This is a genomic window from Bradyrhizobium sp. (assembly GCF_035570375.1).
Lineage (GTDB): Bacteria > Pseudomonadota > Alphaproteobacteria > Rhizobiales > Xanthobacteraceae > Bradyrhizobium.
In genome coordinates this window covers 1-42,469 of the sequence record NZ_DATMLW010000199.1, presented here as the reverse complement: position 1 = coordinate 42,469, position 42,469 = coordinate 1, and the positions used below count along the sequence as shown (strand labels likewise).

The window sequence follows — 42,469 nt, the reverse complement described above, 5'->3', positions numbered from 1 at the left end:
GCAGCGCGTCTCGCCGTACTTGGGCTTCGGCTCCGTGATGAACTCGGCTCCTCGACTTCGCCAAAGTTTATAACACGCTTGAATATCTGCAACGCGGATATTCATAAAGCTGCTGACTAAATCGGGATTGGCGGGGACGCTGAGCGTTACCGTTGGTTTGTCGGGTGTCGGACCGCCCCCGGGGTTGACAAGGAGCCACGTGTTCGCGATCTGGATGTACCCCGGTGCGCCGCTGCTGTCGCCTCTGCTCAGAATGCGACCTCCGAAGACCGTTTCGTAAAATCGAAGCGATCGCTCGACGTCGGCGACGGTGAGAAAGTGCGCGACGCTAAACCCATCCTGCGGCGGCATCTGATAGGTTTTCTGCTCGACTTGTGCTTGGTTCATACGCGGCTCCTTTGTTCGGCTCGCCCAATGCCATTATAGTCGCTTCCTCAGGGGGCCGGTAAGAGTTCATGACCGACAAAAACCGAAGTGAGCATAACGAGTCCGCCTTCGGGCGCATCGCGACCAAATCGCCGTCGGTCAGAGCCTCGTTGAGCCTGACTGCCAGGCCGTGATTCAAGCCCCTGACCGACGAACTCTCCGACGACGAATGGACTGCCATCAAGCCGAGGCTGCCCAATAAAGCCGCGGGGCGTGCCACTGGCGAATGACCGCCGCGTCCTCAATGGCATCTTCTGGGTCTTGCGATCCGGGGCGCCACCCCTGGCATTCGGGTTGCGCGTAAAACTGAAATTGTCGAACGATTCCAGGCTGATTTCATCTGTCCAGTCCCGCTCGCAAAAATATTTCGCTTCTCGGTTTCCCCAAATCAGTCGCTTATCTCGCCCATCCCGCACCCGAAAAGAGGGACGCTTCGCGATCGTCACGAACGTTGGGCGCGGGATGCGATGGACGCTTTTCCGCTCGAAGACGAACGGCGCGAGAAGCGGACGGTGAAGTCGTGTGGTCCTGGCATCTCGACGCCGATGCCAAGTTGAGCGGAGCGATCCGCGCGATGACGGTGACAAGAAAGCCCGATCGCCGGGGAGAGCGCGCAATAAGCCGTTAAAACCATTGCGCAGGGAATTGCCGGATCATGGCTGTACCTGTGGCGACTATGCTCGTGTGCTTTTTCAATGTTGCACGCGAGGCTGTGGGTACGGGCAAATGTACCCGGCATTCCCTGCGCCCTCTTCTTGCGAGGGTCGGCGATCATCCACTCGGGCGAATGACACGCTGCGGGAATGCACAGGTGTGCCATTAAGAGCGCAAGCGCTTCTCTAGATGACCCGGCGATCGACGTCTTGTGTCCCGGAAAAGAAGCGCAAGACGTGAATCACCGGACGAGCCCGGTGATGACGGTGGAAGGTCTGGATGAAAGTGGTTCGACTGGCTGTTTGAAATTCGAATAGGAATTTGGAGTGCGGCCTCGCCGCTCACTCGATCCTGGCGACGACGGCGAGTTTTCGGATGCCCTGGTTGTGATAGGCGCTGAGGAAGGCATTGTAGTCCTTGAAGGAGACGCAGCCGTTGGAATCGCCGTTCGCCCCGAGCATGTACGAATGCGCGAGCAGCCCGGCGCGGCCGTAGATCGCTTCCTCGCCACCGATCGGCGTCAGCCGCAACGCCGCAACGCCGTGAAACAGCGCCTCGCGCGGCTTCAATTCGTAGATGTGTGGCGGCGTCACGCCGCGCATCCTGATATTGGCCGAGCCTGGATCGTCAAGCTTCGGGCCGAGCCCCGAATGCGCTTCGAGCTTGCTGCCGTCCGGCAGATAGACCGTGTGCGCCGAGATGTCGTAGACCGCGGTCGATTGGTCATAAGGCGGCGATCCGCCGAGCGCGGGATTCTGGCTTGACGCGATGCTGCCGGTCGCGCTGGCGTCGGCGGAAGCGTAGGCCATTAGCGGGCCGTGCGACGGCTGCTTGCCCCAGAGCTTCTCGACGATGGTGCGCCTTTCGTTGGAAGCGATCGACATCACCGCCGCCTTGGCGCGTTGCGCCATGTCACGGATCGAGTCCCCCGCCGTCCTTGGCGGCGCAGGCTCGCTGGACGGGGCTGACGCAGGCGCTACCGCGGCGAGGCGAACGCGCGATGATCCCCTCGCCTTCTGTGCTTCGGCCTGTCTTGTGGCTTCAACTTGCGGTGCGGGCGCTTCCGCAAGCTTTGGAGTTTCGGGCATCGGCGCCGGCGCGACACCTTGGGCGGACGCTGCCGCGAAGCGGTCGCTGAAGGAAAGCGTGGGTTCCGGCGAAACGGTCGCGGGCGTCGGGATCGGGGATTCGACGCGCGCGACTTGCGAAGCAACGGGCGCGATGCGGGCTGCGAAGCTTGCCGGCGGCGCCGTCACGTGCGCATCGACACTGGCGCCGTCGAGTTGCGGATAAGGGCTCGCTGCGAAAACGTTGGCATAGACCGTCCAGGCGCAACCGAGCGCAAGCGCGGCTGCCGCCGTGCCTGCGATGACGATCTGAGAGCTTGCTGTTCGGGCTGGTGTTCTACGCTTGGGTGCCGCGAAACTGACAGACGCAACTCTACTGGTACTCATCCCCACCGAATCCAGACTGGTCCCACCCCGATCCCCTCATGGCCGCCGTTCGATCTCGTGCACTCCCCAAACACAGCGAACGGCGGCCATGCGCGGCCATCCGCCGAATTCCAACGGACCATCTCGCAGAGGCACAAGCCCGCATTAAGGCGACTTTTAGTTAAATGCGGATTAAGTGCGGGCAGTTGTGAGGCAGTCCCATTTTGGTACGGAAACTCACGCCTCGAGCACTGAGATCGCAGCAAAAATCGAGGTCGTTCCTTCGGTACTAATGCTTAAGGATACCGGTGCCGCAGAATTGCCCGATTATGCCGAGCGGCTCTCCGCAGCGACTTATTTCAATTCCGGCGGCGCCGAATTGTCGAGCACGGGCTTTTTGGCGCGCTGAAGCAGATCGATGCCGTAGGTTTCGATCACAAGCGGCCCGCGTATGCGCCTGAACTCCGCGACGCGCTCGATCCTCTCGAAGGTGTCCTTCACATAAGGCTGCGTGGTGCTGCGCAGTTCGTCGACAAACAAAAGCTTGCCGGGAAGCGTTGCGGGATCCGGGTCGCCCATGTTGATCCAGCGGATACGTTCCGTTGGCTGCATGACACAAACGTTTTTTGGCAGATAAAACGCTAGCCAGCTTGTGGTGCCGTAGTCGGGTGCGAGCACGCAAGTCGCGCCGAAGCTGGCGCGAACCGCCTCGATCTGGCGGGCAAGTTGTACCCAGCCGACGCCGACGCTGCGAACGGTGGCATCGCGGCGAAAGCCGGTGAGCACACCGGTATTGGCCTGCACGAGCAGAAGCAGGAACATCAGAACGCCCGTCGGGCTCGCCCATCGCCGGCAAAAATCGACGACACGTTGCGTGCGCGTTTGCCACGTCAGATGCGCAGCGACCGCAGCCGCAATCGCAAAGGCAGGGTAAACCGGCGCAAACCAGTTCGCTTCGACGCGGGCATGCAGCGAATGCCAGAAGAAATACACGACGATGGTCCAGAACACCGCGCTGACCAGGGCGCGCGCGGCGAGCGCGCCGCTGTCGCCTCTGCTCAGCGCGTAAAGCCCCATTACCCCGAGGATAAAGACAAGGGGCGTCGCGAACGCGACCTGGGTTGGGATCAATTCGCCGATGAAGGCGAAGTTTAATTCGGCGACGCGCGACCGGCCGAGCTGCTTGATGAACGAAACCCAGTGGTGATCGGCATTCCAGGCAATGACCGGGGAGAATATCGCAAGAGCGACGACGCCGCCGAGATAGGGCCAGGGCGAGATCAGCCAGCGGCGTAATTTCGCAACGCTCAAAAGCCAGATCAGGATCGCGGGACCGAAAAACAGCGCGGTGTATTTTGACAGCAGCGCCGCGCCGACCGCGGCTCCGACCGCAAGCCACCAGGCGCCACGGTCGGTCTGGAGCACCTTGGCAAGAAAGAACAGCACAAAGCTGGAGGCAACCAGCAACGGTGAATCCGGGGTGACGATCAGGGTGCCAACCGCGGCCATCAGCGTGACGTTGAGCAGGATGGCCGCATCCGCCGCCACGCGCTGGCCGCCAAACAGTATCGCGGCCGTGCGGTACACCGCAAAGCTCATCGGCAACGCCAGCACGATCGAGATTAGCCGTACTCCGAATTCGGTGTTGCCCGCAATCAGTGTGCCGAGACGGATGACGAGCGCGACACCAGGCGGATGGTCGTAATAGCCGGGCGCAAGATGCTGCGACCAGGTCCAGTAATAGGCTTCGTCAAAAGTCAGTGGCGTCCAGGCGGCGCCGACCAGCCGCAGCGCCACCAGCGCCATGATCGCAAGCGAGGTATCGCGGACAAGCCGAGCCTCGTCCGAACTCATGGCGTTCAGGCTCGCGGCGATTTTCATCGCTTGCGCCAGACGAACAGCCCGGACATCGCGTAGTTCCAGACCACGCCCATCAGCGCGCCGGCGGCGCCCGCCAGCCACCAGATCGGCTCCTGATCGTAAACCGAGAACGCCACGCCGACATTGGCGAGAAGGCCCACGCTGCAAACGAGGTAGAACAGGATCAGGCCGCGCAGGATGCCAAACCCCCTCAGCCGCTGATCGCGATAGGTGAAAAAATTGTTGAGGACGAAGTTGCTGGTCATGGCGCAGAGCGCGGCGGTGGCCTGCGCTTCCGGAAATTCCAGATCAAAGACTTCGAGCGAGATATAAAGCGCCACAAAATGCACGATCAGGCCGAGCGAACCGACCAGGGCAAACAACAGGAAGCGCAGCGAGACGATGTCGTTCGTCAGTTTCGCCAGCACCAGGCCCAGGAAATCCAGCGCCACCATGGAATCGAGCTTGCTCTCGCCGTGCAGGCGCGAGCCGAAAGTGTAGGGAATTTCCTTGACCCGCAAACGGCCGCCGGCGGTGACGATGACATCGAGCAGGATCTTGAAGCCCTGGGTGGAAAGCTGCGGCGCCACTTGCTCAAAGCTCTCCCTGCTGATCATGAAGAAGCCGCTCATGGGATCGGCGATCTTCACGCGCAGCACGCGCCGGGCGACTTCGGTGGCGAGCGCGCTCGCCCCTGCCCGCTGCTTGTTGAAGCTTTCGGCGCTGCCGCCCTCGACGTAGCGGCTGCCGACCACGAGATCGAGATCGCCGCCTTGCAGGAGCTTGAGCATTTTCGAAAGCTGGGTCTCGTCGTGCTGCAGGTCGGCATCGATCACGGCGGCGTATGGCGCGCTCGAGGCCAGAATACCCTCGATGCAGGCTCCCGACAGGCCGCGCCGCCCGACCCGCCGGATACAGCGCACCCGCCTGTCTTGACGTGCGAGCGCGCGCACGACCTGCCAGGTTCGGTCGGGCGAATTGTCGTCGACAAAAACCACTTCGAACGCAACGCCCGCAAGCGCAGTCTCCAGCCGCCGAAACAGCGTCGCGACGTTGCCGCGCTCGTTAAAGGTCGGAACGATGACCGAAAGCTGAGGCAACTCCGCGGTCTGCGTCGGCCTTACGTCCCCCGTTTGTATGGCGTCATTCATGGCGCCAGCGTATATCCGAACCCGCAAGGGGATGCCAAGGCGCCGGCCGAAGACAGCCGTGAGGAATGGGGGTAAAACCGGCCCGCCGGGTAAAAAACAGCCGGTAAAATGCCAACGACCACGAACAGTGGGCGCGCGTACATCCGGCGCAGCCGTACTATTCCGTGGTCGTCCCGGCGCCGGAGCTATCAAGCGTCGACGTCGCCGTTGGGTGAAAGATAGGAGAGCGCCGGCCGTTTCGCAAGGGGCAAACAGCCGATCCCACGTCGCGCAACTTGCATCCGGATGCGCAGCTTTCGGGCTAACTGGCCAATACCTGGCGATTTGTCTAGTCTTGGGGGCTGGAACTTCTTTGCGAAGACGAGTGTCCGAACGTGAGCAAGTCGCCCAAGCAACCCGGTGCGCCGAAAAAGTCGGGCAACATCTATATCGGTGTCGGCGGCTGGACCTTCGAGCCGTGGCGCGGCGTTTTTTATCCCGAGAAGCTGGCGCAGGCCAAGGAACTCCAATACGCGGCCTCGAAGCTGACGTCGATCGAAATCAACGGCACCTATTACGGATCGCAGAAGCCGGAAAGTTTTCGCAAATGGGCGCGCGAAGTGCCCGACGGTTTTGTGTTCTCGGTGAAGGGTCCGCGCTTTGCCACCAATCGCCGTGTACTGGCGGAGGCCGGCGATTCCATCAAACGGTTTTACGATTCCGGCGTTCTCGAACTCGGCGACCGCCTCGGCCCCGTACTCTGGCAGTTCGCTCCAACCAAGAAATTCGACGAAGCCGATTTCGGCAAATTTCTCGAACTCCTGCCCCGGAAGCTCGATGGGCACGGCTTGCGCCATGTGGTCGAAGTCCGCCATGACAGTTTTCGCGCCCCCGATTTCGTCGCTCTCTTGCGCAAATTCGAAACGCCGGTCGTATTTGCCGAGCACGGCAAGTACCCGGCGATTGCGGACGTTGTCGGCGATTTCGTCTACGCCCGCCTGCAGAAAGGCAACGACGAAATCAAGACCTGCTATCCGCCGAAAGAGCTCGATGCCTGGGCGGGACGGCTACAGCTGTGGGCCAAGGGCGGCGAACCGGGCGACCTGCCGCGCGTTGATTCCGCGTCAGCAAAGAAAACCCCGCGCGACGTCTTTGCCTATGTGATTCACGAGGGTAAAATTCGCGCACCCGCCGGCGCGATGGAATTAATCGCGCGGGTAGAATAATCAAAGCGGTTTCAGGTGGCCCGATCCGCTAACACGTCCAAAAAGCTCTTCACCATCGGCTACGAACAGACGCCGGTGAGAGCGGTGCTTGACGAACTCGAACAGGCACGGGTGAAGCTCGTAGTGGACGTGCGCGCGGTCTCCGCCTCGCGCCGTCCCGGCTTTTCCAAAAACCAGCTTGCGGCGGAGCTTGACGAGCGTGGCATTGCTTACATTCATCTGCGCGGGCTCGGCACGCCGAAGGAAGGCCGCGAGGCCGCGCGCGCCGGCAAATACGACATGCTTCACAGGATCTATGCCAAGCATCTGAAAACGCTACAGGCGAAAGAACAACTCGACGAACTCTGCGCGCTAGTCGTGAAATCCGGCCCGGTCTGCCTGCTCTGCTACGAGCGCGACCACCGGCATTGCCATCGGCAATGGATTGCCGAGATCATCGAAGACCGCGAAGGAGCCGTGGTCGAGAACCTGGTCGCCAAACAGGTGTGAGAATCCTCTCGCTCAGTCGAGCGTGCGACGGAAACGCATCACCGCGATCGCCATTGCGAGCAACATCAACGAAACCAGCGCAGCCGCGTCATATTCGAGATTCTGCAGCGTCGCGCCTTTCAGCATGATGGCGCGGACGATCCGCAAATAATGCGTCAACGGCAGTGCCTCACCGACATACTGCGCCCATACCGGCATGCCGAGGAACGGGAACATGAAGCCCGACAAAAGAATGCTCGGCAGGAAGAACATGATCGACATCTGCATCGCCTGAAGCTGGTTCTGCGCGATAGTCGAAAAGGTGTAGCCGATCGAAAGATTGGTCGTGATGAAGAGCGTCGAGAGCAGCGCCAGCATGACCAGGCTGCCTCGAACCGGCACCCCGAACAGGAACACGCCGATGCCGATGATCAATATGGCCTGGATGAAACCCACCAGCACATAAGGAACAATCTTGCCGAGCATCACCTCGACCGGCGTGATCGGCATCGACAGCAGGCTCTCCATGGTCCCGCGCTCAACCTCGCGCGTCACCGATAGCGCGGTGAAGATCAGCATGGTCATGGTAAGAATGGTGCCGACCAGCCCTGGCACGATGTTCAGCCGCGATGAGGCGGCCGGGTTGTAGCGCGCGTGGGCGCGGATCTCGAACGGCAGCGTCGGCGGATCGCCCGTGTAGAGATCATGCGCGAGCGCCGTCTGAACCACGATGCCGAGCGACGACAGCGCGGAGCTTGCCGCCACGGGATCGGTGGCGTCGGCCGCGACCAGCAGCGCAGGATAGTCGCCGCGCCTTACCGCGCGCTCGAAGCCACGCGGGATTTCCACCCCGAACAGCACCTTGCCGGAAGTCAAAAGGTCATCGAACTCGTTGACATCGTGCACTTCGCGGACGAAGTGGAAATAGGAGGTGTTTTCCAGCGCTTTCAGGATCGAGCGGGCGAGATCGCTATCTTCCTGCAGCAACACGGCGGTCGGCAAGTTGCGCGGCGTGGTGTTGATGGCATAGCCAAACAGCAAAAGCTGCACCACCGGAATCATGATGATCATCGCGAACGATACGCGGTCGCGCCGGAGTTGAATGAACTCCTTGACCATCATCGCAAATGTGCGCCGCCAGAAGCCGAAACGCGGCTCGGCGACTTCGCTTCGCTCGACTGGCAGGGTCGTCACGCTCACTGAAAATTATCCTTCGAGCGGGTCATCAATTCGATGAACACATCCTCCAGCGACGGCTCGCTCTGTTGCCATTTGAATCGCCTGTCTTCGCGCCAGGGTGCGATGGTGGCCTCGAGCACCGCGCGGTCGCGGCCTGATACATGCAGGCTGTTGCCGAACGGGGCTACCATGTCGATACCGGGCCTGCCGGCGAGCTCGTCTTGCAGCAGGTGGAGATCGTCGCCGGTGACGGCGTAGGTCGAAAGCGCCGATTTGGCGATCACGTTCTCCACGGTGCCGTGCGTCAAAAGATTGCCGTAGGCGATGTAGGCGATCTCGTGGCAGCGTTCGGCTTCATCCATGTAATGAGTAGAGACCAGCACGGTGAGCCCGCTCGCCGCGAGCGCATGGATCTCGTTCCAGAAATCGCGCCGCGCCTTGGGATCGACGCCGGCGGTCGGCTCGTCCAGCAGCAGGAGTTGCGGGTTGGGCAAGGTGCAGGCGCCGAGCGCTAATCGTTGCTTCCATCCGCCGGAGAGTTCGCCGGCGAGCTGCCGTTCGCGACCGCTCAGGCCGAGCCGCGTGATCATGTCGCGCGCAGTACCGGACGCATCGGGCATACCGTAAAGACGCGCGACGAATTCAAGGTTCTCCCGCACCGACAGATCCTGATAAAGCGAAAAGCGCTGCGTCATGTAACCGACCTTGCGCTTGATCTTGTCGGCGTCGCGGCGAATGTCGTAGCCGAGGCACCTGCCCTCGCCGCTATCGGGCGTCAACAGGCCGCACAGCATGCGGATGGTCGTGGTCTTCCCGCTGCCATTGGGACCGAGAAAGCCGTAGATCGTGCCGCGCTTGACCTGCATGCTGAGGTCATGCACGACCTCGCGGCCTTCGAAGGATTTCGAAAGCCCGTGAACGTCGATCGCGATATCGGACCAGGATTCCGGCATTGCGCTCACCGCTTGTCCGCCACCGGCGTCTTGGGGTTGAGGAAAACGCTGACGGGCTGGCCGACCCGCAAGGCATCGGGCCGCGCCGGCCGCGCCTGGACGAGGTAAACGAGCTTGTTTCGTTCATCGAGGCTGTAAATCACGGGCGGAGTGTATTCCGCCGATGTCGCAATAAAATAGATTTTCGCCGTCAGGTCGGCCGAGCAATTGTCGCAGGTCACGCGCACCTCGTCACCGATTGCCAGTTTCGGCAAATCGGCTTCGGGCACATAAAACCGCACTTTCATGTTGCCGGGCGGCATGATCGAGATCACCGGCCGCTGTGCCGGCACGGTTTCGCCCTCGCGAAAATAAATCTGCTGAACGGTGCCGCTCAGCGGCGAATAGCCGATCCGCCGTGCAAGGCGCGTTTGCGAGGTCACGACTTGCGCCTCGGCGACGCGCAATGCCGAAACCGCGGCGTCGAGCGCGGCCTGGGTCCCCGAGCCGGTCTTGCTCAGCGACGCTGCGCGGTCATAGCTTTGTTGCGCGTTAGCCAGCGTCGCCTTGTTCTGATTGAGATTGGCCTGCTGCATATCGTCATCGACCGAGAAAAGCTGATCGCCGGTTTTCACCTCATCGCCTTCGCGCACATTCAGTTTGGTCACGCGCCCGGCTTCGTCGGGACTGACGAAAATCATGTCGGCTTCGACCCAGCCCTGGTAACCGGGATTACGCGGCTCGTTGCAGCCGAGGAGCGCAGCCGCGAGCGCGAGCCCGACCAGAATTCGCCTCATTGCGCTGGACGAGGTCATGTCGCCCTCCGTTCACCAAAGATCAAATCGAGATGGACGCGAAACATCGCCGTGGCATCGAGCGGCGCGTGCCGGCCAAACAGCCCTTGCCAGATCACGGCGACCATTGCCGGCGCCACGACGATCTGCGGAAAATCCCTCAAACCCTGCTGTTTGATTTCGCCGCGCTGGATGGCGAGTTCGATCAGCGCGCGCATGCCGGAAAGACCCCGCGAGACCACCTCGCGATAATAGAAATCGGCGATGTCGGGAAAACGCGGCCCTTCGGCCACAATCAGGCGGACGATGGCGCCGCGCCGCGTTGTGACAACTTCGTTGACGAAATTCTCGGCAAAATTTTCCAGCGCGGCACGAATGGAGCCGCCCGATGCGGGCGGTGCGGCCAGGCGTCCGATCAAGGGCACGAGCGCGGTCCGCACCAGTTCTTCGAACAGCGCCTGCTTGTCCCTGAAATGAAGATAGATGGTGCCCTTGGCGACACCGGCACGCCCTGCGACGTCGTCGAGCCTTGTGGCGGCATAGCCGCGGTCGATGAACTCATCGAACGCTGCATCGATGATGGCCTGGCGCCGATCGGCCGCGCGCTCGGCGCGGTTGGCGGGTCGCGCCGCCGCCGATATCTTCCGCACGGCCTGCGCGCCGTCCGCGGCAGCCCTCGTCGCACGTTCGCGTCGACGCGACTTCGCGCCAGCTTGCGGGTGTCCGGCCAATTTATCGGATCGGGACTTTGTCATTATAAAATAATGACTGACCGGTCAGTCACAGTCAATCGACGTCATAAGTAATTGATTTTACATAACTAAAATTTGACTGAATCAGCGAGCTGCTCCGCCTCGGGCCTTGCCGGCGCTAGCTGTGAAACTCCAAGCCGTCGACGCAACAATCGAGGCGGCTCACCCGCTACGCGCGGCTTCAAGCCCCTGCGGCGTATCGATATCGAGAAACGCGCCGTCGCCTTCCACCGGGACCTCCGCCACCGCTTCGTTGTGCTTGGCGATCAAATGACGGGCGCCGATATCGCCGTCGAGCGTCATCAACTCGTTGAAGAAGCGGCGCGACCACAATACCGGATTGCCGCGCCGCCCGCCGCTGACGGGGACCGCAATCAAATTGCCCCGATCCGGTGCAAAGGCATCGATCAGGTGGTCAATGAGTTGCGAGGAGATCATCGGCATGTCGCCAAGGCAGATCACTGCGCCATCGGCCTCCTCCGGTACTGCGGCGATGCCTGCCTTCACCGAAGTCGCAAGGCCCTGCGCGAAATCCGGGTTGCGCACGAACTTAACCTTCAGGCCCTTCAGGGCTCCCTCGACCAGTTCGGCCTGGTGCCCGGTGACGACGACGACGCCTTTTGCTTTGGATGCCACCGCCTGTTCGGCCACGATACGGACCAGCGGCTTGCCGGAAAGTTCGGCCAACAGCTTGTTGGGACCTCCCATCCGGGTCGAACGGCCGGCGGCGAGAATGATCGCAGCGACGTGGCGATTGCTGTCGGGCGCGCGACTTTCGCGGGGCTGCGGCCGCGTCACGATTTCCATCAACAGTCCGCCGACCCCCATCCCGGTGAGTTCGGCGCTCGTGACCTTCAGGCCGGCCAACAGGCGCATCAACACCCAGTCGAAACCGTTTTCCACCGGCGATCGTGCGCAACCGGGCGCGCCCAGCACCGGCACGCCACCGGCGTTGCCGATCAGGAGCAGGTTGCCGGGATCGACCGGCATGCCGAAATGCTCGACCGTGCCGCCGATACCTGAGAGCGAAGCCGGGATCACGTCCCGCCGGTCGGCAATCGCAGACGCACCGAAGACGATGACGAGCTCCGAACCGCGATCGAGTAATTCCTTCAGCGCCGCCTTGAGCGCCGCCTCATCATGTTGAACGCGGCGCTCGGCGATGATGGTTGCACCGGCGGGCGCCAGCCGCTCGGCGGTGACCTTCAACGTCTTGTCCACGACCTTCGGCGCGAGCCCGGGCAGAAGCGTCGAGATCACGCCGACGCGCTTGATCTTGTAAGGCGCGATCCGCAACGCGCCGTCCTTTGCCGCCGCAACCGCCGCGTCGCGCAATCTCGCCTCCACCCCGAACGGAATGAGCTTGACGGTCGCGACCATTTCGCCTTCGACCACGGGCTTGAAGGCGGGGAGCGTTGCAAAGGTGATAGCTTCATCGACGGCGTTGATGCGGTCGACCGCGGCGCGGTCCACCACGAGAACGCCGGCTCTTGCCGCAAACAGATTGGCGCGGCCGGTAAAGGCACGCTCGACATTGATGCCGTCTCCGGCGACGGCCTGCGCAACGGCGGCAGCGGCGACATCCTCGGAGACGTCACCCTCATCGAGCCTTACGACGACGATTTCCTTCACCCCGGCACGGGTCAGCGCTGCCACCTCCGCCTGCCCGATGGTCGTGCCCTTCTTGAGTACCAGCGAACCCTGGCGCAGGGTGTGAACGGTGACGCCACCGATCGCATCCACCGGACTGGCAGGACCGAATTTCATGCCGCGGCTTCTTTTTCTTTGGGTAAACGCAACTGCGCCGTGACCTCGGCCATGATCGCCACCGCAATTTCCGAAGGCGAGACCGCGCCGATGGAAAGACCGATCGGGGCGTGGATGCGGGCGATATCACCGTCCTTGGCGCCTTGCGCCTTCAGGCGCTCGGCGCGCTTGGCATGGGTTTTCCGCGAACCGAGCGCCCCGATATAGAAACAATCGCGCTCGAAAGCGTGCAGGAGCGCAGGATCGTCGATCTTCGGGTCATGTGTGAGCGCCACGAAAGCGGTGTAATGATCGATGTTGAGCGGTGGCAGCGCCACGTCGGGCCATTCGGCGATCAGCGGCACGTCGGGAAAGCGTTCGGGACTCGCAAAGGCGGTGCGCGGGTCCACCACCGTCACGTCATAGTCCAGCGAGCGCGCCAGCGGCGCCAGTGCCTGGCTGATATGGACGGCGCCGACGATCACCATGCGTGCGGTCGGCGCGTATACGTTGAGAAACAACTTTCTGTCATTCGCTTCGATCGTGCCGCTCTTGCCCATGCGCAACTGTTTGGACAATTCGGCGCGCAGGGGATCGGCGGCGAAATCCTTCGCCTTCACCAGCCGCTGTTCGCCGGTTGCGGTATCGGTCACGACGACCACGGGGCGCCGCGCGGCGCGCTCGGCATTGAGTTCTCTGAGCGTTTCAAGCTTCACGGCAATTGCCCTGTTTTTCGAAGTTCGCAAGGCGACGATATTCAGCCGACCTTTTCGACGAAGACGCGGATGGTGCCGCCGCAGGACAGGCCGACATTCCAGGCGGTCTCGTCGGCAACACCGAATTCAAGCATCTTCGGCTCGCCGCTGGCGATCACGTCGAGCGCCTCGGTGACAACAGCGCCTTCCACGCAACCGCCGGAGACCGAGCCCAGAAAAGTGCCTTCATCGTTGATGACGAGACTTGATCCGGCCGGCCGGGGCGCCGAGCCCCAGGTCTCGACTACGGTGGCAAGCGCGACGCCATGGCCCGCCTTCTGCCAGTCCTCGGCCGCCTTGAGAATGTCTTCATCGCGATTGAGCATGTTCGCCTCTTTCCAATCGTGTTTTCTGGCCTCACCTTCAAGCCACGGACCGGATCATGCTGCGGTGGTGCGGCGCAGGCGGCGAGGAAAGTGCCTCGATCAGACCCTTGATGGAACTCAAATTATGCACCGGGCGGAATTCGTCAACGTGGGGCAGCATCATTTTGATGCCCTGCGCCTTGGCTTCGAAGCCGCCATAGCGCAACAGCGGGTTGAGCCAGATCAGGCGACGGCAGGAGCGGTGTAGCCTGTCCATCTCGAACGCCAGACGCGCATCTGCCTCGCGCTCCAGCCCGTCCGAGATCAGAAGGACGATCGCGCCCTGCCCGAGCACCCGCCGCCCCCAGAGCTTGTTGAAGGTGTGGAGCGAAGTCGCAATGCGGGTGCCGCCGGCCCAATCCTCCACGGCCGACGAGCAGGCGGCGAGCGCCTCGTCGGGATCGCGGGCACGCAGGCTCCGCGTCACATTGGTCAGGCGCGTGCCGAACAGAAAAACCGAGACGCGCTTGCGCGCGTCCGTGATCGCATGCAGGAAATGCAGGAAAAGGCGGGTATATTCGCTCATCGAGCCGGAGATATCGAGGAGTGCCACGATCGGCGCCGGCCGCTCGATCCGGCCGAGCCGATGGATATCGATGATATCGCCGCCGGTACGCAGAGAGCCGCGCAGCGTGCGCCGCATGTCGAGCCGCTGCCCACGCGCATCGGGCTTGAAGCGGCGGGTGCGCAATTCGGCCTGCGGCAGCTTCATCTGGTCGATGGCGCGGGTGACTTCGGCGATTTCGGCCGCCGTCATCTGCGCGAAATCCTTCTTCTGCAGCACCTCCTTGTCGGAGACCGAAAGTCGAAGCTCCTGCTCCTGTACCTGCGGCGCTTCGGTCATTTGCGCCTGCGATAGCGCCTCCTGGACGCGACGGGAGGCCGGCGGCGGCTTCTTTTTGGCGTGATCGGGCAACGGCACCGAATCCAGGAGGTGCTTCCACTCCTCGGCGGCGCGGAAGAACAGGGCGAAGGCTTGCGCGAAGATCAGCGCATGCTCGCGGCGCTTGACGAAAATCGATTCCAGCGTCGTGAACACGTCGGCGCGGTTGCCGATTTCGATCACCTGCAGCGCGTTCATGGCGTCGATGACGGCACCGGGCCCGACCGGAATCCCGGCCGCGCGCAAGGCACGCGCAAAACCGATGATGTTGTCGGCCATCTGACCGGTCGGAGGCGCGAGATGATCGATGGGCATCGGAAAACCCAATTACGTTTCACGTCAAAGCGGCGGTGCGCCCCCTCTCCCTTTGGGAGAAGATCTATCCTTCGTCGGTGCCCCCCTCACCCGGCGCTTCGCGCCGACCTCTCCCGACGGGAGAGGTTGAACAGCCTGCGCGGGCACCTAACTCTCGTTCGTTGCCTCTTTCAAAACCTTCGCCAAGGCATCGCCCTGCATGCGCGCGATGTCATCCTGGTATTTCAGGAGCGCTCCAAGCGTGTCGCCGACCACCTGCGGCGTGAGCGTGCGGGCGTCGAGTTCGGTGAGCGCGGTGGCCCAGTCGATGGTCTCGGCGACGCCGGGCGCCTTGTAAAAATCCTGATCGCGCAGCGCCTGCACGAAGCGCACCACCTGCTCCGACAGTTTTGCGGAGATTCCGGGCACGCGCGATTTGACGATCGCAAGCTCGCGCTCGGCGGAGGGATAATCCACCCAGTGATAAAGGCAGCGCCGCTTCAGCGCGTCGTGGATTTCGCGGGTGCGATTGGAGGTGATGATGACGATCGGCGGCTGCGGGGCCTTCACGGTGCCGAATTCGGGGATCGATACCTGGAAGTCCGAGAGAATTTCCAGAAGATAGGCCTCGAACGCCTCGTCGGCGCGGTCGAGTTCATCGATCAGAAGGACCGGCGCGCCGGCGACATCCGGCTCGAGCGCCTGCAGAAGCGGCCGCTTGATCAGGTAGCGTTCGGCAAAGATGTCGCTCTCGAGCTGCCCGCGGTCGGTATCGCCGGCCGCTTCCGCAAGCCGGATCGCGATCATCTGAGCCGCGGTGTTCCACTCATAGACGGCGGAAGCGACATCGAGGCCTTCGTAGCACTGCAGCCGGATCAGGTTGCGCGAGAGCGCCGCCGACAGCACCTTGGCGATTTCGGTCTTGCCGACGCCGGCCTCGCCTTCCAGGAACAACGGACGGCCCATGCACAGCGACAGGTAGGTCACGGTCGCCAGCGACCGCTCGGCGAAATAGCCGCGTGAGGACAACAGCCCAAGCATCGCATCGACGGATTTCGGTAACGCCGATGCAGCCATGGGAGAGCCAACCTTGATCAAACAGAATTTTCAGACGCTTCAGGATTTCGCGGTCGCGGCTTCGACGGCACGCCGCGCCATGACCGCGATCAGGTGCGCGCGATATTCGGCGCTGCCGTGCAGGTCGCTGTTGAGACCGGTTGACGGCACCGTCAGGCCATCGAGCGCCTTCGCCGAAAACCGCTTCTTCAACGCCTCTTCAAACGCGGTGAGGCGGAACACGCCCTCGGAGCCTGCGCCGGTGACGGCGACGCGCACGTCCGACGGACGCCTGGCGACGAATACCCCTACCAACGCATAACGCGAAGCCTGGTTGCGAAATTTCACATAAGCCGCCTTTTTCGGCAGCGGGAACATCGCCTTTGTGATGATCTCGTCGCTTTCGAGCGCGGTCGTGAACAGGCCCTTGAAGAATTCGTCCGCCTTGAGGCGGCGCTTGTTGGTGACGATGGTCGCGCCCAGCGCCAGACAGGCCGCGGGATAGTCGGCGGTCGGGTCGTTGTTGGCGAGCGAGCCACCGATGGTGCCCCTGTGGCGCACCGCGGGATCGCCGATCAGCCCGGCGAGATAAGCGAGCGAAGGGATCGCCTCGCCGACAACGGCCGAGGTAGCGACCGCGTGATGGGTCGCCGTAGCACCAACGACAAGCGAACGGCCCTTCATCTCGATACTGTCGAGCCCCTCGATGTGAGAGAGATCGACCAGATGCGGGGGACTGGCGAGGCGCTGCTTCATGACCGGCAGCAAGGTATGGCCGCCAGCGATCACCTTGGCATCCTCGTTCTTGACAAGGAGATTGGCGGCCTGACGCACGGTCGCCGGACGATGATATTTGAATTCGTACATCGGTATTCCCTGGGTATTCCTGTCGCCTTGCGCTGACGCGCGTTATGCAAGGTCGGATTTGGCCATCGCCCTGGCGCCGGCGGCGATCGACAAAACGATGTTCTGGTAGCCCGTGCAGCGGCAGAGATTGCCTTCCAGCTCTTCGCGGATGGTCTGTTCGGAAAGGTCGTGGCCCTTGCGATGGACCATATCGACCGCGGTCATGATCATGCCCGGCGTGCAGAAGCCGCACTGCAGGCCGTGATGCTCGCGGAAGGCCTCCTGCATCGGATGCAGCCGGGCGCCGTCGGCGGCAAGTCCCTCGATGGTGCGGACCTCATGCCCGTCGGCCATCACCGCAAGTGTCGTGCAGGATTTGACTGCCTTGCCGTCGAGATGCACGACACAGGCCCCGCATTGGGAGGTATCGCAGCCGACATGGGTGCCGGTGAGCCGCAGATTCTCGCGCAAAAACTGCACCAGCAGGGTGCGGGGATCGACATTGGCGTTCACCGGATTACCGTTCACGATCAAAGAGATTTTGGCCATTCAGCACTCTCTAAAGCCGCCGCGTTGCACGGCAGCACAACCATCAAAGACGTTTCAAAGCCATAATATGGGCCATCCCCGCAATGGGCAACCTCATCACAGCATGGCTTCAGGTTATGAACGGCGCTCCGCGGGGCCAGCATTTTCAGGGAATTAGCTCAGACGATTAGCGTGGAAGATTAGCCTTGTACGGCGTTTGCGAAATTGGAGAAAAACTCGTCCGCGAGCTTCTTGGCCGTGCCGTTGATCAGCCGCTGGCCGAGTTGGGCAAGCTTGCCACCGATCTGGGCCTCGACGTCGTAGCTGAGCAGCGTGCCGCCCTCCTTTTCGGTCAACTTCACGTTTGCGCCGCCTTTCGCAAAGCCGGCCACCCCGCCCTCGCCTTCGCCGTTGATCTTGTAGCCGTTCGGCGGGTCGAGATCGCTCAGCATCACCTTCCCCTTGAAGCGGGCCGAAACGGGCCCGACCTTCACCTTGACGGTGGCGCGAAAACCGTTGTCCTCGGTCCGCTCCAGCTCCTCGCATCCGGGAATAGACGCCTTCAGCACCCCGGGATCGTTCAGCTTGGCCCAGATTACCTCGCGCGGCGCCGCAAGCTGGACCTCCCCGTTCATCGTCATGGCCATCTTACGCCTCCCATTCGCTTTTTAAGTCTTGTTCCAAGTAAAGCACGATTGGCCCAAAAGAAAGATGCATATTTCGCGGTCTCGGCAGGCTTGCGTTCGCGCTTTGGGATTGGCACAGCCCGATCAGGATGGTTAGGCGCTGGCGGTCCGATTCCAACATTCGCGCGCCCTCTCGGCAGGCACCTTTGCGAATGTTGGAATCGAAAGACCGCTAGTGTGGCGGTTCAGAAGTCCGCATCATTGCCGCGGCAACTTCGTCATGCGGACTTCTGAGCCAAAGCCACACTAGAAACAATGACTTGCTAGTGTCCTCTTGATTCCGAAGTTCGCAAACGAGGTCGCCGCAAAACGATGCGAACTTCGGAATCAGGACACCAGCCAAATATTGGTATCTGGTGGAGTTTTGGATTTGACATTCGCTTGCGAACTCGCGGCTAGTAGGGTAGCGAATGTCAAATCCACTCCATTAGCCCATCATGAGTACACAGCTCTCGCCCCTGCTCGCACCGATGCTGTCGAGCGGTGCCATGCGCGCCATCTGCGACGATGCGACATGCCTGCAGCACATGCTCGATTTCGAAGCAGCTCTGGCGCGCGCCGAAGCGGAGGTGGGCGTGATTCCGGCCAAAGCGGCGGGTCCGATTGCGAAGGCCTGCAAGGCCGTCGCGTTCGACATGGCTGCGCTGGCCGATGCCGCCACGCGCTCGGGCAATCTTGCCATTCCGCTGGTCAAGCGGCTGACCGCCGACGTCGCCAGGGCTGACGCCGAGGCTGCGCGTTACGTGCATTGGGGCGCTACCAGCCAGGACGTGATCGATACCGGTGCCATGCTCACGTTGCGCGCGGGCATCGAGGCGCTGCTTGCCGATCTCGGCCGTGCTATCAAGGGTTTTGCGAGGCTTGCGCGAGAACATCGTCATACGGCAGTCGTGGCGCGCACCTGGCTTCAGCATGCGCTGCCGATGCCGTTTGGGCTAAAACTTGCCGAATATGCCGCAGCGCTTCACCGGTCGCGGTTGCGCCTGCTGCGGCTCAAGGGCGACACGATCGCGCTTCAGTTCGGCGGCGCCGCCGGCACCCTCGCCGCGCTCGGTGACAAGGGATGGCTGGTCGCAGAAAAGCTCGCGCAAGAGCTTCAACTGCCCTTGCCCGATGCGCCATGGCACAGCCATCGCGACCGTCTCGCCGAAGCAGCGTCGGTGCTGGCTATTCTTGCGGGAAGTTGCGGCAAAATCGCGCGTGACGTCCAGTTGATGATGCAGACCGACGTGGCTGAAGCGTTCGAACCCTCGGGCGAAGGCCGCGGCGGCTCTTCCACCATGCCGCACAAGCGCAACCCGGTCGCGGCCGCGGCCGCACTTGCCGCGGCCACCATGGCGCCGAACCTTGCGGCGACGATCTTTTCGGCGCAAGTCGGGGATCATGAACGCAGCGCCGGCCCCTGGCACGCGGAATGGCCGACGCTGCCAGGCCTTTTGCTCGTCACGTCCGGCGCGCTTGGTTCCATCGTCGATATAGCCGAGGGCATGGAAGTCGACGTCACGCGCATGCGCGCCAACCTGGATGCGACCGGAGGCCTGATCATGGCCGAAGCGGTGGCGATGGCGCTGGCCGAAAAGCTCGGCAAGGCGGAAGCCCACCACCTGGTCGAGGCCGCGAGCAAGAAGGCTGTGGCGGAAAAGAAAGCCTTGCGCGACGTGCTGGCGAAGGAGCCGAAAGTCATGGCGCATCTCAGTCCTGAAAAAGTCAAAAAGCTATTCGAGCCGATGGCCTATCAGGGCGTCTCGCAAGCCCTGATCGATCGTCTGCTTGCTTCGATCGATACGGAATAAGTTGATGGAAAACTGACGGCTCTTCCGAGAAACGTCATCACCGGGCTTGACCCGGCAATCCATCATCTTTGATAGAGCTTCTTTCTTGAGATGGATGCGCGGATCTTCCCCGCGCATGACACCGGGGGTTTGAGCCAATGCCGATGATCGATGCCGACGGTTGCCTGCTCAACGTATCTGTCGAGGGACGCGACGGCGGACCGACGCTGATGCTGTCGAATTCGCTGGGTTGTACCTTGAAAATGTGGGAGCCGCAGATGAAGGCGCTCACCCAGCTGTTCCGAGTCATCCGCTACGACCGCCGCGGTCACGGCAAATCCGGCGCGCCGGCGCCGCCCTATTCGATGGAGCGCTTTGGCCGCGACGTGCTAGCGATCCTCGACGATCTCAATATCGACAAGGTGCATTGGTGCGGGCTTTCGATGGGCGGCATGGTCGGGCAATGGCTTGGAGCCAATGCGCCGGAGCGCCTGGGCAAGATCATTCTCTCCAACACCGCCTGTCACTATCCCGATCCAACCAACTGGCTGAACCGTATCAAGGCGGTGAAGGAAGGCGGCATCGCCGCGATTGCAGACACCGTCATCGCAACCTGGCTCACCGCCGATTTCAGGGAACGCGAACCGCAAGTAACGGCGAACATGAAGTCGATGCTAATCGCAACGCCTGTGCAAGGTTACCTCGGCTGTTGCGAGGCGCTGAGCGCGCTCGATAACCGCGACTACCTACCCAAGATCAAAAGCCCGACGCTGGTGATCGCCGGCCGTCACGATATGGCAACCCCTGTTGCCGCCGCGGAGTTCATCCGCAGGCAGATCCCGGGCGCTTCGCTGACTATTCTCGATGCTGCGCATATTTCAAATGTCGAGCAGCCGCACGCCTTCACCGAGGCCGTGATCGGCTTCTTGATGCAGAAGTAATAGCCTCATTGCGAGGAGCGTGAGCGACGAAACAATCCAGTATCTTTATTGATGCCACCATGGATTGCTTCGCAGCGCTCGCAATGACGGGGAGGATCTTCGATGGACGATCAGAAACGGCGCGAGGACGGCATGGCCCAGCGCCGAAAGGTACTCGGCGACGCCTGGGTCGACAAATCGATCGCAAACAGGAATTCTTTCAACGCCGATTTCATCGATTTGATCACGCGCCACGCCTGGGGCGAGATCTGGACCCGGCCGCATTTCGATCATCGCACGAGGCGAGTGCTTGTGATCGGCACCATGGTCGCGCTCGGACAATGGGACGAATTTCGCCTGCACGTCCGCGCAGCGTTGAGCGAGGGCGGCTTCACGCCCGATGACATCAAGGAGATATTGCTTCAACAGGCGATCTATTGCGGCGTGCCCGCCGCCAATCACGCGGTCAAGGAAGCCTCAGCCATTATTGCGGAGCTGGGCCTGCTCAAGAGTTAGCTCGCTCGGTGCCGCAATTGTCGCAGCCTCGACCTGCGCCGGGCGCTCGAACACCATCACCACCACGGCGCCGAGCATCATCAGGAGCTCGGTGGCATGCATGCGCAGCGCTTCGATCTCGCCGACTTTCGAGGCGAGGATCATGCTTGCAAAACTGATCACGCTTCCGATCGCGAGCGCAATCGCCAGCGGCTCCTTTTGATCCTCGGTCCTGCGGATCATGGCGCGAACAGCGAACCACACGAAGATCGCGAAGAATGCGACCACCAGCACCCTGCTCAGCGCAAGCAGCCAGGCGATGCGCACCATCGACATCGACCCCAGTTGCAGATGATCGCTGATGAAGAACGCTACCGATACATTCGGCCGCTCAAAAAGTCCCTGCACCGGCGAAATCATGATCCGCCAGGCGACGATCGCCCACGTCGGAATGAAATAGGCCGCCAGCAATATGCCGCTGAAAGAACTGATCCGCCAATGTCTCGGCATCTACGCTTCCCTTTTTTCCGTAAGCTCTTCGAAAGGCTCTCGGCTTGTCGGGACAGGTAACGCCCTTAAACTGCGAGGAGCAATTTAAACCCTTTGTTTACCTTAATGTTGGAGGCGGTATTTTGGCGTCATTGCGAGCGCGAGCGAAGCAATCCAGCCTTGTCTCCGGCTCCGGATTGCCTCGTCGCCTGCACTCCTCGCGACGACAATGACGCAGAACGACTCAGACCGCGCCCCTTGCCTCCACGTACAGCGCGTAAAGCGAATGCGAGCTGGCCATGAACAGGCGGTTCTTCTTCACGCCACCGAAGGTCAGGTTGGCGCAGCGTTCGGGAAGGCGGATGAAGCCAATGGCCTTGCCTTCCGGATTGAACACCTTGACGCCATCCAGTTCCTCGCCCTTGGCGTTTGGTGCGCCGTTGCTGCCGAAACCGCACCAGAGGTTGCCGTCGGTATCGACCCTGAGTCCGTCGAAAGCCCCAGGCCCGTTGGCGTCGACCAGCTTGATCTTGTTGGACAGCGTCATTCCGTCCGCGCCGACGTCGTAAGACCAGATCAGCCGGTTCGGCTGTGCGCGTGATTCAACGATGTAGAGCTTCTTTTCGTCGGGCGAGAAGGCAAGCCCGTTAGGGCCGGCAAGATCCGCGGTGACCAGTCCGAGCTTGCCGTCGGGAGCGATGCGGTAAACCGAGTGCGGCAATTCCGGCGTTGCCTTGTCGCCTTCCCACTCGCCGGCGATCCCGAACGGCGGATCGGTAAACCAGATCGAGCCGTCGGACTTGCATACGATGTCGTTGGGAGAGTTCAGACGCTTGCCGTTGAAATTGTCGGCCAGCACCGTGATCTTGCCGTCGTATTCGGTGCGCGTCACGCGGCGCGTCAGGTGTTCGCAGGAGATCAGGCGGCCCTGCCGATCGCGCGCATGGCCGTTGGCGAAGTTTGACGGCTGGCGAAACACGCCCCAGTTTCCGTTGGCTTCGTCGTAGCGCATGATGCGATTGTTGGGAATGTCGCTGACGAGGAGATAGCGACCGTCGCCGAACCAGACCGGTCCCTCCGCCCATCGCATTCCCGTCGCAAGTTGCTCCAGCGTGCTGGAGAACACGCGATATTTGGTAAAGCTTGGATCGAGGATCTCGACCGACGCCTCGGGGTAGCGCTGGTTCGGCTTGAATTCGAAAGACTGGGCTTGCGCCCGCTCTCCAAAGGCTAGAGCGCTCGCTGCGGCCCCTGCGGTCGCAAATACACCCCGGCGGGTCATGTTCATCGGCATTTCCTCCTGGTATCGCGGTCGTTCCATCCGGCAGATGATCGAAACCATTCACCCGGACGTTGCCGCTTGCCAGGGGAACCGTAGTTGAGGTTCCCTGAGAGGTCCAGATGACCGCTCGCGCGAATACAGCCGTGGCGTGATGAGGACGCAGGCAGTTGACAAAGAAAAATCCCGCCTTTCGGCGGGATTTCAATGCATTCACTTCGTTGACTGGAGATTAGCGGCCGCCCTTGTCCTGCTGGGTCGGGTTCTGTCCCTGGCGGTTCGGATCCTGCTGCTGCTGTCCGGGTTTTTGCCCACCACCCTGCTGCTGGCCGGGCTTCTGGTTAGGATTCTGATTCTGCTGGCCAGGCTTCTGCCCTGGATTCTGATTCTGCTGCTTGCCCGGATTCTGGTTCTGGCTGGACATCGGGATCTCCCTTGTTGAATGCCGCAAGAGGGACAACTGGGGAACCCGTTGTTGGTTGCGCAGGAACTTTTGTTCCTGAAAACCTTGCTCAAACGATTGTCGCCGCCGCCGGGCCGATGGCTTGGCTTCGCGAAAACTATCTCTGTACAAGACCTTAGACTTACCGCTCGCGCTGTTGCCGCAGCGGGTTCCCACTGTTAAGAAATGAGCGACGCGCCGTCCGCCTGCCAGGGCGCTCGCCGCGTCAAGAGTTCAGTTGCGCATGTTCTGATACGGCAAACCGGATAATCTCGCCGGAAGATGCGCCAGGCAGCGGCAGCGCATGGATTATTTCGCCCAGCAACTGATCAACGGCATCGTGCTCGGCTCGATCTACGGCCTGATCGCCATCGGCTACACCATGGTCTATGGCATCGTCGGCATGATCAATTTTGCCCATGGCGATATCTTCATGATCGGCGGCTTCATTGCGCTGATCTCCTTTTTGATCCTGGTCTCGATCGGACTGACCGCGGTGCCGGTCATTCTGTTGATCGTGCTTCTGGTATCGATGGCGATCACCGCGCTCTATGGTTGGACGGTGGAGCGCATCGCCTACCGGCCGCTGCGGCACTCGTTCCGCCTTGCGCCGATGCTGTCGGCAATCGGCATGTCGTTCGTGCTGATCAATTACTCCCAGATCGCGCAAGGCGCGCGCGTCAAGCCGGTGCCGCCGATCATCACCGGTGGCTACAGCCTGTTCGAGAGCGACGGCTTCGTGGTGCGGCTGTCCAATGTGCAGATCCTCGTCGTCATCGCCACCGTCGTGCTGCTTGCCCTCTTCACCTGGCTGGTGTCGCGGACGCGGCTGGGGCGCGACATGCGCGCCTGCGAGCAGGATCAGACGATGGCGGCGCTGCTCGGCGTCGATGTCGACCGCACCATCTCCATGACCTTCGTGATCGGTGCCGCTCTCGCCGCCGTCGCCGGCATGATGTACCTGCTCTACTATGGCCTGGTCGATTTCTTCATGGGCTTTGTCGCCGGCATCAAGGCTTTCACCGCAGCCGTTCTCGGCGGCATCGGATCGTTGCCCGGTGCGATGCTCGGCGGTCTCCTGATCGGTCTGATCGAAACCTTCTGGTCGGCCTATTTCTCCGTCGAATACAAGGACGTCGCCGCGTTCTCGATCCTGATCGTGGTTCTGATCTTCCTTCCGACCGGCCTGCTCGGCCGCCCCGAAGTCGAAAAAGTCTAACGTGACATCATCCACATCCGAATTGACGCACGTCTCCCGCCTGCCCGGCGTCGCATTCATCTTGAAGAAGGCGCTGATCAGCGCGCTCGTGGCGCTCGTGCTTTTTTCGCTGATGGTCGGGATCCGCACCGAGGCGGGCCCCACCGGACAATTGATCTATTGGACGCGGTTCGACGATCTCGCCATCCTGGTCCTCATCGTCTTTGTCGGCAGCATCGTCATCGAACTGTTCCGGCAATGGTGGGGGCCGGCGGGGACCACGAGGTCCGTTCCGCAACCGCTGCAGACCGCGCTCGATTTCGCAGGCCGCGCCATCCCGCCACTGCTTCTGATCTTCACCTTCCTCGTGCCGGTGATCTTCTACAACCAGCGCTACATTCTCGATCTCGGCATTCTCGTTTTGACCTATGTGATGCTTGGCTGGGGATTGAACGTGGTGGTCGGGCTCGCCGGTCTGCTCGATCTCGGCTATGTCGCGTTCTATGCGGTCGGCGCCTATTCCTACGCGCTGTTGTCGACCAATTTGGGGCTGTCGTTCTGGACCTGCCTGCCGCTCGCCGGCATTCTCGCCGCATTGTGGGGCGTGATGCTCGGATTTCCGGTGCTGCGGCTGCGCGGCGACTATCTCGCCATCGTGACGTTGGCTTTCGGCGAGATCATCCGTCTCGTCATCATCAACTGGCAAAGCCTGACCGGCGGGCCGAACGGCATCAGCGCCATTCCGCGGCCGTCCTTCTTCGGCATCCCGCTGACGGCGGGCGAGGACGGCCTTGCCGCCAGGCTCGGGATCGAATTTTCGCCGACGCATCGCATCGTGTTCCTGTTTTACGTGATCCTCGCGCTGGCGCTCCTGACCAACTGGGTGACGATCCGGCTGCGCCGCCTGCCGATCGGCCGCGCCTGGGAAGCGTTGCGCGAGGACGAAGTCGCCTGCCGTGCGCTAGGCATCAACACCACCACCACCAAGCTGACCGCGTTTGCCACCGGCGCCATGTTCGGCGGCTTTGCCGGGGCGTTCTTTGCGACCAGGCAGGGCTTCATCAGTCCTGAGTCCTTCACCTTCCAGGAATCGGCGCTGGTGCTCGCAATCGTGGTGCTCGGCGGCATGGGATCGCAGCTTGGCGTTGCGCTTGCCGCGCTCACCTTGATCGGCGGCTTCGAACTGTTTCGCGGATTCGATCAGTACCGGATGCTGGTGTTCGGCATGGCGATGGTGCTTTTGATGATCTGGCGGCCCCGCGGACTGGTCGGCTACCGGGCGCCGACGGTGTTTCTGAAACGCAGCGAGGCGATTTCCTCCGAGCTCGCCAGGGAAGGCCGGGGATGAACGCCGACAACATCCTCAACGTCGATCATCTGACCATGCGCTTTGGCGGCGTCGTCGCCGTCAACGACCTGTCGTTCGATGCGGAGCGCCGCAAGATCACGGCCCTCATCGGGCCGAACGGCGCCGGCAAGACCACCGTGTTCAACTGCATCACCGGTTTCTACAGGCCGACCTCGGGCGCGATCCGCCTTACCCATGAGGGTGGCCGCAGCATCCAGCTTGAGCGCCTGAACGATTTCAGGATCGCCAGGCAGGCGAAGGTGGCGCGCACGTTCCAGAACATCCGGCTGTTTCCCGGGATGACCGCACTCGAGAATCTGATGGTTGCCCAACACAACGCGCTGATGCTGGCTTCGGGCCTCACCATTCTCGGTCTGATCGGCGTTCCCTCCTGGCGCGCGGCGGAGAAACACGCGATCGACCAGGCTAAGCGATGGCTCGACCGCATTGGGCTTCTCGAGCGCGCCGATGATGCCGCCGGCAACCTGCCCTATGGCGATCAGCGGCGTCTGGAAATCGCCCGCGCGATGTGCACCGAGCCGGCATTGCTGTGCCTCGACGAGCCGGCCGCTGGCCTTAACGCGCGCGAAAGCGCGGCGTTGAGTGAACTTTTGCTTTCGATCCGCGACGATCTGGGCACCTCGATCCTCTTGATCGAGCATGACATGTCGGTCGTGATGGAAATTTCTGACCACATCGCTGTGATGGACTATGGCGTCAAGATCGCCGAAGGGCCGCCCCAAGCCGTCCGCGACGATCCCAAGGTGATCGCGGCCTATCTCGGCGCCGACGAGCAGGAAGCAATTGCCGTCATGGAGAGCAGCCCGTGACCGCCCCGCGCACCCTGCCAACCTCCCCCGGCAAGGGGAAGTTCGATCGCGAAGCGAGCGGGAGGGGGTTGCGTTTCTCGCGCACACCGGCGATGACCGCGCGTGCAAGGAAGCCATGCGGTAATATGACGGAAGCAGAGACCAGGCTGTGGCGTGCGCTTCGTCGTGGCCAGCTAAATGGCTTTCACTTTAGACGGCAGCATCCGATCGGCGCTTTCACCCTCGACTCCTACTGTCCAAAACTTCGCGTTGCCGTTGAACTCGATGGCGGCCAGCATGCTGCTCAACGGAAGCGAGCGGACGCGCGCCGCACGCGCTTTCTCTCCGAAAAGAAAATCGCGGTCGTCCGGTATTGGAACAACCACGTCTTCGAGAATTTGCAAGGCGTGCTTGCCAACCTCGTTGCAAACATGGAGAGACGAGCGCGCGAATTGACCCCCTCCCCACCCCTCCCCCTTTCAGGAGGAGGGAGCGATACAGCTCCGGTCCGCGAGGAACGGAGCGCTCCATGAACGCTTCATCCGCCCAGCCGATGCTGGCGATCCGCGGCCTTCGTGCCGCCTATGGCAAGATCGAGGCGCTGAAAGGCGTCGATCTCGCGATAAGCCCGGGCGAGATCGTCGCGCTGATCGGCGCCAATGGCGCCGGCAAGTCGACCTTGATGATGACGATCTTCGGCAAGCCGCGCGCCCGCTCCGGGCAGATCCTGTTCGACGGCCGCGACATCACCGCGATGCCCACACACGAGATCGCGCGGCTGCGCATCGCGCAATCGCCCGAAGGCCGACGGATTTTTCCGCGGATGAGCGTAGCCGAAAACCTGCAGATGGGCGCAGACGCCACCGATTGTAGCGAAGCAGACCGCTCGGCGGGGCTCGAGCGGGTGCTGGCCCTGTTTCCGCGGCTCAGCGAGCGCATGACGCAACGCGGCGGAACCCTGTCGGGCGGAGAACAGCAGATGCTAGCGATCGGCCGCGCGCTGATGAGCCGCCCTCGCCTGCTCTTGCTCGACGAGCCGTCTCTGGGCCTCGCCCCCCTGATCGCGCGGCAGATTTTCGACGCAATCCGGACACTCAACCGGCAGGATGGTCTAACGGTGCTGATCGTGGAGCAGAACGCCAACCACGCGCTGAGGCTCGCCCATCGCGGCTATGTCATGGTCAACGGGCTGATAACGCTGCAGGGAACAGGCGCGGAACTGTTGCAACGTCCCGAAATCCGCGCCGCCTATCTGGAAGGCGGCAGGCGGGGTTAATGGTCTCGCGCCCCGGAATGACCACAAAGGCGCCCCCGGAAGACGCCTCTGCCTGAAATTTACCGATGACTTCGCCGTGAAATCAGCCGAGAATGCCAATTCCCCATGGCGAACTATCCGCGAGGACCTCTCATGAAATCACTAAAGCTCATTGGCCTGGCAATCGGCGCGTCGCTTGCGCTTTCGACGGCAGCATTTGCGCAAGACATCACCATCGCAGTGGCGGGTCCAATGACCGGCGGCGAATCCGCATTCGGGCGCCAGATGAAGAACGGGGCCGAACAGGCGGTCAAGGATCTCAATGCCGGTGGAGGTCTGCTTGGCAAGAAGCTGGCGCTCGAAGTCGGCGATGACGCCTGCGATCCCAAGCAGGCACGTTCGGTGGCGGAAAAATTCGCCAGTGCCAGAATCCCGTTCGTCGCCGGCCACTACTGCTCCTCGTCGTCGATCCCGGCGTCGGAAGCCTATGCCGACGGCAACGTGTTGCAGATCACGCCGGCCTCGACCAATCCGCTGTTCACCGAGCGCAAGCTCTGGAACGTCGCGCGCGTGTGCGGACGCGACGATCAGCAGGGCCTGGTCGCCGCCGACTACATCATCAAGTATTACAAGGGCAAGAACGTCGCCATTCTCAACGACAAGACCACCTACGGCAAAGGCCTTGCCGATGAGACCAAGAAGGCGCTCAACAAGGCCGGGTTCACCGAGAAGATGTTCGAGTCCTACAACAAGGGCGACAAGGACTTCACCGCCATCGTTTCGCGCATGAAGCGCGAGAACATCGATCTGGTTTTCGTGGGCGGCTACCACCAGGAAAGCGGGTTGATCGTGCGCCAGATGCGCGACCAGGGAATGCAGACCGTCCTGATGGCCGGCGATGCGCTCGCCGACAAGGAGTTCGCTTCCATCACGGGTCCCGCCGGCGAAGGCACGCTGTTCACCTTCGGTCCCGACCCGCGCAACAAGCCGACCGCGAAGGCCATCGTCGAGAAGTTCAAGGCGAACAACATCGATCCCGAGGGCTATACGCTCTACACCTATGCCGCGATCCAGGTATGGTCGCAGGCAGCAGCAAAGGCCGGCACCACCGATCCGAAGAAGGTCATGGAAACGATCAAGGCCAACGCGTGGGATACGGTGATCGGCAAGATGGAGTTCGATGCCAAGGGCGACATCAAGCAGATCGACTACGTCGTCTACAAGTGGGATTCCAAGGGCAATTACACCGAGGTCAATCCGAAGGGCTCTTGAAGACTGAACCCCCACGACTCTGTGACCTGTCGACGCCCCGGTTCGCCGGGGCGTTTTTCAATCAGGCGGCGTGGAAAGCATCAGCAAGGACCGACCATGAAGAACCTCCTCACCGATATCGATGGTGTTCGCGTCGGCCATGCTGACGATGCAGCGCTTGCCTCCGGTGTGACGGCGGTGGTTTTCGACAAGCCGGCGGTGGCGGCGATGGATGTGCGTGGCGGCGGGCCCGGCACGCGCGAAGGGGCACTACTCGACCTCGCCAACACGGTCGAAAGGATCGATGCGATCGCGCTTGCCGGCGGTTCGGCGTTCGGACTCGACGCCGGCAGCGGGGTGCAGGCGTGGCTTGCCGAACAAGGCCGCGGCTTTGAGGTGCGCGGGGCGCTTATTCCCATCGTGCCCGGCGCGATCTGTTTCGATCTTCTGAACGGCGGCAACAAGAAATGGGGACGTTTCGCGCCCTATCGCGATCTCGGCTATGCCGCGGCCGCAGCAGCCGGCACGCACTTCACGCTCGGCAGCGTCGGTGCGGGGCTTGGCGCCAATACGGCTATTCTGAAGGGAGGATTGGGCTCCGCTTCGGCGCAGACGGAGAGTGGCGTAAAGGTCGCCGCGCTCGCGGTGGTCAATGCGGTCGGGACTGTCACGGTGGGCGAAGGCCCATGGTTCTGGGCAGCCCCATTCGAGATCGGCGGCGAATATGGCGGGCGCGGATTGCCGGCCGCAATCACGCCGGACATGCTGAAAATGCGCATCAAGGGGGGTCCGTCCGCAACGGCCGTGGAGAATACGACGCTCGCGGTGGTGGTGACGGACGCGATTTTGACAAAACCGCAGGCCCGGCGTCTGGCGATGATCGCCCAGACCGGCTTTGCCCGCGCAATCTATCCGGTGCACGCGCCGATGGACGGCGACGTGGTATTCGCGGCCGCAACGGGTGAAAGGCCGATCGGTCCACTGGTCGGCCTCACCGAGCTTGGCATGATCGCGGCCAATGTGGTGGCGCGAGCGATCGCGCGGGGCGTTTATGCCGCGACCGCCCTGCCGTTCCCCGACGCATTGCCGGCGTGGCGCGATCGTTTCGGATAGAACGGGCGATCAGGCGCTGACGGGCGTCAGGAAGACTTCACACGTTGAGTGACAGCGAGGCGGGTGGGTGCGGAATCGGCGCGGCCTTTGCCTGGACCAACTGATCGATGGCGTTATAGGCCGAGGTTGCGGCGTTCGAAAACGTCGGCGGCGCTGTGAGCAACGGGGTTGCGTCTGATCGGTTAAAACCGGTGGACTGGCTCTGGGCTGCGAGCAGCGCGCTGATATTGTCAGGCGATATTTGCGGTCCGTTCGTAAAGCCCGTGACCGGCACCGTCCCTGCTGGCGGCGTTGAGGGACTGCCGGTTGGCGGGGGCGAAGCCGGACCAAAGCCTGTTCCGTGCGAAGACGACGGTTTGGGCGTCGTCAGCGATTGGATGGCGTCCAGTGCGGCCGACACCGCGCCCAGGGCAAGCAGCATGAGAAAACTCCGACAGGTCGCTCATCGCGACCCCCTGCAAGCCATGCAGCAAGCCGCGTGCCATGGTGGAAAATCCAGCGAAATGAGGGATTTCCATGTCTGGAACGGCTTGCGCCGACCGGCAATTGGTGCCGCGACCGGCAAAAATTTCCGCAACCTGTGGCTTGCATTGCCCGTTGGCCTTGCGCGTGTTAGGCGGAAATCGCCCTCAATGATCGAAGGTTCGGAGCCCGCGCATGTCCCAGCCATTTGCGTCTCGTCCTCTCGTCATCGCGCCCTCGATCCTGTCCTCCGATTTCGCCAGGCTCGGCGAGGAGGTTCGCGCCGTCGACGCGGCGGGTGCCGACTGGATCCATCTCGACGTGATGGATGGGCATTTCGTCCCCAACATTTCCTACGGGCCCGACGTCATCAAGGCGATCCGCCCTTATACGAAGAAAATCTTCGACGCCCATCTGATGATCTCGCCGTGCGATCCCTATCTCGAGGCGTTTGCCAAGGCCGGCTGCGACCACATCACGGTGCATGCGGAAGCTGGTCCCCATCTGCATCGCTCGCTGCAGGCGATCCGCGCTCTCGGCAAGAAGGCCGGCGTGTCGCTCAACCCGGCAACCCCGATCACGGCGATCGAATATGTGATCGACATGATCGATCTGGTGCTCGTGATGTCGGTCAATCCCGGTTTCGGCGGACAGGCTTTCATCCCTTCCGCGCTTGGCAAGATACAGGACCTGCGCGCCATGACGGCGGGGCGGCCGATCGACATCGAAGTCGATGGCGGCGTCGCGCCGGATGTTTCAGCTCAGCTTGCCGCGGCCGGCGCGAACGCCTTCGTCGCGGGTTCGGCCGTGTTCAAGGGCGGCACCGTGGAAGCCTACAAGGCCAATATTTCCGCGATCCGCAATGCGGCCGCTTCGGCGCGCGGCGAAGCGATCTAAAGCGCGATGGCTTTGGGTCGAAATCGCCATCGCGCTTTAGCTTATTATTTGCGCATGATCTTTTCGGAAAACCGCTGCACACTTTTCCGGATCATGCGCTGATCATCGGTTCCGACGAGAGTTTGGTCGCAGCTTGTCGATCCTCGATCTCGGAATCGAACTTGAGGTTCTGCGATGAAAATTTCCGAGCAAGACGTCCTGATCGTGGTCGACGTGCAAAACGACTTTTGCACCGGCGGCGCGCTCGCCGTTCCCGACGGCGAGAAGGTCGTACCTGTGATCAATCGCATTGCGCAAAGATTCCGCAACGTCGTGTTGACGCAGGATTGGCATCCAGGCGACCACGTCTCCTTTGCCTCCAATCACGCGCACAAGAAGCCTTACGACACGATCAAGCTGCCTTACGGCGCGCAGGTGCTCTGGCCCGATCATTGCGTTCAGGATACGGAAGGGGCTGAATTCCACAAATCGCTGCATACCGCGCAGGCAAGCCTCGTACTGCGCAAGGGGTTCCATCGCGACATCGATTCCTATTCGGCGCTCTACGAAAACGACCACAAGACCCCAACCGGCCTGCTCGGCTATTTGCGCGAACGTCATTTGAAGAACGTCTTTGTCGCGGGACTCGCATTCGACTTCTGCGTCCGCTACTCGGCGGAGGACGCGCGCAAGGCTGGCTTCGAAGTCGCCGTGATCGAGGATGCCTGCCGCGGCATTGACATCGACGGTTCGATGGCTGCAACCCATCAAAGCCTGAAATCGCTCGGCATATCCATCGTCAATATCGAGGCATTTCTCTAAAAAGCCGCGTCGGCTCATCCAGGCCGGAGCGATTGAAGCAGGTCCAGCGTCCTGCGGTCCTGCTTTCCCCCGTAAAATTTCGCGATTGCAGAGGCGAATTCCGTTTCGCCCGACACTGCGCCGAACAGCGTCATCGACGAGCAGAATTTGAGATCGTCCGGACTGCCAAGGATTTCCGTGATCGTGCGGCCCTCGACCGCGTTGACGAGAGCGGTGCACTCCCGAAGCCTTGGCCCCAAAATGCCATGCGCAAGGTAGGCTTTGGCCTCCTCGATAGAAGCGATGGCAAAGCGTTGCGCCATTGCGCTATGTCCGAGACCGGCCAGCTGGGGAAAGATGAACCACATCCAGTGGCTTTGCTTGCGGCCCCCGCCCAGTTCGGCGACGACACGCTTGTATACCGGCGATTGCGCATCGACAAATCGCTCCAGATCAAACGGATCGGTCATGGTGAGCTGCCCTGGGTGTTGTGTTTGAGCATGATCCGGACCCGAAGGGCCGCGTTAACGAAAAGTGGAAACCGGTTTCCCTCGCGACAAACGCGGAACGCGTTTGCGCCGAGATCATGCTCAAATAGAGAGATGAGATCATGATGCAATTCCACTTGAGCGCATCATGATCTAGAGGCCGGCGCCGAGGTTTTGGTCGGATCTGGTCTGGCTTGTGCTGTCCTGCTCACCATGCGAGGCGAGCCGGGGCGGACGCACGACTGTGACCGTACAGGGCGCTTCCGCCGCGACCTTGGCCGAGACGCCGCCGAGCAGCGCGCGCACAAGCGAATTCTGGCGTGCGCCGATGATGATGTGGTCGACGTGGTTGGCAGCCGCGAATTCCAGGATCGCCGCGCCCGGATCGATGGCTTCGAGAACATGCGCGGTCAACCGGCTCTCGTCGAGCTTCAATGGCGAGGCCCAGTGCTTCAGGGTCACGAGCCGGTCGACATGCTTGTTGTGGCCCTCTTCGTCCAACGTCCGGTCGATCGTGACGCGGCCGAGCTTGAGCACGTTCAGGCAGGCCAATCGCGCCGAGGGCAGCGTCTTGAGGATTCGTTCGGCGGTGAGACGCAACGCCGCATTGAGTTCGGCCGATCCTTGCGTGACGTCGATCGCGACCGCCACGATCGGCCCTGAAGCCAATTGGGTGGCGACGGCGGATTGACCCTGCGGCCGGATCAGGTTGCCGTTGAAGCGTCGGCGCCAGACGGTTCGCAGCGGATCGCGGTTGAGCCGCTCGGAGCGCGCGGTCAACTTGACCTGGTCGGGATGAGCGAGCTCGAACGCAGTTGCGAAGCCGTGGGGTAACGCCAGACCGGCTCGACCTCCAGACAGCGCAGCACGACTTCCTGCAGCCAGGGCGGGTAGTCCGCCCTCAATTTGCGCGGCGGATACGGATCGCGCCAAAGCCGTCGCCGCATGCCGCGCATTGTTTCGCTTTCGCCGAAGGGCCGCACGCCGGTCGTAAAGAAATGGAGCAGCACGCCCAATGAAAACAGGTCGCTGCGCGGATCATCGCGCACCCCGAGCAATCGCTCCGGCGCCATGTAGGGCGCGGTGCCATAGGGCACGCGGAATTCTTCCTGCAGCAGGTCGGGCAATTGATTGTGGTGCGAAAGGCCGAAATCGATCAGCACCGCCTCGCCCGAGGGACGAAACATGATGCTGCTTGGCTTGATGTCGTGATGGATCACGTTCTGCCGATGCAGATCGGCCAGGGCGAGGGCGATTTTCCACGCGACGAGGCGCATTTCCTCGTAAGGAAGCGGCAGATCGTCGATCCGGCCGTAAAGCGTCTTGCCCGGGATGAGTTCGATCGCGACATAGGCCTGGCGTTCGAAGTCGCCCGCCGCATGGCAAAACGGCACGTGCGGTCCCGACAATCTCGGCATGATCATCTGCTCCATCTCGAAGCTGACGATGGCGGCGGGATCCTCGCCTTCCGAAACTCGCGGGATTTTCATCAGAAGCGGCGAAGCGATATCGGGGCGACTGGCGCTCCACAGCGTCGCCATGCCGCCGCGATGAACGCATTCTCCGATGGTGAAACCGTCGATCACTGCGCCTGGCTGAATCGAAAATTTCGACATCGCTATCTCCCGACCAAAAGGCGGTCGGCGAGCCACGTCGGCAGGCCGTTGTCGCGAATTCGTCTGGCGGCCGTCTCCACGTCATAGGGCACGCGGCACCAGGTGATTTCGCGGGAATCTGTGTCGTAAATGGCAAAGGATGCTGCAGGATCACCGTCGCGGGGCTGGCCGACCGAGCCCAGGATGGTCAGCCAGCGCCGGCCGGACAATAGTTGGACCGTCACGCCCGATATCGGGACGAAACTCGTCATCTTGCCGGTCGCCGAGATCGAATAAAGCGCAGGCTTGTGGACGTGGCCAGCGAAGGTAATGTGCGCGTCGGTGGCCAAAAGACTTCGTCCGGCATCGGCGGTCGATAGGACGTAACGCCATTTTGCCGGACTGCTCGCCTCGGAGTGCACATAGAGACGGTCGTCCTCTTCAAGCACGAGCGGCAATTCCGCAAGGAAACGCCGTTGAGCGGCACTCAATTGGCCGCGGGTCCATTCAATCGCGGCCTGCGCCTCGGCGTTCATGGTTTCCGAAAAGACGGCGACCGCATGGTCGTGGTTGCCGCGCACCGCAAGCGCGCCTTTGCCGACAAGCTCCATCACGGTCTCAACCGCCCATTCCGGATCGCCGCCATAGCCGACGTAGTCGCCGACGCAGATGATGCGGTCCGCGCCATGCGCCTTCGCAAAATCAAGGCAGGCGCTGAAGGCCTGCCGATTGGCGTGAATGTCCGAAAAAAGTGCCAGCAGCACGCTTTCCTCCGCGAACCCACCCTATCGTCCGGTCTTTTTGCCGGAGTTGATGGATATCAAAAAGAAGCGCGGAAGGCGCGCAAAACGCCGGAGCGATGTCAGCGCTTGCGCGGCGTTTCAAGGCCCTTGATCAAAAGCGCCAGGAGCGCGTCGATCCGCGCCGCAAGCTGCGGGTCTCTCCACTCGTCGGAATGCGCGGGATGATGGAAGCGGCTGGTGGCGTCGAAAACCGCCTGCGCCGTGACCTTGACGTCTGACACCTCGAACACGCCCTGCCTGACGCCATCGGACAGGATCTGCGCCACCTGGTCGATCAGGCTCTCCTTGTGCGCCTTCACCACCTTGCACGCTTCCCGCGCCAGCGACTGGTAGGTCGCAAACATCTCGGGATCTTCGGCAACCCTTTTTTGCTTGGCGTCAAACAGCGCCCGGAGCCACTTGTCGAGCCGCGCCGACGCGGGCGTGGGGCTCTCCGCGATCTCGGCAAGCGGGGCGCTGACGCGTTCCAACCAGCGTTTTGCCACCGCCTCACGCAGCGAAGCCTTGCTCGGAAAATGACGGTAGACGCTGCCGTGGCTGACATCGAGCGCGCGCGCCACGTCCACCACGGTCGCTTTTGCAAGCCCAAAACGGCGCAGCACGTCCTCGGTGACCTCCAGGATGCGCTCCGGGGTCAAAACCACGGTCTCGTTCATGCGACTATCCCCTCCCTTAGCGGACCGATCTTGTTGTTTGTCATGGTCAGCGGGAAAGCCGCTCGGCCTGTTCTGCCAGATGGCGGGCGACCCGCTGATTGAGCCACTGCTGGATTTGAGCGGCCAGATGAAGAATTTCGATAGTCATGGCGAAGTCCTCGTACACTGCCTGGGGCCGCCAGCGCGGCTCCCCGGTTGACGCCCCAGTCTCTGCGTCAATGGTAATATAGGTAATCTTGCTAACAGATTTCAATATCTGTTATTCAATAATCCGTGATGGGGACGTGCGAACGGCGCTACGGCGCGCCCGGACGACCATAGGACCTGCCGAGCGGAGGACTCCGTCTTCCTCGCGGGCAACAATCCGGCTCAGGTGCCTGTTCTTTGGGATTCCCCCGCCCGCCGCCGATGGTTTACCGCCCTCCAGGCCAGTGCTTATTGTCCCTGTTCGTCCTTGGGCGGCATCCGAGGCGGCAGCAGCGGTGTGAATGATACGCCGTCGCCTGCCTGCGGCCCGGCATCGAAGAAGCCCGTCGAGGGATCGCCGCCCGCCGTCTCGATGATCGCCTTCGGCAGGATGTATTCCCGCGCCGCGTCGATAAGGCCGCCACGGCCGGTGCCGAAATCGGCGGTCCGGCCGCCCTGCTGCGGGTGTCCGGCACGGATCTGATCGACGGCATGGTCGATCCTTTCGGCGAGCTTTTCGCTGTATGGCAGTCGATAGGCCCTGGGGACGCCGCTTGGCCTGTTGTCCTCGTCCAGCGCCTCGACCCAGAGATAGATCGAGCCTGGATCCCCTTGAAGCGAATGCGGGTCCACAACGCGGGCATACACGAGCTTGAAAGAGGGCGGCAGGTTCTCGGCGCTCGCCCAGCCGAGCATTCCCCGGGTGGCGTTGAATCCTACGATGTAAAAGCCGCTGACCACGACCACGGCCAGAGCCTTCGCCTTCCACGGCAAGCGCCCGTAGGCGAGAGCGACGAGCAACAGCGCACCGATCAGCGCGTAGCTGACCGAGAGCGCGACCACGACCGATTGCAGCCTGTCCGTCATCGCGTCATCCTGACACCGGTTTTCGGATCGAGATCGGCGCCGTTGGCGCGAACGTTACGGAAGGTCTCCAGCAGCGACTTTGGCCGCCGCTGAACGTCAGTCACCTCTCCTTCCGCGTCGAGCCAGAACCGCAGCGCGGTCTTCTCGTCGCCGGTGTGATCGACCGTCACCTTGTCGTCGAAGATCACCTGCGCTGTCGGATTGAGCTTCTGTACCTTCACGGTCGCGTCCACCGGCCGCCCGGTCGTCGCCTGAAAGTGCGAGACATTGACGGTATATTCGCCGGCGACGATACCGCGCACGGTGACGATTTCCTCGCGAATGGGCGAGGCAATCTTCCGGCCGTTGACGAGGATGAAGTCGTTGGCGCCGCCCCGGTCGTCGCGGTCAAGCGTCAGGAAGCCGGCCTCGCGATGACGGTACCAGGCGATATTGCCGATCGGATCCTGCACGAACAGATCGAGGTCATCGGGATGGTTGTCCGGCCAGTCCATGGTGATGATGAATTCGGCCTTGGAATCGACCTTGCCCTCCTTGGAGTCCGGCGCAATCGCAAGCAGCGCAAGGAAAAACAGGAAGGCGATCACCTGCAGCGCCTTGAACAGCATGACGCTGAAGGGATCGAACGGTTCCTCGCGCGGATAGAGGCCGAAATCATCCATCATGGCGGCGCTCCAGCACCGGGGTCACCCGCGTCTCGGTGAGTGCGACCGCGTCCGAAAACACCCGCTGGGTCGCAGCATCCAGCATGTAGTACTGAATCCTGATCAGGATGGAGCCAACGAGGCCCGCAAGCGTCGTGTACAACGCCACCGCCATGCCGTCGCTCATCAACCCCATCGACGATTTCATCGCTACCTTGTCGGCCGCATCCAGGCCCGTGATCGGCGCCAGCATGATGATGAAGCCGATGATGGTGCCGAGCAGGCCGAGCTTCATCAGCGTGTCGGAAGCGAATGCACCAAAGGCATTCGAGCCGCGCAACCGGTCCGCCAGGGCCCGCAACAGCAACGTCTGGTCGAGGCGGCCGGAAGTTTGGATTTTGGACTTGGTGACGAGGCTGCGGATGTGATCCGTTACAAGACCGGCAGGCAGCGCCCGGGCATCGGCGCCAAGCGCCGCGGCGCCATCCGGCGCCGACAGGATTGCGATGCAGCGCCGTGCCGCTTCGCCCTCGCGCTCGATCGCGCGCGTTCGCCAGAAGCAATGGCAGCAGGTGATGACATAAAGCACGGCGATCAGGCTCGAAATATAAGTGCGGTCGGACGCGAGCATCAGGCTGATGAAACCGTATCGCCACAACACGACGGCGGCGAAAATGGAAAGACCGGTGAAGATCATCCAGAGCAACAGGGGGCCTCGTTCGCTTCTGCCCGTATCGAATGATGCCATTCCGGCGCTGATCGTGCTCATCTGCCTTCGCTCCTAGTGGTCTGATTCTAACATTCGCTTCCCATTTGCTGCGCGCACCTTTGCGAATGTTAGAATTAAAAGACCACAGCAAATATAGGATTCTAGCGGAGTTTGGCATTTGGCATTCGCTCTCGGGTCCGCGGCCAGGTGAGTAGCGAATGTCAAATCCACTCCACGAGCGCTCCGGTTTGATTTGGCGAATGAGCGCGCTGGCTCACGTTAAACCGCTCCGGTCCCTGCCGTCCAAAGAGATGTGCCCCGGGGAGGATCGGTAATTTTCACGTTTGGGGGAACACGGGATGGAAATCCGGCGGGAGGCGGCCGCCAGCCTGACGGCGAGCAGGTTGGCGCAAACCTCGATCCTGGTTCACGACGGCCGTTCACCCTGCCGTTCCATACGGGTGGTTTCGCAGCGCTCGATCTGCTAAAGCGCGGCGTAAAAACATTAGGGGCAGGATTTGCCCTCGTTTACACCCTGCCCAGTCCGGAGACACTGATGATACCCCGCTATACCCGCCCGGAAATGGCTGTGATCTGGGAGCCCCAGACGCGCTTGAAGATCTGGTTCGAGATCGAGGCGCACGCCGCGGACGCACAGGCGGAATTGGGGGTCATTCCCAAGGAGGCGGCGAAGGCAGTCTGGACCAAGGCCGGCGACGTCGTTTTCGACGTGGCCCGGATCGACGAGATCGAGCGCGAAATCAAGCACGACGTCATCGCCTTCACCACCCATCTGGCGGAAATCGTCGGACCCGAAGCGCGCTTTGTGCACCAGGGCATGACCTCCTCCGATGTGCTCGATACCTGCCTCAACGTGCAGCTCACCCGCGCCGCCGACCTGCTTACCGAGGACATCGACAAGGTGCTTGGGGCCCTGAAGAGGCGCGCCTTCGAACACAAGATGACGCCGACCATCGGCCGTTCGCACGGCATCCACGCCGAGCCCGTGACCTTCGGACTGAAACTTGCCTATGCCTACGCGGAATTCACCCGCGCCCGCGAACGGCTGGTCGCTGCGCGCCATGAAGTGGCGACCTGCGCGATCTCAGGCGCGGTCGGCACGTTCGCGCAGATCGATCCGCGCGTCGAGGAGCATGTCGCAAAAGCGATGGGATTAAGAGTGGAACCGATCTCGACCCAGGTCATCCCGCGCGACCGCCACGCAATGTTTTTTGCAACGCTTGGCGTAATCGCCGCCTCCGTCGAGCGCCTCGCGACCGAAATCCGCCATTTGCAGCGCACCGAAGTGCTGGAGGCCGAGGAATTCTTCTCCGAAGGCCAGAAGGGCTCTTCCGCGATGCCGCACAAGCGCAACCCGGTGCTGTCGGAAAATCTCACCGGCCTGTCGCGCATGGTGCGGGCCTATGTGACACCGGCGATGGAGAATGTCGTGCTCTGGCACGAGCGCGATATCTCGCATTCCTCGGCCGAACGCATGATTGCGCCCGATGCCACCGTGACGCTCGATTTCGCGCTGATTCGCCTGGCGGACCTGATCGAGAAGCTCCTGGTCTATCCGGCCAACATGCAGAAGAATCTGGACCGTCTCGGCGGCCTTATCCACTCGCAGCGGCTTTTGATCGCGCTGACGCAAAAGGGTTGCAGCCGCGAGGACGCCTACAAGCTCGTGCAGCGCAACGCGATGCCGGTGTGGCGCGGCGAAGGCGACTTCCGCTCGCTGTTAAAGAGAGACGCCGAGGTAAAGAAGTTTTTGACCGATGCCGAAATCGATCAGCAGTTCGATCTCGGCTATCACCTCAAGCACGTCGATACCATCTTCCAACGCGTGTTCGGGACGAGCTGACCTGGGTGCGCCTGTTTGCGCCGGAGCAACGGTCCAGTCAGCCCGGCGCGCCGTCGATCATCCGCGCCGTCACGCGGTCGCGTTTGATGAAGTGATGCCATGCCGCGCCGGCAAGGTGGATCACGATCAATGCCAGGAGCACATAGGCAAAGAAGATGTGCCGTTCCTCGTAAGCGTCGGCGGCGGCCTTGTCGGGCGAGGTGATCTGCGGCACGTGGAACAGGCCGAACCAGCTGCTGTAGTCCGGCGTACGCGCGCCGGAATGCGCCCAGCCCAGCATGGTGACAAGAATGATGGCGACATAGATCGCGCCGTGGCTGATATGCGCCGCGATCCGCTGCCAGCGCGGCATATCGGACGGTAGCGCCGGCGTGGGATTGAATCCTCGCCAGATCACGCGAAGGACGGTAAGCAACAGCACCACGTAGCCGATATCGGCATGGATCGAGCGGTAGAAAAAGCGATCCGGGCGCGCCGGGACATGGTTCATCCACCAGCCGAAGGCCAGCATGCCGAGAATCGCAAAACCGAGAACCCAGTGTAACAACCGCGCGACACTGCCCCAGCTTGAGATCGTATTCCGCATCATTTTTGCATTCCCATCAAATCTCGCCCGCGTCCCAACGGAGTTGGCTTCGGACAAGCCGGTGACGCACCGTTAAAACCCGGGCCAGTCGAAATATTCCGGATTGAATAGTCGACTATCTCTTGGCGTTTACATGAGCGCATTGATGCCGCGCAATCACCAACCCCGCTTTCCGCAAAGTCGCGAAATGTCTTCAAATCCGCCATCAAGATCGGCAAAACATCTGCGAAAGCAGAGTGTGAAAGGGTAGAATCAGACCGCCTGGCGACAAAAGCAACTGAAAGGTAACCCCCGTTCAGATAGGATTATTTTGTGCCTGCACCCGCAACGATCCTTGTTTTCGATTCAGGCCTCGGTGGCCTCACCGTCTTGCGCGAGATTGTCGCGGCGCGGCCGGACGCACATTACGTGTATGTCGCCGACGATGCATTCTTTCCCTATGGCCATCACGGCGAGGACGAAATCATCGCTCGCGTCGTACCCTTGATCGGCGAATTGATCGCAACACATCACCCGGACCTGATTGTGATCGCCTGCAATACGGCGTCCACGTTGGTGTTGTCGCATCTTCGCGAGCGATATCAGCTGCCGTTCGTCGGCACCGTGCCGGCGATCAAGCCGGCCTGCGCCGGTTCGAAGACAAAGCGCGTATCGGTGCTCGGCACCAAAGGCACCGTCCAGCGTGAATACACAAGGGCGTTGATCCGCGACTTCGCGGAAGGCTGTGAAGTCACCCTCGTCGGCTCCGCGGATCTCGCCACACTCGCTGAAGCGGCCTTGAGCGGCGGTCAAGTGAGCGATGCGCAGATATCAGCTGAACTTGCGCCATGCTTTATCGGCGCGAGCGAGATTGCGGCATCGCGCACCGACACGATCGTGCTGGCATGCACCCATTATCCGTTGCTGATGGAGCGGTTTTTGAAGCTCGCACCCTGGCCCGTGGCCTGGATCGACCCGGCGCCCGCCATCGCAAGGCGGGTGGCGAATTTGCTGAATACGCCGATGGCCGGCACCGATGAGGCGGGAGCAGAGATGATTTTCACCTCCGGGCGGCCACACCGGCTGAGCCGGACCTTGATGCCGTTTTTCGGCGGCCGCGTTCCTGCCAGAACCTGCCTCATGTCCGGCTCTTGTGGACCAAAATAATCCTCATTGTTCAGAAATTTAGCGCCTCTCAAACCGGGCAACGGCGGCGACCCGGGGCTTGAGCGAAACCCTCAAAATCCGGCCCGTTCTGATTGACAGGACAGCGGTTTCTGCCTAGAAACCGGCTGCTCGCGGGCCGACTTCGGCCCGCGATGCGTTTCGCGACCCGTGGTCCATCCCCTCAAGGCTTTGGGGCTGGACCTGTCGGCACCGGTAAGGCCGGTGCACAGGAGGGCGCGTTTCCTCAAAATTCAACTTTTGGAAGAGGACGCGATGACAAAGCGCAGTGAGGCGAAATACAAGATCGATCGCCGTATGGGCCAGAATATCTGGGGCCGCCCGAAGAGCCCCGTGAACCGCAGGGAATACGGCCCCGGCCAGCACGGCCAGCGCCGCAAGGGC

At 61.9% G+C, this 42,469-nt stretch carries 44 protein-coding genes and 3 pseudogenes; 19 read left to right on the top strand and 28 right to left on the bottom strand.

The features are described from left to right. On the bottom strand, positions 1-387 hold a 387-nt coding region (locus tag VNX23_RS21895; RefSeq protein WP_325633487.1), incomplete at its 3' end, for a VOC family protein. A gap of 182 nt (positions 388-569) precedes the next feature. Here VNX23_RS21895 and VNX23_RS21890 point away from each other — a divergent pair. Further along, positions 570-705, top strand: a pseudogene (locus VNX23_RS21890) (transposase); the annotation flags it as partial. Positions 706-1,421: 716 nt separating this feature from the next. Here VNX23_RS21890 and VNX23_RS21885 read toward each other — a convergent pair. From VNX23_RS21885 to VNX23_RS21875, 3 genes are all read right to left on the bottom strand, one after another. Further along, the gene (locus VNX23_RS21885; RefSeq protein ID WP_325633485.1) at positions 1,422-2,534 is read right to left on the bottom strand and encodes a DUF2778 domain-containing protein; all 1,113 of its coding nucleotides are present in this window, start codon (positions 2,532-2,534) and stop codon (positions 1,422-1,424) included. A gap of 333 nt (positions 2,535-2,867) precedes the next feature. Continuing rightward, complete coding sequence (locus VNX23_RS21880) at positions 2,868-4,367, bottom strand: glycosyltransferase family 39 protein (protein WP_325633491.1); 1,500 nt, start codon at positions 4,365-4,367, stop codon at positions 2,868-2,870. Positions 4,368-4,390: 23 nt separating this feature from the next. Further along, positions 4,391-5,524: a glycosyltransferase family 2 protein gene (locus VNX23_RS21875; protein WP_325633483.1), complete on the bottom strand. Its 1,134-nt coding sequence runs from the start codon at positions 5,522-5,524 to the stop codon at positions 4,391-4,393. Between the two features lie 374 nt (positions 5,525-5,898). On the opposite strand from VNX23_RS21875, the gene VNX23_RS21870 reads away from it, so the two are divergent. Then, on the top strand, positions 5,899-6,729 hold the full coding sequence (locus tag VNX23_RS21870; RefSeq protein WP_325633481.1) for a DUF72 domain-containing protein: 831 nt from the start codon (positions 5,899-5,901) through the stop codon (positions 6,727-6,729). A 15-nt stretch (positions 6,730-6,744) separates the two neighbouring features. Continuing rightward, positions 6,745-7,218 (top strand): DUF488 domain-containing protein, encoded by a 474-nt coding sequence (locus tag VNX23_RS21865; RefSeq protein ID WP_325633479.1) that lies wholly within the window; start codon positions 6,745-6,747, stop codon positions 7,216-7,218. A gap of 12 nt (positions 7,219-7,230) precedes the next feature. Here VNX23_RS21865 and VNX23_RS21860 read toward each other — a convergent pair whose 3' ends face one another. From VNX23_RS21860 to VNX23_RS21805, 12 genes are all read right to left on the bottom strand, one after another. After that, positions 7,231-8,397: an ABC transporter permease gene (locus VNX23_RS21860; RefSeq protein WP_325633478.1), complete on the bottom strand. Its 1,167-nt coding sequence runs from the start codon at positions 8,395-8,397 to the stop codon at positions 7,231-7,233. Then, positions 8,394-9,329 carry an ABC transporter ATP-binding protein gene (locus VNX23_RS21855; protein ID WP_325633477.1) on the bottom strand — a complete coding sequence of 312 codons (936 nt, stop codon included), beginning with the start codon at positions 9,327-9,329 and terminating at the stop codon, positions 8,394-8,396. Before VNX23_RS21855 ends, VNX23_RS21860 begins: the two co-directional genes overlap by 4 nt. A 5-nt stretch (positions 9,330-9,334) precedes the next feature. Next, complete coding sequence (locus tag VNX23_RS21850) at positions 9,335-10,105, bottom strand: HlyD family secretion protein (protein WP_414643050.1); 771 nt, start codon at positions 10,103-10,105, stop codon at positions 9,335-9,337. A gap of 14 nt (positions 10,106-10,119) precedes the next feature. After that, positions 10,120-10,752, bottom strand: a complete 633-nt coding sequence (locus VNX23_RS21845) for a TetR/AcrR family transcriptional regulator (protein ID WP_325633473.1) — start codon at positions 10,750-10,752, stop codon at positions 10,120-10,122. Between the two features lie 264 nt (positions 10,753-11,016). Beyond that, on the bottom strand, positions 11,017-12,621 hold the full coding sequence (locus tag VNX23_RS21840; RefSeq protein WP_325633471.1) for a molybdopterin-binding/glycosyltransferase family 2 protein: 1,605 nt from the start codon (positions 12,619-12,621) through the stop codon (positions 11,017-11,019). Then, positions 12,618-13,316: an XdhC family protein gene (locus VNX23_RS21835; protein ID WP_325633469.1), complete on the bottom strand. Its 699-nt coding sequence runs from the start codon at positions 13,314-13,316 to the stop codon at positions 12,618-12,620. The genes VNX23_RS21840 and VNX23_RS21835 overlap by 4 nt, the downstream gene beginning before the upstream one ends. Before the next feature lie 41 nt (positions 13,317-13,357). After that, on the bottom strand, positions 13,358-13,681 hold the full coding sequence (locus VNX23_RS21830) for an XdhC family protein (RefSeq protein WP_325633466.1): 324 nt from the start codon (positions 13,679-13,681) through the stop codon (positions 13,358-13,360). A gap of 37 nt (positions 13,682-13,718) precedes the next feature. Then, on the bottom strand, positions 13,719-14,918 hold the full coding sequence (locus VNX23_RS21825) for a VWA domain-containing protein (RefSeq protein ID WP_325633464.1): 1,200 nt from the start codon (positions 14,916-14,918) through the stop codon (positions 13,719-13,721). 147 nt (positions 14,919-15,065) lie between these two features. Next, positions 15,066-15,974, bottom strand: a complete 909-nt coding sequence (locus VNX23_RS21820) for a MoxR family ATPase (protein WP_325633462.1) — start codon at positions 15,972-15,974, stop codon at positions 15,066-15,068. Between the two features lie 39 nt (positions 15,975-16,013). Next, the gene (locus tag VNX23_RS21815; protein ID WP_325633460.1) at positions 16,014-16,820 is read right to left on the bottom strand and encodes a xanthine dehydrogenase family protein subunit M; all 807 of its coding nucleotides are present in this window, start codon (positions 16,818-16,820) and stop codon (positions 16,014-16,016) included. A gap of 42 nt (positions 16,821-16,862) precedes the next feature. Beyond that, a complete protein-coding gene (locus VNX23_RS21810; protein ID WP_325633458.1) occupies positions 16,863-17,348 on the bottom strand; it encodes a (2Fe-2S)-binding protein in 486 nt (161 codons plus the stop codon). 179 nt (positions 17,349-17,527) lie between these two features. After that, the gene (locus tag VNX23_RS21805) at positions 17,528-17,974 is read right to left on the bottom strand and encodes a carbon monoxide dehydrogenase subunit G (protein WP_325633456.1); all 447 of its coding nucleotides are present in this window, start codon (positions 17,972-17,974) and stop codon (positions 17,528-17,530) included. Between the two features lie 476 nt (positions 17,975-18,450). On the opposite strand from VNX23_RS21805, the gene VNX23_RS21800 reads away from it, so the two are divergent. From VNX23_RS21800 to VNX23_RS21790, 3 genes are all read left to right on the top strand, one after another. Beyond that, positions 18,451-19,806, top strand: coding sequence for a 3-carboxy-cis,cis-muconate cycloisomerase (locus tag VNX23_RS21800; RefSeq protein ID WP_325633454.1), 1,356 nt, complete (start codon positions 18,451-18,453; stop codon positions 19,804-19,806). A gap of 137 nt (positions 19,807-19,943) precedes the next feature. Continuing rightward, positions 19,944-20,726, top strand: a complete 783-nt coding sequence (gene pcaD / locus VNX23_RS21795; protein WP_325633453.1) for a 3-oxoadipate enol-lactonase — start codon at positions 19,944-19,946, stop codon at positions 20,724-20,726. A 102-nt stretch (positions 20,727-20,828) separates the two neighbouring features. Then, positions 20,829-21,221 carry a carboxymuconolactone decarboxylase family protein gene (locus tag VNX23_RS21790; protein ID WP_325633451.1) on the top strand — a complete coding sequence of 131 codons (393 nt, stop codon included), beginning with the start codon at positions 20,829-20,831 and terminating at the stop codon, positions 21,219-21,221. On the opposite strand, the gene VNX23_RS21785 is transcribed toward VNX23_RS21790, so the two are convergent. The 3 genes from VNX23_RS21785 to VNX23_RS21775 form a co-directional block, all read right to left on the bottom strand. Beyond that, entirely contained in the window at positions 21,183-21,710 is a 528-nt protein-coding gene (locus VNX23_RS21785) for a hypothetical protein (RefSeq protein WP_325633449.1), read from the bottom strand. The genes VNX23_RS21790 and VNX23_RS21785 overlap by 39 nt on opposite strands. A gap of 223 nt (positions 21,711-21,933) precedes the next feature. Next, the gene (locus VNX23_RS21780; protein WP_325633447.1) at positions 21,934-22,977 is read right to left on the bottom strand and encodes an SMP-30/gluconolactonase/LRE family protein; all 1,044 of its coding nucleotides are present in this window, start codon (positions 22,975-22,977) and stop codon (positions 21,934-21,936) included. Positions 22,978-23,200: 223 nt separating this feature from the next. Then, entirely contained in the window at positions 23,201-23,392 is a 192-nt protein-coding gene (locus VNX23_RS21775) for a hypothetical protein (RefSeq protein ID WP_325633445.1), read from the bottom strand. Positions 23,393-23,714: 322 nt separating this feature from the next. On the opposite strand from VNX23_RS21775, the gene VNX23_RS21770 reads away from it, so the two are divergent. The 7 genes from VNX23_RS21770 (at position 23,715) to VNX23_RS21740 (ending at position 30,384) form a co-directional block, all read left to right on the top strand. Next, positions 23,715-24,629, top strand: coding sequence for an ABC transporter permease subunit (locus tag VNX23_RS21770; protein ID WP_325633443.1), 915 nt, complete (start codon positions 23,715-23,717; stop codon positions 24,627-24,629). A 1-nt stretch (position 24,630) separates the two neighbouring features. After that, positions 24,631-25,956, top strand: coding sequence for a high-affinity branched-chain amino acid ABC transporter permease LivM (gene livM / locus VNX23_RS21765; RefSeq protein WP_325633441.1), 1,326 nt, complete (start codon positions 24,631-24,633; stop codon positions 25,954-25,956). Continuing rightward, positions 25,953-26,786 (top strand): ABC transporter ATP-binding protein, encoded by an 834-nt coding sequence (locus VNX23_RS21760; protein ID WP_325633439.1) that lies wholly within the window; start codon positions 25,953-25,955, stop codon positions 26,784-26,786. The genes livM and VNX23_RS21760 overlap by 4 nt, the downstream gene beginning before the upstream one ends. 92 nt (positions 26,787-26,878) lie before the next feature. After that, positions 26,879-27,298 (top strand): endonuclease domain-containing protein, encoded by a 420-nt coding sequence (locus VNX23_RS21755; protein WP_325633489.1) that lies wholly within the window; start codon positions 26,879-26,881, stop codon positions 27,296-27,298. Then, positions 27,295-28,041, top strand: a complete 747-nt coding sequence (locus VNX23_RS21750; protein WP_325633437.1) for an ABC transporter ATP-binding protein — start codon at positions 27,295-27,297, stop codon at positions 28,039-28,041. Before VNX23_RS21755 ends, VNX23_RS21750 begins: the two co-directional genes overlap by 4 nt. A 132-nt stretch (positions 28,042-28,173) precedes the next feature. Then, complete coding sequence (locus VNX23_RS21745) at positions 28,174-29,292, top strand: branched-chain amino acid ABC transporter substrate-binding protein (protein WP_325633435.1); 1,119 nt, start codon at positions 28,174-28,176, stop codon at positions 29,290-29,292. A gap of 96 nt (positions 29,293-29,388) precedes the next feature. Further along, on the top strand, positions 29,389-30,384 hold the full coding sequence (locus VNX23_RS21740) for a P1 family peptidase (protein WP_325633433.1): 996 nt from the start codon (positions 29,389-29,391) through the stop codon (positions 30,382-30,384). A 37-nt stretch (positions 30,385-30,421) separates the two neighbouring features. Here the strand turns inward: VNX23_RS21740 and VNX23_RS21735 are convergent, their stop codons facing one another. Further along, on the bottom strand, positions 30,422-30,805 hold the full coding sequence (locus tag VNX23_RS21735) for a hypothetical protein (RefSeq protein ID WP_325633431.1): 384 nt from the start codon (positions 30,803-30,805) through the stop codon (positions 30,422-30,424). A 236-nt stretch (positions 30,806-31,041) separates the two neighbouring features. Between VNX23_RS21735 and rpe the strand changes: the two genes are divergently transcribed. Together rpe and pncA are read left to right on the top strand one after the other, a co-directional pair. Further along, positions 31,042-31,743 (top strand): ribulose-phosphate 3-epimerase, encoded by a 702-nt coding sequence (rpe, locus tag VNX23_RS21730; protein ID WP_325633429.1) that lies wholly within the window; start codon positions 31,042-31,044, stop codon positions 31,741-31,743. A gap of 174 nt (positions 31,744-31,917) precedes the next feature. Beyond that, positions 31,918-32,544 (top strand): bifunctional nicotinamidase/pyrazinamidase, encoded by a 627-nt coding sequence (gene pncA / locus VNX23_RS21725; protein ID WP_325633427.1) that lies wholly within the window; start codon positions 31,918-31,920, stop codon positions 32,542-32,544. A gap of 14 nt (positions 32,545-32,558) precedes the next feature. On the opposite strand, the gene VNX23_RS21720 is transcribed toward pncA, so the two are convergent. The 7 genes and pseudogenes from VNX23_RS21720 to VNX23_RS21690 form a co-directional block, all read right to left on the bottom strand. Next, positions 32,559-32,993 carry a DUF1810 domain-containing protein gene (locus tag VNX23_RS21720; protein ID WP_325633425.1) on the bottom strand — a complete coding sequence of 145 codons (435 nt, stop codon included), beginning with the start codon at positions 32,991-32,993 and terminating at the stop codon, positions 32,559-32,561. 171 nt (positions 32,994-33,164) lie between these two features. Further along, positions 33,165-34,627, bottom strand: a pseudogene (locus VNX23_RS21715) (serine/threonine protein kinase). 2 nt (positions 34,628-34,629) lie between these two features. After that, complete coding sequence (locus VNX23_RS21710; protein ID WP_325633423.1) at positions 34,630-35,370, bottom strand: metallophosphoesterase family protein; 741 nt, start codon at positions 35,368-35,370, stop codon at positions 34,630-34,632. A gap of 98 nt (positions 35,371-35,468) precedes the next feature. Further along, the gene (locus VNX23_RS21705; RefSeq protein ID WP_325633421.1) at positions 35,469-36,065 is read right to left on the bottom strand and encodes a TetR family transcriptional regulator; all 597 of its coding nucleotides are present in this window, start codon (positions 36,063-36,065) and stop codon (positions 35,469-35,471) included. A gap of 435 nt (positions 36,066-36,500) precedes the next feature. After that, entirely contained in the window at positions 36,501-37,118 is a 618-nt protein-coding gene (locus VNX23_RS21700) for a hypothetical protein (protein ID WP_325633419.1), read from the bottom strand. After that, a complete protein-coding gene (locus VNX23_RS21695; protein WP_325633417.1) occupies positions 37,115-37,783 on the bottom strand; it encodes a hypothetical protein in 669 nt (222 codons plus the stop codon). Before VNX23_RS21695 ends, VNX23_RS21700 begins: the two co-directional genes overlap by 4 nt. Beyond that, positions 37,773-38,531: a MotA/TolQ/ExbB proton channel family protein gene (locus VNX23_RS21690; RefSeq protein WP_325633415.1), complete on the bottom strand. Its 759-nt coding sequence runs from the start codon at positions 38,529-38,531 to the stop codon at positions 37,773-37,775. The genes VNX23_RS21695 and VNX23_RS21690 overlap by 11 nt, the downstream gene beginning before the upstream one ends. A 299-nt stretch (positions 38,532-38,830) precedes the next feature. Here VNX23_RS21690 and VNX23_RS21685 point away from each other — a divergent pair, with 299 nt between their 5' ends. Next, on the top strand, positions 38,831-38,959 hold the full coding sequence (locus VNX23_RS21685) for a hypothetical protein (protein ID WP_325633413.1): 129 nt from the start codon (positions 38,831-38,833) through the stop codon (positions 38,957-38,959). A 68-nt stretch (positions 38,960-39,027) separates the two neighbouring features. Then, positions 39,028-40,335, top strand: a complete 1,308-nt coding sequence (purB, locus tag VNX23_RS21680) for an adenylosuccinate lyase (protein WP_325633411.1) — start codon at positions 39,028-39,030, stop codon at positions 40,333-40,335. Between the two features lie 37 nt (positions 40,336-40,372). Here the strand turns inward: purB and VNX23_RS21675 are convergent, their stop codons facing one another. After that, positions 40,373-40,924, bottom strand: coding sequence for a cytochrome b (locus VNX23_RS21675; protein ID WP_325633409.1), 552 nt, complete (start codon positions 40,922-40,924; stop codon positions 40,373-40,375). Between the two features lie 309 nt (positions 40,925-41,233). Here VNX23_RS21675 and murI point away from each other — a divergent pair, with 309 nt between their 5' ends. Further along, a complete protein-coding gene (gene murI / locus VNX23_RS21670) occupies positions 41,234-42,067 on the top strand; it encodes a glutamate racemase (protein WP_325633407.1) in 834 nt (277 codons plus the stop codon). A 273-nt stretch (positions 42,068-42,340) separates the two neighbouring features. Beyond that, positions 42,341-42,469, top strand: a pseudogene (locus VNX23_RS21665) (30S ribosomal protein S4); the annotation flags it as partial.

What these genes read in the sequence shown, in the direction of transcription:
- VNX23_RS21885 (WP_325633485.1), bottom strand. Translation starts at nt 2,534, where the DNA reads ATGAGTACCAGTAGAGTTGCGTCTGTCAGTTTCGCGGCACCCAAGCGT.
- VNX23_RS21880 (WP_325633491.1), bottom strand. Translation starts at nt 4,367, where the DNA reads ATGAGTTCGGACGAGGCTCGGCTTGTCCGCGATACCTCGCTTGCGATC.
- VNX23_RS21875 (WP_325633483.1), bottom strand. Translation starts at nt 5,524, where the DNA reads ATGAATGACGCCATACAAACGGGGGACGTAAGGCCGACGCAGACCGCG.
- VNX23_RS21855 (WP_325633477.1), bottom strand. Translation starts at nt 9,329, where the DNA reads ATGCCGGAATCCTGGTCCGATATCGCGATCGACGTTCACGGGCTTTCG.
- VNX23_RS21850 (WP_414643050.1), bottom strand. Translation starts at nt 10,105, where the DNA reads ATGAGGCGAATTCTGGTCGGGCTCGCGCTCGCGGCTGCGCTCCTCGGC.
- VNX23_RS21840 (WP_325633471.1), bottom strand. Translation starts at nt 12,621, where the DNA reads ATGAAATTCGGTCCTGCCAGTCCGGTGGATGCGATCGGTGGCGTCACC.
- VNX23_RS21830 (WP_325633466.1), bottom strand. Translation starts at nt 13,681, where the DNA reads ATGCTCAATCGCGATGAAGACATTCTCAAGGCGGCCGAGGACTGGCAG.
- VNX23_RS21825 (WP_325633464.1), bottom strand. Translation starts at nt 14,918, where the DNA reads ATGCCCATCGATCATCTCGCGCCTCCGACCGGTCAGATGGCCGACAAC.
- VNX23_RS21820 (WP_325633462.1), bottom strand. Translation starts at nt 15,974, where the DNA reads ATGGCTGCATCGGCGTTACCGAAATCCGTCGATGCGATGCTTGGGCTG.
- VNX23_RS21815 (WP_325633460.1), bottom strand. Translation starts at nt 16,820, where the DNA reads ATGTACGAATTCAAATATCATCGTCCGGCGACCGTGCGTCAGGCCGCC.
- VNX23_RS21810 (WP_325633458.1), bottom strand. Translation starts at nt 17,348, where the DNA reads ATGGCCAAAATCTCTTTGATCGTGAACGGTAATCCGGTGAACGCCAAT.
- VNX23_RS21805 (WP_325633456.1), bottom strand. Translation starts at nt 17,974, where the DNA reads ATGGCCATGACGATGAACGGGGAGGTCCAGCTTGCGGCGCCGCGCGAG.
- VNX23_RS21800 (WP_325633454.1), top strand. Translation starts at nt 18,451, where the DNA reads ATGAGTACACAGCTCTCGCCCCTGCTCGCACCGATGCTGTCGAGCGGT.
- pcaD (WP_325633453.1), top strand. Translation starts at nt 19,944, where the DNA reads ATGCCGATGATCGATGCCGACGGTTGCCTGCTCAACGTATCTGTCGAG.
- VNX23_RS21790 (WP_325633451.1), top strand. Translation starts at nt 20,829, where the DNA reads ATGGACGATCAGAAACGGCGCGAGGACGGCATGGCCCAGCGCCGAAAG.
- VNX23_RS21785 (WP_325633449.1), bottom strand. Translation starts at nt 21,710, where the DNA reads ATGCCGAGACATTGGCGGATCAGTTCTTTCAGCGGCATATTGCTGGCG.
- VNX23_RS21780 (WP_325633447.1), bottom strand. Translation starts at nt 22,977, where the DNA reads ATGAACATGACCCGCCGGGGTGTATTTGCGACCGCAGGGGCCGCAGCG.
- VNX23_RS21775 (WP_325633445.1), bottom strand. Translation starts at nt 23,392, where the DNA reads ATGTCCAGCCAGAACCAGAATCCGGGCAAGCAGCAGAATCAGAATCCA.
- VNX23_RS21770 (WP_325633443.1), top strand. Translation starts at nt 23,715, where the DNA reads ATGGATTATTTCGCCCAGCAACTGATCAACGGCATCGTGCTCGGCTCG.
- VNX23_RS21760 (WP_325633439.1), top strand. Translation starts at nt 25,953, where the DNA reads ATGAACGCCGACAACATCCTCAACGTCGATCATCTGACCATGCGCTTT.
- VNX23_RS21755 (WP_325633489.1), top strand. Translation starts at nt 26,879, where the DNA reads ATGACCGCGCGTGCAAGGAAGCCATGCGGTAATATGACGGAAGCAGAG.
- VNX23_RS21750 (WP_325633437.1), top strand. Translation starts at nt 27,295, where the DNA reads ATGAACGCTTCATCCGCCCAGCCGATGCTGGCGATCCGCGGCCTTCGT.
- VNX23_RS21745 (WP_325633435.1), top strand. Translation starts at nt 28,174, where the DNA reads ATGAAATCACTAAAGCTCATTGGCCTGGCAATCGGCGCGTCGCTTGCG.
- VNX23_RS21740 (WP_325633433.1), top strand. Translation starts at nt 29,389, where the DNA reads ATGAAGAACCTCCTCACCGATATCGATGGTGTTCGCGTCGGCCATGCT.
- VNX23_RS21735 (WP_325633431.1), bottom strand. Translation starts at nt 30,805, where the DNA reads ATGCTGCTTGCCCTGGGCGCGGTGTCGGCCGCACTGGACGCCATCCAA.
- rpe (WP_325633429.1), top strand. Translation starts at nt 31,042, where the DNA reads ATGTCCCAGCCATTTGCGTCTCGTCCTCTCGTCATCGCGCCCTCGATC.
- pncA (WP_325633427.1), top strand. Translation starts at nt 31,918, where the DNA reads ATGAAAATTTCCGAGCAAGACGTCCTGATCGTGGTCGACGTGCAAAAC.
- VNX23_RS21720 (WP_325633425.1), bottom strand. Translation starts at nt 32,993, where the DNA reads ATGACCGATCCGTTTGATCTGGAGCGATTTGTCGATGCGCAATCGCCG.
- VNX23_RS21705 (WP_325633421.1), bottom strand. Translation starts at nt 36,065, where the DNA reads ATGAACGAGACCGTGGTTTTGACCCCGGAGCGCATCCTGGAGGTCACC.
- VNX23_RS21700 (WP_325633419.1), bottom strand. Translation starts at nt 37,118, where the DNA reads ATGACGGACAGGCTGCAATCGGTCGTGGTCGCGCTCTCGGTCAGCTAC.
- VNX23_RS21695 (WP_325633417.1), bottom strand. Translation starts at nt 37,783, where the DNA reads ATGATGGATGATTTCGGCCTCTATCCGCGCGAGGAACCGTTCGATCCC.
- VNX23_RS21690 (WP_325633415.1), bottom strand. Translation starts at nt 38,531, where the DNA reads ATGAGCACGATCAGCGCCGGAATGGCATCATTCGATACGGGCAGAAGC.
- VNX23_RS21685 (WP_325633413.1), top strand. Translation starts at nt 38,831, where the DNA reads ATGGAAATCCGGCGGGAGGCGGCCGCCAGCCTGACGGCGAGCAGGTTG.
- purB (WP_325633411.1), top strand. Translation starts at nt 39,028, where the DNA reads ATGATACCCCGCTATACCCGCCCGGAAATGGCTGTGATCTGGGAGCCC.
- VNX23_RS21675 (WP_325633409.1), bottom strand. Translation starts at nt 40,924, where the DNA reads ATGATGCGGAATACGATCTCAAGCTGGGGCAGTGTCGCGCGGTTGTTA.